Genomic DNA, 57,671 nt, shown 5'->3' on the forward strand with positions numbered 1-57,671 from the left:
CCGAAATTAACTCTCGGCGTACGATAGTCGAATTTATTGCCGGCACCAATCCTACTTTTGTATTTTGCGCTCTTCACAAAAATAACCAGGATGATCAAGGAAAATATATCTGCAATTTCGATTTGTTTACCGTTGTATGTTTTAATGTGTTTTCATGCTGAATACCTCAATGCCCAAGTGCCTTCGGAAGCCCGGCTTTTGAGGTTTCCTGCAGTACACGATAATCGTATCGTTTTTTCTTATGCAGGGGATTTGTATCAGGTTTCGAAATCGGGCGGCGTTGCCCGCAAGCTCACCAGTGATGTCGGCTTTGAAATGTTTCCACGATTCTCTCCGGATGGTTCAGATATTGCATTTACCGGTCAATTTGAGGGAAACACCGAAGTATTTGTAATACCTTCTAACGGAGGAATTCCACTACGGTTAACATATACTGCAACTTTGGGCAGGGATGATATCTCTGATCGAATGGGTCCAAATAATATTGTAATGACATGGAAGGATAACAACCATATTATTTACCGCTCCCGAAAGCAATCCTTTAATGATTTCCAGGGACAATTATATTCTGTAAATATAAAAGGCGGCTTATCACAGGAACTGCCTTTTTCTTTAGCAGGCTGGTGTTCTTATTCACCTGATGGAAAGCAACTTGCCATGAACCGTGTTTTTCGTGAATTCCGCACATGGAAATATTACCGGGGCGGTATGGCTGATGACATCTGGATATTTGACCTTTCTTCTAAACAATGGCAAAATATAACTAATAACGATGCTCAGGATATAGAACCAATGTGGAGCGGAAATAAGATCTATTATCTCAGTGACCGTGATCGCACCATGAATTTATTTGTGTTTGATGTAACCAATAAGCAAACACGCAAGGTTACTAATTACACAGATTTCGATATAAAATTTCCTTCTTTAGGTGATAAGAATATTGTATTTGAGAAGGGCGGATATCTCTATAATTTGAATCTCGACAATGAAGAAATTAACCAGGTACATATTCAAATGGATAATGATTATGAACAATGGAGCCACCCGGAAATGATTGATGCTTCAAAGTTTATTGAAGGATGGGATTTAGCACCTGATGCCAAACGACTTTCTTTTGTAGCACGCGGTGATGTATTCACCGTTCCGGCTGAATCAGGGATTACCCGGAATTTAACTCAATCAAATAGCAGCCATGACCGGGATGCAGTTTGGAGTCCCGACCGAAAATGGATTGCCTATACAAGTGATGCAAGCGGCGAGGATGAAATATACCTCCGCCATCAGGATGGAAGTGGCGATGAAGTACGCATAACCACAAATGGAGACAACTATAAATACCACCTCACCTGGAGCCCGGATAGTAAAAAAATTTTATGGTCAGACCGAAAGCAAACCTTACAATATGTAACCGTCGATTCAAAACAAATTACCCAGGTAGATCATTCTGGTATTGGAGAATTCAATAATTATGACTGGTCTCCTGACAGTAAATGGATCTGCTATGTGCATCCCGAATGGCAAACGCAAAACCGTATTTTTTTATATAATCTTGTAACTAAGGTTTCAACTCCTGTTACCGATAACTGGTATAATTCGTATGAGCCCAGCTTTACAAAAGATGGAAAATATTTAATGCTGATATCTGACCGGGAATTTAATCCCACCTTCAGTAACACTGAATTCCAGATTTCATACCAAAACATGAGCAAGGTGTATCTAATCACGCTTCTAAAAGAAACACCATCTCCTTTTGCACCTGAAAATGATGAAGTGGAAAACCAGGAACCGGCAACTATAGAAAGGTCTGATGTGTCTCCAAATAAAAATGCAAGTAAACCGAAAACAGACAAGTCTAAAACTGCGAAAAGCGAACATACATCTGTCAGCCATGATATTAAGGTTGACCTGGATGGAATAATGAATCGAATAATTTCATTGCCTATAGAACCGGCCCAGTATAATAATATTCAGAATTCAGGTGATAATATTTACTATCTCAGAAGTAAGGCGGGGGAAGACGGAACCACGCTTTTGGTATTTAAAATAAAGGATAAAAAAGAGGAGACATTGGGCCCAATCGATAATTTTCAAATTTCCGCGGATGGGAAAAAAATGGCCATTGAAAAGAGCAGGAATTATTCAGTAATTGACCTTCCTCAATCCAAAATTACTACTGATAAAAATGTGGATCTGAGCAATTTGAAGATCTGGGCAAATCACCATTCAGAATACGCAGAAATATTTAATGAAAGCTGGAGGCAGATGAGGGATTTTTTTTACAACCCCACTATGAACGGTGTTGACTGGAATTCTATGAAAATTAAGTACGGAGCATTAATACCGTATGTAAATCATAGGGCAGATCTTACTTATGTTATCGGTGAAATGATCGCCGAATTGAGTATAGGCCATGCCTACGTTGGAGGAGGTGATAAGCCAGAAGTGAAAAAAATACCAATGGGTTTATTAGGAGCCAAACTGATGAAGGATTCTGTTAGCGGCTATTTTAAAATTATTAAAATTCTACAGGGTGGAAACTGGAGCAGTGACTTGCGTTCTCCTTTAACTGAAGTAGGAGTAAATGCCAAACCAGGTGATTACATCATCGCTGTAAATGGAGCCCCAGCTAATCAAATGAATGATATTTATGTATCCCTTATTAACCAGGCTAATAAGCAAGTGGAAATAACCCTTAACAGTAAGCCGGTAATACAAGGTAGCCGCAAAGTAATAGTTACGCCTGTTGCCGATGAGAAAAATTTATATTACTTCAATTGGGTGGAGCATAACATCCATTATGTGGATTCTGTCTCCCATGGAAAAGTAGGATACCTGCATATACCAAATATGGGAGTGGAAGGACTAAACGAATTTATGAGGCACTATTACCCACAGCTAAATAAAAAAGCTTTAATCGTAGATGATCGGGGTAATGGAGGAGGTTTTGTTTCCTCTTTGGTTGCGCAGCGATTAGCATTAAGCCTGGTCTATTTCAATATGGCACGCAATCAAATGGGCGGCACGGATCCTCAAATGATTTTAGGCCCTAAGGCATTACTTGTAAATGAATATTCGGCTTCTGACGGAGATATTATTGCTTACCGTTTTAAAGCCCTTAAAATTGGTCCGGTGATAGGAAAAAGAACCTGGGGCGGGGTTACCGGTATTCGCGGCACCTTACCTATCGTAGATGGTGGATTTTTAAACCGGCCTGAGTTTGGACCTTATGACTCAACAGGTTTCTTAATTGAAGGGCATGGAGTAGATCCTGATATTTCTGTGGATCAGGACCCTGCTCTTGAGTACCTGGGAATCGATCAACAGCTCGATAAAGGAATACAAGTAGTTATGGACATGCTCAAATCGCACGAGCAGACAGTTCCGGATATTCCAAAATTTCCTGATAAGTCAAAATAGGATTACGTTAGTTCCGGAAGAAGAACAGATACATAATAAAACGGTATGAAAGATGATTCAAAAGTGCAATTACATAAGTCTTTGCTTTCCGATAAATTCCTATTTTCACACCTTATAAAGTTGTTCAGAAGGCAAGAATTTAAAATGTTAATTTTTTTATCACAATAGTGCTGCTTCCTGAATAATAAAGACTTCAAAAGTTAATTAATGGATTTAAAAGAAATACAAGAGCTTATTAAGCTTCTTAATAAATTTAATATATCGGAGATAAGGCTGGAGCAGGATAATTTCAAGCTTACTCTTCGTACACACGACCCTCACAGCTTATTACCTTATATAAAACCGGAAGGAAATACACTTTCTCAGCCAGCTGCTGTTACTCAGCAACCCGCTCCTGCATTTCCTGCTTTTCAACCTGAAAAGGAAGCAGGCACAAAGGCAGATATATCAAACACTGAATCAAGATTAATTACTATTAAATCGCCTATGATTGGCACATTTTACAGATCAACTACTCCCGAAAAACCTTCTTTTGTAAATATCGGGGATGAAATCAAACAAGGTACTGTACTATGTATCATTGAAGCAATGAAACTCTTTAATGAAATTGAGAGCGAGCATTCGGGAAGAATCGTCAAGATATTAGTGGAGAATGCAAAGCCTGTTGAATATGATCAGCCTTTATTTCTAATTGAGCCTATTTAGACCAGGTTTTACATTGCATTATTCCCATACCTAAATAATGATTCTTGACTAAGAAAAGAAAGTTTAATAAGATACTCATAGCTAACCGGGGCGAAATTGCCTTGCGTGTAATTCGCACCTGCAAGGAAATGGGTATTAAAACAGTAAGTATTTATTCCACTGCCGATCGTGAAAGCCTGCACGTAAAATTTGCTGATGAAGCGGTTTGTATAGGGCCACCCCCCAGCAGGGAATCCTACTTAAATATGGCCAAGATTATGGCTGCTGCCGAAATTACAGGGGCGGATGCCATACATCCCGGGTATGGTTTTCTGGCAGAGAATGAAAAGTTCGCAGAAATCTGCGGAGAATACGGTATTAAATTTATTGGCCCCACACCGCACCAGATTTCAATGATGGGCGATAAGATCACTGCTAAGGATACTATGAAGAAGGCGGAAGTGCCGGTAATTCCCGGAAGTGAAGGTCTGTTGGAAGATATCAAGGAAGGCAAAAAACTCGCAAAAAAAATTACGTACCCTGTAATTCTAAAAGCTACGGCCGGCGGCGGCGGTAAGGGGATGCGGATCGTTTGGGAGGAAAAAGAATTTGAAAATGCCTTTGCAATGGCTCGCACAGAGGCGGGCGCCGCTTTCGGAAATGATGGTGTATATATGGAAAAATATGTAGAGGAGCCACGGCATATCGAAATCCAGGTGGCAGGGGACCAATATGGGAAAGCCTGCCATCTTTCAGAACGCGACTGCTCTATTCAGCGTCGTCATCAAAAGTTAACAGAAGAAAGCCCTTCACCATTTGTTACGCAGGAGCTTCGTGAAAAAATGGGTCAGGCAGCCATTAAGGCCTGCAAAGCAATTGACTATGAAGGAGTAGGTACCGTAGAGTTCCTCGTGGATAAATACAGGAACTTTTATTTTATGGAAATGAACACTCGTATCCAGGTAGAACATCCGGTAACTGAAGAAGTAATTAATTTCGACCTTATTAAAGAGCAGATTAAAATCGCTATGGGGGAGCCTATATCGGGTAAAAATTATTTCCCGGCAATGCATGCTATTGAATGTCGGATTAATGCAGAAGACCCTTATTCCGAATTTCGGCCAAGTCCTGGAAAAATCACAACCCTTCATACACCCGGAGGCCATGGAGTGCGTATTGATTCTCACATTTATGCAGGTTATATAATACCTCCATATTATGATTCATTGATAGCTAAGATTATAACTATGGCACAAACGCGTATCGAAGCTATTGAAACGATGGAAAGGGCATTGAGCGAATATGTAATAGAGGGTATTAAAACAACAATACCTTTTCACCTTGCATTAATGAAAGACAAAAATTTCAGAGAGGGAAATTTTAATACCGCCTTTATAAATACATTTAAATTTCAATAAGCTGCAAGGAGTTTTGAGCCGGATAATATTTTATCAATTGATATGCGAAAACTCTAATTCATTACTCTTTTAATCTCTCTTATTAATTCATGAATTTTAAATGGTTTGCTCAGATAGCCATCCATACCCGCCTTCAGATATTTTTCACGGTCACCAGCCATAGCATATGCTGTCACGGCAATAATTTTAGGGCTGTTTTCCTGCAATAAATTCTTTACTTTTTGAGTAGTTTCCTCGCCCCCCAATTCCGGCATTTGTATATCCATTAATATGAGATCATAATTTTTTTCCACAATAGCATAAAGCACTTCATTCCCATCTGCAACTATATCAGGACTGTAGCCTTGCAATTCTAAAATGCTTACCAATAATTTTTGATTTATAACATTGTCTTCAGCAACTAAAATGGAAAGAGGCAGTTGGTCGCTTAAATGGGATACAGTGGGTTGGGTTCGCTCAAGTGTTGGGGGTTTATAGTTCATTCGGTGCAGTTTAAATTTTGTACTTACTGATGCCGGTTTATAATTATTTAATTCGTTCTGATTACTATTGGTATATCATATTTTTGTTCAGGAAATATGAAATGCCTTTTTAACCTGAGGGATATAATCCAATTTTTCCCATGTAAACAACTCTACTTCACGTTCCTTTAATTTCCCATTTTTTCCAATAGAAATTTTTGCTTTCACCGGCTCTTTTCCCATATGGCCATAAGCTGCGGTTTTAATGTAAATAGGATTTCTCAATTTAAGTCTTTCCACAATAGCATACGGGCGCATGTCAAAGATTGTTTGTACAATTTCTGCTATTTTACTATCACTCATTATATTTCCTGATTCATCTTTCACTTTTGCAGTACCAAATGTAGTTACGTATAAACCTACCGGCTTTGATATGCCAATAGCATAAGCAACCTGCACCTGAACCTGGTCAGCTATCCCGGAAGCCACCAGGTTTTTTGCGATATGCCGAGCAGCATAAGCTGCTGACCGGTCTACTTTAGAGGGATCTTTTCCTGAAAAAGCGCCACCACCGTGGGCGCTTTTACCTCCATAGGTATCTACAATTATTTTCCTGCCTGTTAATCCGGTATCACCGTGCGGACCACCAATCACAAATTTGCCTGTGGGATTAATGTAAAATTTTATATCACTGCCAAAGAGTTTCGAAATGCGCCTTGGTAAATTTTTTATCATTCGTGGAAGCAAGTATCTCTGAATATCTCCAGCAATTTCTTTCTGCATTTTCTCATCGGAATCAAATTCATCGTGCTGGGCAGAAATTACAATAGTATCAATGCGGAGAGGTTTGTGATCATCACTGTATTCAATAGTAACCTGCGCTTTCGCATCGGGCCTCAGGTATTTCATAATTTTTTGCTCTCTCCTGATTTTTGCTAATTCTATTAAAATTCTATGCGCAAGGTCAAGTGCAAGCGGCATGTAGTTATCGGTTTCATTGGTAGCGTAACCGAACATCATTCCTTGATCCCCGGCACCTTGATCCTCTTTCCTTTCACGCATTACCCCCTGGTTAATCTCCGCAGATTGCTCATGTATGGTGCTTATAATGCCGCATGAATCCGCATCAAACATATACTCTGATTTGGTGTAACCTATAGAGCGGATAACCTCACGGGCTACCTTTTGTATATCTATATAAGCTTTAGATTTAACTTCGCCGCCAATCACTACCAGCCCGGTAGTTACAAATGTTTCGCAGGCAACTTTAGAATCGGGATCGGTTTTTAAAAATTCATCAAGAATTGCATCTGAAATCTGATCGGCTACTTTATCCGGATGTCCTTCGGAAACTGATTCCGAAGTAAAGAGATATGACATTTATACGGGAATTTATTGAAGATTGCAAAGATAGCGGATGAATTTTAAAGTATCCGATCATTATTTAAGCCGCCGGGGAGCATAAGTTCACATAAAGGTGATTGTGCAAAAAATGAACTAATTCATTCCATGATTCTTCTTAAAAATTTAAATTTGCAGAATTGACTACCTCTGAGAAAATTCCTGCAATACTTTTATTGGAAGATAACTCCGTTTACTATGGTTTTTCTAATGGAAGAGGTATTACTGCAGGTGAGATTTGTTTTAATACCGGAATGACGGGATATCAGGAAATTTTTACAGATCCATCTTACTTTGGGCAGATCCTTATTGCTACACACGTCCATATAGGGAATTATGGAGTAAATCACCTTGAAGCTCAGTCTGCCTCCATAAAAATCTCGGGGTTAGTTTGCAAGACTTTTAATTCCTTTTCTTCACGCATTCAGTCAGATGGATCAATAGAAAACTATTTTATAAAACAAAACAAGATTGCTATTGAAGGCATCGATACGCGTTCACTGGTGCGCCACATTCGCAGTCGTGGTGCTATGAATGCAATAATTTCTTCCGAAATATCCGATGTTCCTGCATTAAAAAATAGACTTAATGAAGTTCCTTCTATGAAAGGATTGGAATTGTCGTCTGTGATTTCCACTCATGAACCCTATGAAGCGGGAGATAAGAGTTCACAATTGAAAGTGGCGGCACTCGATTTGGGTATCAAGCAAAATATTCTTGATTGTATGGTAGCCCGTGGAATTCACGTAAAGGTATTTCCTGCAAGAACGTCTTACAAAGAGATGAAATCTTTTGAGGCTAACGGCTATTTTATTTCTAACGGCCCCGGTGATCCTGCTGCAATGGAATATGCAGTGGATACTGTAAAGGATATTTTAAATGATAATCAGCCGCTTTTTGGTATCTGTCTCGGTCATCAGTTACTGGCACTGGCCAATAATATTCCAACCTTTAAAATGCATCATGGACACCGCGGGCTCAATCATCCGGTAAAGAATTTAATCAGTGGCCGTTGTGAAATCACTTCTCAAAACCACGGCTTTGGGGTAGATCCTGAAGCCATAAGGCAGTCGCCCGATATTGAAATAACCCATATAAATTTAAATGACCGTTCTATAGAAGGGTTAAGAATGAAAAATAAGCCTGCATTTTCCGTTCAGTATCATCCTGAATCAGCGCCAGGACCTCATGACAGCAGGTATTTATTTGACGAATTTGTGGAAATGATGAAATCGTAATGCTTTCCCATTCTGTAGGAATTATTTAAAAAGTGCTTGCAAAACATTTCAATTGCTTATGATAAATTTAGGCAAACCACTCTATAATCCTTTTTTAAGTTTATTCTTTTTCTCTTCCGAAAAATTCCATATATCGCAGAGCCGCTTCCGCTCATCGAGGCATATATTGCTCCCTGATCATACAGTTGAGTTTTTATGCTTTCTATTTCCGGAAATTTTTGGAAAATCACCTCTTCAAAATCATTATTTAAATATTGTTTCCATTCTTGAATAGGTAACTGGGCGGCAGTTATTGGGGAATGATTTTTTTCAGAAGAAAATATGATATCTCTTTTAATGGTTCGGTTTTCGGATAATGCAGTGTAAGCCAGTGATGTGCTTAGTATTATTCCAGGATAAACAACTACTATAAAAAAACCGGATAAATCAAGATTAACCGGTGTCAGCTGTTCGCCTTTTCCTGTAGCTATACATGGTCGATTTTCAATAAAGAAGGGACAGTCTGTTCCGAGCTGTAAGGCAAATTGCTGAAGGCTGCTTAACGGTATTTTCAGATCAAAAAACTGGTTAAGCATTTTTAACATGAAAGCTGCATCTGCAGATCCTCCACCGAGTCCTGCGCCTTGGGGTATATTTTTGAGAAGGAATATTTTTACAATAGGGATATTAAATCTGGTTTTTAATAGCTTATATGCTTTAACGCATAAATTATCTTCTGGTCTTCCATCTATTTGTATTCCAGCCGTTTCAAAAGAAAATTCGTTAGCAGCAACCATTTCCAGTGAATCAAACCAGTTGATGGGATAGAGGATGCTTTCCAGGTTGTGATAACCGTCTTGCCGTTTATCAAAAATCTTTAATCCAAGGTTGATCTTACAGTTAGGGAATGAAATCATATCGACAATAAAAGTAAAACGTCGAATGCAAAAAGGAGATCAGGCTGTCAGTTAAATTTTATCCGCTTGATTAAATAAGGTACCAGTATCTGGCGAAATCCCAAATTAATGTCAGCTTCTGCAAAATCTATTTTGTATTGACCACATCGAAGCTTAAGCAATTCATAAAAAGCATTTATCTGCTTTATGTATAATTCTTTAACTCTATTGGGTGTAAGTTTTACCTGTTCGCCGGTTTCTAAATCCACAAAGCGATATGGACGATTAGCGAATTCAAATTCCAGCTCTTTTGATTTATCCAGAACATGAAATAAAATTACTTCATGCTTGTTATGCTTAAGATGCTGCAATGCTGAAAAGATGGAACTCGCCTCGTCACTTTCAGCAGTAACGTTTTCAAACATATCACTAAATATGATTACCAGCGACCGACGATGTATTTTCTCTGCCACTTCATGCAGGCATGCTGCGGCATTGGTCATTTTTTTACCGGGATCTCTGTCCATTAATTGCTGTAAGGAAGTAAGCAACAGCCTGTTGTGAACAGAACTTGATTTTACTTCACTTTGCTGTTCTACCTGGTTTGAAAAAATAGTAAGCCCGAATGCGTCGCGCTGTTTTTTTAGCAGCTGCATGATAGACGCAGCTGCGATACAGGAAAAATCAATTTTACGTTGACTGCTTTGCTGTTCTTTTTCATCCGGGAAGTACATAGAAGAGGAGGCATCTAATACTAACTGGCAACGGAGATTGGTTTCTTCCTCAAATCGTTTTACATATAGCCTATCAGTACGTGCAAAAACTTTCCAGTCAATATTCCTGGTGGCTTCACCTGCATTGTAAAGTCGATGTTCAGCAAACTCAACAGAAAAGCCATGAAAAGGACTTTTATGAAGGCCTGTTAAAAATCCTTCCACTACCTGGTTTGCAAGCAATTCTAAACTTTGAATCCTTCCCGCTTCATTTATAAATTCGGGCTGTTTTTCCAAGAAATTATTTTAGAGTTAAACGCATACTCAAAAGTAATCTTTTGTAAAGGCAATATTTATCACCTTACCTTTCATGCCTTTCAGGTAGCTGAAAATTTATGCTGAAGACAATCCGAAGTAAGTATTTTCAAGAGCACTACCAGATTACCGTATTACTCATTATCTCTTCCTTATATTCTATTGCATTAGAACTTTTAAGAATTTACCTGAGCGGGCATAAAAATTATTTTTATTTTATCTGGAACCTGTTCCTCGCCTGGGTTCCATATTTAATCAGCATGTATCTTCCCATAACTTACTATAAGCTGAAAATAAAAATAATCGCTTATTTTCTTTTAGTTATCTGGTTTTTATTCTGGCCCAATTCACCTTACATTATTACCGATCTGCTGCATTTAAATGCTAAACAAAATATTCCTTTGTGGTTTGATTTGTGCTTGATTTTATCATTTGCATGGACGGGATTAATGCTTGGATTCACTTCCTTAATTGAGATTCAGAATTTAATACGTAAACGCTTTAACCGAGTTATAGCCTGGACTTTTTCAATAGTTACTATTCTTACCGGAAGCTTAGGTATATATATTGGAAGATATGTACGCCTCAACACATGGGATGTAGTAGCTAATCCTATGAGAGTATACTTCGATATTGCAAAAAATTTCAATACGCATATGATGCGGACAGAAACTTTAGGGATGGTAATACTTTATGGAATTTTTTTACTGATAGGATACCTGACAATAAAAATTATTATCAAAATCCCTGACCGTATGGCTTTATAAAATATAAAATAAAAGAACTCCTTCGCGTAAGCAAAGGAGTTCTTTGTTGTAATTTATTTATAAATGTGTCTTTAACTTATTTTCCAATACAGATTTTGGTACTACACCAACCTGCTTATCAACAAGAGCGCCATTTTTAAAAAATAAAATGGTGGGAATGCTGCGGATGCCAAATTGCATAGCAGTTTCAGGGTTATCATCAACATTTACTTTGCCAATAATTACTTTGCCATCGTATTCATGCGATAATTCTTCTACTACCGGTCCTATCATCCTGCAGGGGCCACACCATTCTGCCCAAAAATCTACCAGTGCTACCTTGCCGGAATTAATCACGGTTTCTTTAAAGTTCGTATCAGTCAATTGTAAAGCCATTTGAAGTTTTTTTAGTGATATAAGTATTGAAACAATGAAAATTTTTTAAAGTTCGGACATAGTTATTAAAAATTATTATAATTTCATTTACTTTAAACTCATTCTTCTAAATCCTTATTCCTCAAGTTTTTGCTTCAAACGAAAATGGGGAGGCTTTTTATCAGGGGCTAGCTCAATAAGCCCTTTGCTTTCAAGATCCTGTTTTACTTTGTCAAAATAGTTTTGAAAATCACTGGAAAAGAGCTCATGGATTTCTTTTTTTGTTTCGGTTTCTAACTTGGCGCCGGAAATTTCATCACGACGCCAGATTACAGTTACTATAGCCTGCCGCATCAAATCAATTTTTTCAGGGAGAAAGTTAAATGCAGTATTTTTTTTATTAATTATTTTTTCTGAAGGATTCTTAGATTTTATGGGAACGGAAATATTTTTCTTCATACTCAAGCGCTAAGATCGATAACTTATTAATAGACATTCAATTTAACTTAATATCCAACTGAGGACAACTTCTGATTTCGCTCATAAATTCCTCACTAAGGTTTACGCCTCCCTTCTGTGCGTTGAAACAAAGAGAAAAGTTATCAACCGCATCATTTATCCGGATGGAAAATGGATAATTTCCCTTGTAATGATTAAACCAGTTTTCCATTTTTAAAATCAGATCATCTGAAATATCTGACAGGCCAATGTCGAGAGTTATTTTTTTTGTTAATTTTTCACGCACTTCCTGAAGCAGCTGCATAGATGAGATCTTTAATTCATACCGGTCGTCTCCTGCATACCGGAGCTGGTATTTACCCTTTATAAAAAGTAAATTACCTTTTTCAATAAGATATTTAGACCTTAAATAGTCTTCTCCATGGAGTACCATTTCCGATGAACCACTAAAATCTTCTGCACTAAAAACACAAAAGGGTTTACCATATTTATTCATCTTTTGTTCTACAGAAGTTATCACACCTGCAATGGCTACTTCCTGGTTCTTGTAGCTTTCCAATTCATTCAGAGAGCAGGAACAAAAGTTTTCAATCTCGAGTTTGTAATCCTCCAGAGGATGACCAGACAGGTACACACCGGTTACCTCTTTTTCCTTCCCAAGCTTTTCAATAGGGGACCACTTTTCTATTTTCGGCAAAGACGGTATTGCCATTTCACTATGGATGAAATCACTAAAAAGTGATTGAATATTCAAATCAGGTTTTATTTGTTCGCTATTACCAATCTTGATTGCTTTTTCAATCACTGAAATATTTTCACCTCCCATTATCGTAAAATATTGAGCCCGGTGTGTGTTCTCAAAACAATCGAAAGCGCCTGCCATTGCCAAAGCTTCCAACCCTTTTTTATTCAATGCCCGCAAGCTGACCCGCTTAGTTAAATCAAATATATTTTTAAATGCACCTTTTTTTCTTTCCTCAACAATTGCGCAGCCTGCAGCCTCTCCCATACGCTTGATTGCTAACAGGGAAAAACGGATTTCTCCTTTTTTATTTGCTGTAAATTTTACATCGCTTTCATTTATGTCAGGTCCAAGGGTTTTGATTTGCATTCTTTTAGCCTCATTCAAATAATGCTGTATATTATCTGTAGAGCCCATGTAATTTGAAAGCGTGGCAGCCATGAACTCAGCGGGATAGTTTGCTTTAAGATAAGCAGTCTGATAAGCAATGATTGCATACCCGGCAGAATGGGAACGGTTAAAACCGTATTCTGCAAACTTTTCCATGGTAGTAAATATCTCATCTGCCGCTTTTGGATCGATTCTTTTTTTCTTTGCACCCTCTACGAAAACGATCCGTTGCTTTTGCATTTCTGAAAGAATTTTCTTACCCATTGCTTTCCGCAACAGATCCGCAGACCCCAGGGTGTAATCTGCCATAACCTGTGCCACCTGCATAATCTGCTCCTGATACACCATTATGCCATAAGTAGGCTTAAGAATATCTTCCAGCAATGGATGTGGGTACGAGATTTTTTTCCTTCCATGTTTTCGCTCTATAAATTCCGGAATATTATTCATTGGCCCCGGGCGGTATAATGCGTTCATTGCAATAAGATCTTCAATGTGGGTACATTTAAGATCCTTCAGGTATTTGCGCATACCTGCCGATTCAAATTGAAATATTCCTATGGTTTCTGCTCTTTGAAAAAGCTCAAAAGTTTTAGCATCATCAAGTGGAATATTTTCAAGGTCAATTGTAATGTTATGATTCAGCTGAATACCTGCAATAGCATCTTTAAGAATAGATAAGGTTCTAAGGCCAAGGAAATCCATCTTCAGCAAACCTGCATCTTCAATTAATTTACCCTCATACTGGGTTACCAGCAGTTCGGAATCCTTGGAATGGATAACGGGCACATATTCCCGTATATCTGTGGGTGCAATGATGATTCCGGCAGCGTGAATACCATGATGACGCGTGCATCCCTCCAAAGTTTGAGCAATTTTAAGTGTTTTTTTTATGAGCATTTCAGGGCTATTGCGCATTTCCGATAATTCCCTTACTTCAGAGAAAGCACGCTCGAAAGTCATTCCCGGCATTTCCGGAATAAGTTTGGCAATCCTGTTTGATTCAGTCAGTGGCAAGCCCAGCACTCTTGCTACATCTCGCACTCCGGTTTTTGGCCCCATAGTACCGAATGTGATGATTTGAGCTACCTGGTTCTGCCCATATTTTTTAACCACATAATCAATTACCTTTTGCCGGCCCACATCGTCAAAATCAATATCCATATCGGGCATTGATATTCGTTCGGGATTTAAAAATCTTTCAAACAGCAGGTTATATTTCAGCGGATCTACATTTGTAATTCCTATGCAATAAGCTACTGCTGAACCTGCAGCGGATCCCCGGCCGGGGCCAACCCACACACCAAGCTCACGTGCTGCATTTATAAAATCCTGTACTATAAGAAAATAACCCGCAAAGCCGGTAGTTTTAATAATTTGCAACTCATAATTCAAGCGTTCTCTCACCTTGTCATTCCCTTCATTATAACGGTTCCTGGCTCCTTGCCATGCAAGATGTTCAAGGAATTCCTGATTGGAAGAAAAACCTTCAGGTAAGGGAAAATTTGGAAGTAATATATTTTTTCTCAGATCCAGCTTCTCGATTTTCGAAACTACTTCCATGGTATTGTCCAGTGCTTCCGGAATATCCCGGAAACATTCTTCCATTTGCAGTTTTGATTTAAAGAAAAACTGGTCGTTGGAAAAACGCATCCGATTCTGGTCATTAAGTAACCTATTGGTCTGAAGACACAATAGTATATCCTGGGCTTCTGCATCTTCCCGGTTAACGTAGTGTGAATCATTGGTAGCTATTACCTTAACCCTATATTTTCTTGCAAAGCGCAGCAGCACTTGGTTTACCTTATCCTGTTCTGGAATACCGTGGCGTTGTAATTCCACATAATAATCTTCACCAAAAACATCCAGCCATTGAACAAAAATCTTTTCAGCATCTTCTTCACTTTTATATAATATGTATTGCGGAATAATTCCTGCAAGACAACAGGTAGAAGCTATCAAACCTTCATGGTGTTGCTTAATTAGCGCGATGTCAATTCTGGGATTGTAATAATACCCCTCCATAAAACCAATTGAGCATAACTTCATCAGGTTTTTATAGCCTACCTCATTCTTTGCTAAGAGTATCTGATGAAATGATTTTTTACCTCGGGTTCCGTCTTCATCGTTTCCAAAGCCACTTATCAATTCTTTTTTATGATGGTCGGGCACCAGATAAAATTCGCAACCAACAACAGGCAGAATATTTTTTTTGTTTGCTTCTTTTACAAATTCGAAAACACCAAACATATTACCGTGATCGGTAATGGCAATAGCTTTCATTTCCTCAGCCACAGCCTTATCTATAAGAGTGGAAATATCTGCTGCTCCGTCAAGAAGAGAATATTGTGTGTGGCAATGTAAGTGGCAGAAATCGGGCATTAATATTTAGCTTTTGAAATATATTATTTTGCTTTGTATTTCATTTCTATCAAAATTTTAAGCAACCTGTCCCTATGTTCACCCTGAATCAGGATCAATCCATCCTTCACACTTCCGCCTGTTCCACATTTGATTTTAAGCATTTTTCCAAGTGCCTCTAAATCGGAAACGCTTCCAACAAAACCATCAACGATGGTAACTGTTTTTCCTCCACGATGATTTTTTTCAACCCGAACACGAAGTTGTTGCTGTGCACCAGGCAAGGTTGAAGAAGCAGGCTTTTCGTCTTTTATATAGTTGAAATCCGGCAGCGTAGAATAAACAATTCCGCGCAAGCCTTTATTTTTATTGGACATGGAATAACCCGACGGGCGTCTAGTTTCAGCCAAAATTAACTGAAAGAAAAATCTTGTGAATATGGAGTTTTCCACAAAATTACCATCCGAAACCCTCTATAATATCTTTGCTTTCAAGCTCAGGTCAATGCTATGGTAGGAATGTGTGAGCGCACCTACTGAGATATAATCAACGCCAGTAGCAGCTATATTCCGGACCGTATCTAGATTCACTCCGCCGGAAACTTCTACGGATATCTGTTGATTGATGCAGGCAACAGCTTCCTTAAGTTCTTCCATATTAAAATTATCCAGCATAATCCGATCAATCCCACCGGATTTTAATATCAAGACTACATCTTCTAAAGAGCGGGCCTCTATTTCCACCCGTAAATCCAGCTTTTCTTCGGTAAGATATTTTTTAACAGATTCAATGGCATTTATAATTCCACCAGCATAGTCGATATGGTTATCTTTAATAAGTATCATATCAAATAATCCAAAGCGATGGTTGTATCCGCCGCCAATACGTACGGCCCATTTTTCTGCCTCACGGAAAAGGGGTGTGGTTTTTCTGGTGTCCAGGATTTTGGCAGGAAAGCCTGCTATTTCTTGTACAAATTTTTTTGTAAGCGTTGCTATGCCGCTCATTCGCTGCATGCAATTAAGAACAAGCCGTTCGCCCATTAAAATTTTCCTGGCATTTCCGCTCAGTTCAAATGCAATCTGTGTTTTATCTACCTCCGATCCATCTTCAATAAAGGAAATAAATTTTATGGAGGGATCAATGTGAGTAAAGATCATTTTTGCCAATTCCATTCCGGCAATAATTCCCTGGTCTTTAATAATTAATTGAGCTTGTCCCGTTGCCTCTAAAGGAATACATGAAAGGGAGGTGTGATCTCCATCCCTCACGTCTTCATATAATGATTGTGTTATAAATTCTTCCCAATTCACGTATGATCACTGTTTTTCAAATCGCAGTTCCCGAATATACTGTGTATTATCCCGCTGCCTTACCAAAAAATATACGCGATAAATCTGGTTTGATGTTTTCAAAGTGCCCACTCCATAAGAAGAACCCTCTCCCGAAGTTCCACGATGGATAATCTCAAATGATTGAACTGAATTTTTTAAGAAAAAATCCCTCAATACCATTTCAGCCTGAGCATTGCTGTAAACTGATTCATTATTAACGATAGTAATTTCAACTGTAGCATCGAAATATTTAGATAATTCTCTTGAATTGGCAGAACGTATTGCAGTAGCAATAGTATCGAGAATATCGTTCTTTGATAATGTAATTAATGGAGTGATTATTAATAAAACGAGTAATATCCTTTTCATCGTTGACAGATATTTACAATAATTTAACAAAAATATTGCCAACAGGCTTGGGGATACTGTAATCCGCTGTTTGATGAAATTACAATTAGTTTTGTTCCATGCCGGAAATGAAGAGGAAAGTAATGTTAATTATTATGGATGGATGGGGACATGGCTTACATCCTGCAAGTGATGCAATTTACCAGGCAAATGTTCCTTTTATAAAAAGCCTGTATTCAAAATATCCGCATTGTGAGCTTATAACATGCGGTGAAGCAGTTGGTTTACCACATGGTCAAATGGGTAATTCAGAGGTGGGTCATATGAACATAGGAGCAGGTCGCGTGGTTTACCAGGAATTGATGCGCATCAATAACGAGATTGAAAAAAAGCAACTGCATAACAATCCATCCTTAATTAATGCAATGGAATATGCAAGGAATAACAACAAATCTCTACATTTCATTGGCCTCGTTTCAGATGGTGGTGTACATTCCCATATTAATCATTTAAAGGCGCTGTGCGACATAGCTAAAGAATATAGGTTATCGAAAGTGTACATTCATGCATTTACAGACGGTCGTGATACTGATCCTAACAGTGGCTATGAATTTATATCAGATTTGGAACAACACCTCCGGCATTCTGCGGGAGAGATCGTTTCTGTTATAGGCAGATATTACGCGATGGATCGTGATAACCGGTGGCAAAGAATAAAGCTTGCTTATGACCTGTTAGTAAATGGTGAAGGAAAAAGGACTGAAAATATTTTGGAATCAATTTCAGAATCTTACAGTGAAGGAATAACGGATGAGTTTATTAAACCCATAATAAAGACGGATAATGAATTAAACCATGTTAAAACAATAAAAGATGGCGATGCAGTAATCTGCTTTAATTTCCGAACAGACCGGTGCAGGGAGATTACACGCGCTTTAACGCAGCAGGATTTTCCTGAGTTCGGTATGAAAGCGATGATATTGAATTATACTACGATGACCGTTTATGATCATGTTTATCAAAACGTAAATAATATTTTTTCAAATGAAGACTTAAATAATACGCTGGGTGAGATACTTGCCCTACATGGTCTTTCACAGATTCGTATAGCAGAAACGGAGAAATATCCGCATGTAACATTTTTTTTTAATGGTGGCAGAGAAAAACCTTTTGAGGGTGAGCATCGTTTTATGGTTCCTTCTCCTAAAGTTGCAACCTACGATCTAAAGCCTGAGATGAGTGCTTTGGAAGTGAGAGATTGTGTAATCGGTAAAATTGAGGAATTGCAGTCCCCTTTCATTTGTGTTAATTTTGCGAACCCTGATATGGTAGGTCATTCAGGGGTAATGAAAGCTGTAAAATCAGCTGTAGAAACGGTAGATAAGTGTGTGGAAGAAGTAGTAGAAGCGGCATTGAAGCGTGATTATGTGATTTTAATTACTTCAGACCATGGAAATGCAGATTACATGATTAATGAGGATGGATCTGCTAATACAGCTCATTCGTTAAACCCCGTTCCGCTCTTTCTATTGGATAGAAATTATTTACCTCAGTTAGCAAATGGAAAACTTGCAGACATTGCTCCGACTATTTTAGCATTGATGGGAATAGAGAGTCCTGAGGAGATGACAGGAAATATCTTAATCCATCCCATAATAAACATATACAAATAATGGGCTCAAAAGATGTCACATGTTTCAGAGTGATTCAATCAATTTGTTGAGAAAAAATTTTATTTCAGCCTTGGAAAGATTCATGATTTTTTCCTTTGCGTGTATTGTTATTTTTTCATGCACAAAACCGAATACAAACATTGGTTACCAAAAATTATACTTTGATCTAGCAGGTTTTTTTGATGAACAGGTTGCCCAGCTATACAAAGACTCTTTAGTTGCAATTAAAACATCGGAAATCAATGGTGTAAGTGATCAGCATCAAATGCCATGGACTGATTGGAAAAAAGAATTTTCACTTTTTTACGGATCAGAAATTAATAAGGCCTCGTACGCCGGAAAATATTCCATCGACACGATACACAATGCGCAAAATGATTCCTCCTTAAAAGAAGTCCAATACAAAGCAAAAGACATCAATCTTCGAACACAATTGTTAGAAGTAATTTTTTATAAACATACCGGTAAAGTGAAAAACATTCATATAATTAATCATGCTTCCAATTTTTTATCAGGCTCGGATGAGGAATTATTCTATGAAGTTTCGCAGGGATATATTATCAAGACAAAAACAAGTATGAAATTATTCGGGGAAGATAATTTTGCTGTTAAGGGAGAAATGGTAGAAAAAAACAACAATTTTATTCAAAGCGTAAATTAAATCCATTGAACTTTGGCATTGGGGATTTATCTGTAATTCCACTTAGAGAGCAACCATCAGAAAAGAGTGAAATGGTTAGCCAGCTTCTTTTTGGTGAGGTTTTCGAAATACTTGAAAATAGAGAGAAATGGACTAAAGTTCATACTTACAGCGATAATTATATTGGATGGATCAATGAAAAGCAATATCAGCCCATTTCTTCAACCGTTTATAAAGAGCTTACTTCAATGCCGGTTATTTGTAGCTTATTGCCTTTAGCTCTGGCCAGAAGTGAAAACAAAAACATATATATTTCAATGGGAAGCTCACTTCCTTTCTTCAACAATAATAAGTTCATGATTAATGAAGAAATTTTTCAGTTGGAGGAAATGACATTGCAGACCGAAATGAATAACGAAAGTATATGCGCTTTGGCTTTGTGTTTTTTAAATGCTCCATATCTATGGGGAGGAAGATCCATTTTTGGAGTCGACTGTTCGGGACTCATTAATGTAGTATATAAAATGGCAGGCATTAGATTAAAGCGGGATGCTTGGCAGCAAAGTGAAGAGGGCATTTTGCTAAGCTTTATAGAGGAAACCAGACCCGGAGATATCGCTTTTTTTCATAACGAAGATGGAAAAGTTATCCATGCAGGTATTATACTGGAAGATCAGCGTATTATTCATGCATCAGGTTGCGTGCGTATCGATCAGATCGATCACTTCGGGATTTATAATCAAACACAAAAAAAATATACTCACCAGCTCCGACTGCTGCGTAGAGTATCGATTGCATAATCTTCTTAAACTGCTCATTTGATTCCAATTCTCTCCGCACAGCAGGTTCGTGCTGCTGATCAATATACTATAGCGCATGAACCTGTAAAAAGCATTAATTTAATGGAGCGTGCTGCGCAGGCCTTTGTTAATGCATACATTGAATATTATTCTCCCGATTCTCCGGTAATTATCTTTTGTGGCTATGGTAATAATGGAGGTGATGCTTTGGCAATTGGCCGATTGCTCCATATCAAAAACTACAAGGTGAGCATTTATATCCTGGCCAATAAGCAAAATTATTCTGATCAATTTTCAGAGAACCTGATCCGGATAAAAAACATAATGCCAGGTATGGAGCATTACCTGGCAGAAGAACAGGATTTTCCGGTAATAAATGACAATGCCGTTGTAATTGACGGGTTGTTTGGTTCAGGGCTGAATAAAAAAATAACCGGAATTGCGAATTCATTAATAACATATTTAAACAAACAAGATGCACTTAAAGTAGCCATAGATATTCCAAGCGGGTTGTTTGCTGACGAAGCCTCAACAGGTAATAAATTTAATGCTGATCATACTATTGCTTTTCAAGTCCCGAAACTTTCATTTCTATTTCCTGAAAATTACCAATCAGTAGGCCACTGGGAAAAGGTGGATATCGGTTTAAATAAATCTTTCATTCAATCACTTCCCTGCAATAATTTTATACTGGAAAAAACGGATGTAAAAAAATATATAAGGGTTCGAAAAGAATTTGATCATAAAGGCACATATGGTCATGCTTTGATTCATGCAGGTAATACAGGTAAAATGGGTGCCGCCATTCTATGCGCACAGGCATGCGTCCATACCGGTGCCGGATTGACGACCGTTCACATTCCTCATATGGAATCGTTCGCATTAAATGTTTCCATACCGGAAGCAATGACCCTGGAATACCCAATACTGGAACCCGATCTCGCTATCGATCTGACCAGGTATTCTGCAGTTGCCATTGGGCCTGGTATTGGAATAGAGGTTTTACAGAAAGACTTTTTATTATCACTCTTAAAGCAAGTTACAGTGCCTTTAGTTTTGGATGCAGATGCCCTCAACATTCTTTCACAGGAAACTAATAGTCTAAGCCTGCTTCCTGCAAATTCCATTATTACACCTCATCTGAAAGAGTTTGAACGGTTGGCCGGGGAAACTTCAGATTGGCTTGATCGTCATCAATTGCAAGTGGAACTGTCAGCGAAGCATTCGATATTTATAATCCTGAAAGGAGCGTATACCTGCATCACAACACCAGGTGGCAGGAGTTACTTTAATCCTACGGGAAATCCAGGAATGGCAAAGGGGGGAAGCGGGGATGTACTTACCGGGATAATTGTTTCTTTATTGGCCCAGCATTATACACCGCAGGAAGCAAGTTTAACGGGCGTTTACCTGCACGGATTAGCTGGTGATATAGCAGCAAAAAAAACATCTGTTTATTCGCTGCTTCCTACCAACATTATACAGTGTATAGGTGATGCTTATAACCATATACTGTATGATTAGGTTTTTATGAATTTCTATCACACTTATTTCTATATGTAATGGAGGGATAGTGTAGAATTCGCATTTTAAAAGCTATTGCATCTTATCTTTACGGCATGAATTTGTCGCCACTCACTGCAATCTCTCCTATTGATGGCAGGTATCGCGAAAAGATTTCCATCCTCGATCAGTATTTTTCTGAATATGCTTTAATAAGATATCGTGTATATGTCGAGATAGAATATTTTATTTCATTGATAGAATTGGGTTTGCCACAGCTTTATTCTTTTGATAGGAATAAATATTTGGAGCTACGTTCTCTTTATAAAGATTTTAATGAAGCAGATGCAATCCGCATAAAGGAAATTGAAAGAACAACGAATCATGATGTTAAAGCAGTAGAATATTTCCTCCGGGAAAAATTTCAATCATTGGAGTTCAATCCATACGTCGAATTTATCCATTTCGGGTTAACATCCCAGGATATAAATAATACTGCTATACCGCTTTCGCTCAAAGAATTTATTGATAGCCATTTCCTGCCATTACTATCTCAAATTACAGAGAAAGTAAAAGAAAGGGGTTTACAATGGAAAGATATTCCTATGCTGGCTCATACCCACGGACAACCTGCGTCGCCTACCTTATTGGGCAAAGAATTTTTTGTTTTTGTGGAGCGGCTCATAGAGCAGAAAAGACAGTTACAGGCTGTTCCGTTCTCTGCCAAGTTTGGAGGCGCTACAGGTAATATGAATGCACATTATGTTGCGTATCCTGAAATGGACTGGGTTGCGTTTGCAAACAACTTTACAGAGAATATATTAGGCTTAAAGCGCTCACAATACACCACTCAGATCGAGCATTACGATAACCTCGCTGCACTTTTTGATTCTTTGAAAAGGATCAATACCATTTTATTAGATTTTTGCCGCGACCTTTGGATGTACATATCGATGGAATATTTCGCACAAAAAATAAAGGAAGGTGAAGTGGGATCTTCGGCAATGCCTCATAAGGTGAATCCTATAGATTTTGAAAATGCCGAAGGAAATTTGCAGGTAGCAAATTCCATGTACGAATTTTTTTCAGCCAAGCTGCCGATTTCACGGCTTCAGCGGGATCTTACCGATTCAACTGTCCTTCGAAATATGGGTGTGCCTGTAGCACACACCATGATTGCCTTTTATTCAATACTAAAAGGGGTGGATAAACTGATTTTGGACGAAGGAAAACTGAAGGAAGATCTGGAACGAAACTGGTCCGTTGTTGCAGAGGCAATTCAAACAATTTTGCGGCGCGAATGTTACCCGGATCCTTACGGAAAACTTAAAGAATTAACGCGAAAAAATGAAAGAATCACTTCACGGGAAATATTAGCATTCATTGAATCACTCGACATTGATGATGAGGTTAAACAAGAATTAAAAGAAATAACACCATTTAATTACACAGGCAAGTTTGTGGTTTAAAGAGTGGAAAAAAATTATGGCGCAATTAACAGAGGGTGAAGATTACTATATCAATTCAGACGGCATGTTCGTTTTTACGGAGCAGTATCATATAAATCGGGGCTACTGCTGTAAAAACGGATGTCTTCATTGTCCGTATGGATATAAAAAGCAAGAGCAGGAAGAAAACATTTTAGCAAATAATCCAGCAATCAATCGGGATCATTAGTCCATTTATCATTTATTTAAACAAAGTGATAATGATCTGCCCATACACCATTAATTAAAGCCTGTTAGTTGTAACTCAATAATGCTGCCTTCCATAAATTTATTTAAACCGTATTGCTTTCACAGGAGTTATTCTGGAAACCAGATAGGAAGGTATAATCAGCGTAAAAAAACAAACCAATAATGTCCCGATATTTAATCCTGCTATAAAGGCCGGATTAAGCAATACTGGTGCTACCCGCACATAATAAGAATCTTCCGGCAAAGTAATTACATGAAAATATTTTTGAACAAGGCATAATCCTATTCCAATTACATTCCCTAATAATATACCGGTGCCGGTTATATAGGCGGTCTGGTAAAGAAAAATTTTACGGATCAACCAGTTTGATCCTCCCAGCGATTTCAGGATACCGATCATATTAGTTCTTTCCAGGATTAAAATTAAAAGCACGGTAGTCATATTTATTATTGCAACCAGAATCATTAAGATCAATATCACATGCTCGTTCATGCTCTGTAATCCCAGCCAGTCAAACAGATTCGGATTTTCTTCTTTAACAGTTTGTGCAGCTAATTCCTGGCCGGCATATTTTTCATTGATAAGATATGCAAACTTATCCATGTCGTTTATATCATTTATGGAAACTTCAAACCCCCCCACCTCATCAGCCTGCCAGTCATTCAATTTTTGAATCTGCTCAATATCAACCAGGGCATACAAGCGGTCATATTCTGCTAATCCTGTTTTATAAATTCCTGCAATCAAAAGTTTCCGGTATCTCATAGGTTGCTGAACAAAATATACCAACACATGGTCACCTGCTTTTAATTGCAGTCGCTCTGCAGTGGATTGCGAAATAATTATTTTATTTCTTGCTGAAGTATCTGCTGCATTAAATGGTTTTCCAGCAACCATGGAATGGTTTAAAAAGCTCCAATCATAATCGGGTCCAATTCCCTTAAGAACAATGCCTTCAATGTCGGAGTCTGTTTTAAGAATTCCTGCTTTGGTCGCAAAAATCTGGATATGACGAATACCTTTTACCGTATCGAGTGAGGGATAAAATGGCTGAATAAATGAAACCGGAACTTCCTCGTAAGAATTACCTTGTTGAATAGACCGTATGGCGATATGACCCCAGAAGCCAAACATTTTCTCACTGATCTCTTTTTGAAAACCACTTACAATTGAGCCGGCAATAATCATCACTGCAAGACTTAAAGCAACGGCTGTAATGGCAACCCTTATGATCAACCTTGAAAATGAAGGAGAGCGGTTAAAAGCGATCCTTTGCGAAATGAAATATTCAAGATTCATGATATCTGGATGATCCTTTCAAATTATAAGGCTTATTTATTAGCAATGATAAATCTTAGTCCGCTATTTTTGCTAGCGGGCTTCATATATAATAATATCTGTATGCAAAAATTCTTTTTAACTGAACTCATTCTCCTCATTTTTTATAGTTCCTGTTTCCCTCAGGTTATACAACCTGAAGATAATGTAACAACAGGTGCAGAACGAACAGAACAATATGTAAACTATCTTAAAAATAAAAATATTGCCTTATGTGTTAACCAGACTTCTGTTCTTGGAAATAAGAACCTTATAGATACTTTATTGCATTACCATCTTACTATAAAAAAAATATTTGCCCCTGAACATGGATTCAGAGGTAAAGGAGATGCAGGCGAAAATATATTGAATACAATTGATTCAGCGACTAAAATTCCGGTAATTTCTTTGTATGGAAATCACCTGAAACCTCAGCCTGCGGATCTAAATGATTTAGATGTTATTGTCTATGATATTCAGGATGTAGGTGTGCGCTGTTATACTTACATTTCCACACTGCATTATCTGATGGAATCATGCGCCGAAAACAATATTGAATTGTTCATTCTGGACCGGCCGGATCCAAATGGGTTCTATGTTGACGGACCGGTATTGGATACTGCTTTCAGATCTTTTGTAGGACTTGATCCTGTTCCATTGGTTTATGGAATGACTACAGCAGAATATGCCCTGATGCTGAATGGCGAGCGCTGGCTTTCCAATGGTGAACAATGTAAACTGAGATATGTAACGTGCGGTGGATATGATCACAATATGATGTATAGCTTGCCGGTAACCCCATCTCCCAATTTGCGGGACATGACGGCTATCTATTTATACCCATCACTTTGTTTCTTTGAAGGAACAACAGTAAGTGTAGGCCGCGGAACAGATAAGCCTTTCAAGGTGATCGGCTTTCCGCTATTTAAAGGTGGAAATGTTGTTTTCACACCTGTAAGCATGGCCGGAGCAAAAAATCCTCCATACCTGAATGTGAAGTGTCATGGTAAGGATTTATCAGGACTTAATACCGGATTTTTTTTTGAAAACAAGAAAATTTTATTGCAATGGCTGATGACAATGTATGAAGCGACCCCCGGCAAGGATAAATTTTTTATCCCTTTTTTTGATAAGCTTGCAGGCACAGATAAATTAAGAATACAAATTGAAAAAGGAGTGGCTGAAATGGAGATACGCAGAAGCTGGGAACCCGGATTGTCTCAATATAAGGTGACAAGAAAGAAATATTTGCTGTATCCCGATTTTGATTAATGTATTCACCTTTAGGGAATTTATTCAATCGTTATTATTATTCTGTTTATTATTCTGATGGCTGATTTACTTATAAGTTATGAGCGGATTAAAAGAAAATAGTTTAAAAATAGTTTTCCTTGGTACCCCGGAGTTCGCGGTTCCCTCCCTTGAAATTTTAATCAGAAATAATTATGATATAGTTGCTGTGGTCACTTCTGCTGATAAAGCCGCAGGAAGAGGATTGCAACTACAATCTTCGCCCATTAAAAAATTTGCATTAAACCATGGGTTGCAGGTTCTGCAACCAAATAATTTAAAGGATGAAAATTTTATTGATGACCTTAAGAAACTAAATGCTGATTTGCAGGTAGTAGTGGCATTCCGAATGCTGCCAGAGGTGGTATGGAGCATGCCTCGCCTGGGCACATTTAATCTTCATGCTTCTTTATTGCCGTTATATCGTGGTGCTGCCCCGATTAACCGCGCAATTATGAACGGCGAAACTGAAACAGGGTTAACAACATTTTTCCTTAAGCAGGAAATTGATACGGGTAAAATAATTTTCCAGGATAAAATAAGTATTGTTCAAAATGAGACAGCGGGAGAATTGCATGACCGAATGAAAATAGCCGGAGCAGAATTGGTGCTGAAGACAGTACAGGCAATCGGAAATGGAGACTATCCGCAGGTGGAACAACCAGTAACAAACAATTTAAAAAAAGCACCTAAAATCTTTAAAGAAGACTGCAGGATCAACTGGAACGAAAATAGTAATACGATACATAACCAAATCAGGGGATTGTCTCCTCATCCGGGAGCTTTTACGTTTATCAATGATAAAATATTAAAGATTTTTTCTGCCGGAAAAATTATGGAAACCCCCACTGTTTCACCTGGTCAGATCAATACTGCAGAAAATTCAGTTTTGCGCTTTGCTGCTCAAGATGGATGGATAGAAGTGCATGAACTACAACTGGAAGGAAAAAGAATAATGAAAACCGTAGAATTCCTGAAGGGCTTTCGCTTTTAATATGTATTTAGTTATTATATCTCCATTTCTCCTCTAAATACATGGGTAACAATGCCTTCTAACCAGACATCGCTGAAAAGATTTTCCTGTTCCCTGCTGAAATCAACTTTTAGATCACCGCCTAAAGCGTGAACTATCCAACTTTGTTTTAATTCATTCCGCTCTGTATATAAAGAAGCCGCAATGGCGGTTGCCACTGTTCCTGTTCCACAGGCTAATGTTTCGCTCTCAACACCACGTTCATAGGTACGCATGAAAAGGTCCCCGTTTTCAATCCGGGCAAAATTTACATTAATTCCTTTCTCTCTATAAGTTTCATTGTTCCGGATTTTTCTTGCTTCCGGAGCAATTTCAAAATTTAAATTATCTGTGAACACTACGTAATGGGGCGATCCGGTATTTAATACAAATGCTTCATTCAACTTTTCCACTTTTGAAACCGTATTCATAGAAATCCGGACCAGGTCATTTCCGGTTACTTTCGCTTTATGAATTCCATCATAAGCAAGGAAGGTAACGTCAGAAGTAACCATGCCTAATTGTCGTGAAAAAATGATCGAACATCTGCCGCCGTTACCGCACATAGATCCAATTAATCCATCTGAATTATAGTAGATCATTTCAAAATCAACGTCTTTATGGTTTTGCAATAATATTAACCCATCGGCGCCTATGCCGAAATGCCTGTGGCACATTCGGGCAATTTTTTCTTGTGCGGAGGGAAATGATAAATTGCGATCATCTACTATAATAAAATCATTTCCTGCTGCATGAAATTTTTCAAATTTTATTTTATTTGCTTTCATAAGTCTTAAACTACAGGTAACACGTTAAAATTTCACACCTGTCGAAATTTGTTTTTGAACCTCTTTATGTCTTTAAATTTGTTGTTCAGAATGAATCAATCCTGTTAAAAATTAGTTAAAGTATTTTGCCTGGTAATTTCAATAAAATACATTCGTTTTTAAAGGCATATTTTTTGAATAATCAACAGCGTAAAAATTAAATCACAAACTATGAATATTAAGAAACTTGGCCTCACTGCTTTTGTGGCCATCGTTAGTGCATTGGTAGCTGTATCAGCTTACAAATATCTTGATAATAAATACAACCCTGTCTCCTTTGAACAGAGGCAGGCTTCCTCTCATTTTGCGCAGGTTAATTATGACCCTATGCCAAGTGCAGGACTTACAGACTTCAGGTATGCTGCTAAAATTACAACCCCTGGAGTGGTACATATAAAGACCAGCTATGCTCCCCGCCAGGCTTCCCGTAACGATCAGGCTAATCCTTTTCGTGATTTTTTTGGGGACGACTTTAATCCATTCGGTCAGCCTTTCCAGCAGCAGCCATCTGAATCATCGGGTTCAGGTGTTATCATTTCTGATGATGGCTATATTGTAACAAATAACCACGTGATTGATAAAGGTGATAAAATTCAGGTGATTCTCGCGGATAAAAAAACCTATGAGGCAAAGGTAATAGGAACTGATGCCTCTACGGATCTTGCTCTTATAAAAATTGATGAGGATAATCTTCCATTCATCTCTTTTGGCAATTCAGATTCCATAAGCGTAGGAGAATGGGTTTTGGCTGTAGGGAATCCATTTAACCTGGAATCTACGGTAACAGCAGGTATTGTAAGTGCGAAAGGAAGAAATATCAATATTATTGGACGTGAAAGCAGAGATCGTGGCCAGTCCAACGATGCGATTGAAGCATATATACAAACAGATGCTGCTGTAAACCCAGGGAATAGCGGAGGTGCATTGGTTGATACCCGTGGGGCACTGATTGGTATAAATTCCGCTATTGCTACACCGACCGGAACATTTGCCGGTTATTCATTTGCAGTACCAGTGAACATTGTTAAAAAAGTGGTGAATGACCTTATGAAATTCGGTGTAGTTCAGCGCGGATTTCTTGGAGTTAGCATTGCAACTGTTACAGATGATCTTGCTAAGGCAAAACACCTCGATAATTTGAATGGTGTGTATATTGATTCCGTAAACAGTGGCAGCGCCGCTTCTGCCGCCGGTTTAAAGCATGGTGATGTAATAACCAAAATTAATAATAGTATGGTTAATACTTCTCCTGAACTGCAGGAACAAGTTTCCCGCTACCATCCCGGTGATAAAATCAGCGTAACTTATTTAAGGGAAGGAAAGGAAAAAACTGCAGATGTAGTTCTGAAAAACAGGGAAGGGAATACGGAATACATTAAAAAAGAAGAAGTCAGCTCTCAGGCTACTTTGGAAGCCTTAGGTGCAGAATTCACGGAATTAAATGATAAAGAAAAGAAGGATTTAGGCTTGAATGGTGGAGTAAAGGTGATTAAGCTTAACGATGGCATTCTCAGCCGTAATACCAGTATCCGTGAAGGATTCATTATTACAAAGCTGGGTGATCGTAACATCAACAGTGTAAATGACCTTAAAAATGCTTTAGCAAGTAAAAAAGGTGGTGTAATGATGGAAGGCCGGTATCCTGATTTTCCAGGTCAATATTATTATGCGTTCGGATTATAATCAATTTATGAATTCAATTAAATCCCTGGTTAGAAGCCGGGGATTTTTCTTTTATGTAAGATCCTGATTCAAATAATTACAGCCTTGTTAAACCTATGATGTAAATTTTTGTCTGACCAAGTCATAGCACACATGCTTTTCAATTCTGCGCCTATAGTAATATATCAGGATTTTAATGGTAATCTATTTTTTGGTACAGGATAATTGTGGTAAATATGCACGTTGAAAATGTATTATACTCTTTCATTTTTATATTCAAAAACAACTTAGCAGATTAAATAATGCTTCATTATGAGATACAACTACCTTTTTGTCTTTTTCTTAATTTTTATATCTTTTAAATCGGCTTTCGGATCCACATTTATTGTTACTAACAATGCAGAAACAGGTCCCGGAAGTTTGGCTCAGGCAATTCTGGATGCCAATGCCCAATCAGGTATTGATTCCATCCATTTTGCAATAGTTTCCAGCTCAGTTGCTGATCGCACCATTACCTTAACTGCTCCGTTACCCCAAATTACAGGACGAGTTGTTATTGATGCAAATTCACAACCTTTTAGTAAATACTTTGGGTCATCGCAAACTAGAATACAGATTGTCGGCTCTTCCTATTTAAGTAACTGTTTTTATCTCAGTGGTGATTCCATAGAAATTTACGGTTTCTTTATTCATCATTTTACAACCGGACTACTTGTAACCGGCAGCGACTGCCGTATTGGAGGCACTTATGATGGGAATGTTATTTTCGATTGTACTGACCAATGTATTCATGTTGAAGATTGCAAGCAAGCCTCAGTCGTTGGGAATTTTATAGGAATTGATACTACAGGAAAAAAAGGTTCTTCAACAACAGGTATCGGTATTCTGATAGAAAATGGAAGTAAAATTACCATCGGTGGTAAACAAGCCGGGGGTTCTAATATTATTTCAGGAAACACTACAGGCTTATTTCTCGCGGCCTGTACTTACATGGCGATAAACAAAAATTACATTGGTACGGACATAAATACCTCTGCAGCTATCCCTAATGCTACGGGTATTTATATAGATAGCTTTTGTAATAATATTACTGTAGGAGGTGATTCATCAAAAGATATGAATGTTATCTCCGGCAATACTGGCAATGGTATTGAAAGCGGTATGAATGCGTCCAGCATTTTGGGAAATAAAATTGGAACGGATAGCACCGGTATCAATCAGGTTGGAAATGGTGGTTATGGTATCTATTTACTATCAGGCTCAAAAAAATTGTTAATCGGTAAAATAGGTGGTACTTCCGGAAATGTGATTGCTTACAATGATAAGGAGGGCATTTATTTCCAGGAAAAGCTTATTAAAACGGTTACTATTCAGGGAAACAGTATCTTCTGTAATTCGCAAAAAACCGGTAATGGTGGAATTGTGACGAATGGCGGAAATGAGGGAATTCAGATGCCCGAAATTAAAATTATTGATGCCCAGGGAATTATGGGTACTGCTCCACCCAGATCTGCTGTGGACATATACTCCGTTAGTACCTGCAATACTTGCGAAGGAAAAACTTTTATTACATCAGCTATTGCAGCTTCAAATGGGGTTTTTACAGTACTATTTTCAGTTGATGGCAAGGTTACTGCATTGGCCACTGATTCCCTTGGTAATACATCAGCATTTGCAGACTGTAAAGACACATCAGAGAATTCCTGCTTAGTCGCTGGTTTTATAAATAGTCCTCCTTCCGCTTGCAGTGGTACCCCTATCACGTTTCTCGATCAATCGCTTAGCGATTTTAATACAGCAATTACTTCCTGGTCATGGAGCTTTAGCACCGGGGAAACTTCGACGGAACAGAATCCTACTATTACTTTCAATACAGATGGAAGTTATCAGGCAACCTTAACGGTAACCAACAGTTTAGGTTGTACAAGCAGCATTACCAAAACAATAGAAGTAACAACCGGTGCAAAGGCTGGTTTTGTTGCTTCCACAAAGGATCCCTGTATAGGTGATTTGGTTATATTTACCGATAATTCAACAAGCACATCAGGCTCGCGTATCGTTTCCTATAATTGGGACTTTGGTGATGGAACTACAGCCGCTTCTCAAAATACATCTCATACTTATAATTCTATAGCGACTTTTTCAGTAACACTAACTGTGACCACTGATCTTCAATGTTCCAGCTCTCATAGTGAGAATATTACGGTACATGATCCACCACAAGCTAAGTTTGGTGCAGATGCAACCGATGTATGTTTAGGTACTCCGATAAATTTTACCGATTCCTCCACAGCAGGTAATGGAGCAGTTATCAAAAGTTATTTTTACGATTTTGGGAATGGTGACTCCAGCACACGAAATAATCCTCATTATTATTATACTACTCCCGGTACTTACACGGTAACACTTACGGTCACTAATAATTTCGGATGTAGCAACTCTTATTCAATAAGTGTTACTACTCACGATTTTCCTATAGCTCAGTTTACCAGTACCCCAAAGTGTGTCGGTGAAAATGTTCAATTCACGGACCAATCTACCGTTGACAATTCGCTCGACATTGTAAGCTGGTTCTGGGACTTTGGAGATAAAGATTCCACTTCCACCCAGCAAAACCCAAGGCATCAGTATGAGAGTGTGGGCGTTTATACTGTTACACTGACTATTACAGATAATTTAGGATGTATGGATACCCGCAAAGCAGAAATCAGTATTGTAACCGGGCCTACGGTTAGCTTTTCCATTTCTGATACCATAGCCTGCCAGGGTACTTTATTGACTTTTACTGACCAGACCGATACAAGCGGAACTCTCGTCTTTTGGCATTGGAACTTCGGAGACCAGGCAAATGCAAATTCCCCCGATACTACTCATGCATATCAAACTCCGGGTGTATTTGTGGTAACACTGGAAGTAATAAACCGATCTCAATGTATGGGAACAGCCCATGATACGGTGACCATACTCGAACAACCTGCTGCTTTTTTCTTTGCACCTGCACAAAATTGTCTTAATGAGACTATCAGTTTTCTTGATCAGTCAACAGGAGGCACCGGTGCTACCGTTACAAGCTGGCTTTGGAATTTTGGAGATGGTTCAACCAGCGATGTATCAAGTCCATCTCACCAGTACACTGCCGATGGTACCTACCAGGTAACTCTTACAGTACAAAACAGCCTTGGGTGCTTCGGAACGTATTCTCAAACTGTTGACATAATTTCACAACCCCAGGCAGGCTTTGTTTATAACATTGCCTATCCTTCGGTGGAATTCACCAATACCTCAATAAATAGTACTAATTCAGTATATACCTGGGACTTTGGCGACGGAACCACCAGTAATCTGAGTAACCCTATTCATAATTATTCTGCTCAGGCCTCCTATAATGTATGTTTAATTGTAACAGATAACTCTTGCGGAGCAAGTGACACCATTTGCCAGGCTATTTTTGTTACAGGTATAGCTTCCCTTCCAAACACCATAAGTCAGTATATTTCCGTTACGCCTAATCCTGCCGGAAATATTGTTATGGTAAATAGTCTTAAGGAGGATTTAAAAATTGAAGAGATCAGAATGTTGAATGATCTGGGAGCAGAGGTTTATTATCATAATTCGTTTGTGTCTAATTCTTCGATACCTGTTTCAATAAGTAATATGGCAGGAGGAATGTATGCTTTACAGATAAAAACGAACAGAGGATATGCTTTTAAAAAGATATTTCATCTGGTAAAATAAATCCTATCTTTCAAAAAAATACCCATAAACTGAATATTATGAAAAACAGATTACTTCTTATTATAAGTATTTGTCTTTTATTGATGCAGCAGTTACAGGCTTCAATAATTACGGTTACCAGTAATGCTGACGATGGTCCCGGCACATTAAGAGCTGCCATTGATTCCTCAAATGCAAATTTTGGCGTGGTAGATACCATATATTTCGATTTGCCCAACGATGCCGCATCCAGAATGATTGTGCTGCAACGGGATCTTACTGCGTGTGTAGATGAGGTAGTAATTGATGCTTCCACACAGAAAGGAGATCCTCTGGGAACTTCCACAGCAAAAGTTGAAATTACTTCGCTCACCCAGGGTTTTAGTGGAATATCTCTTGCAGCAGATTCCAGCTTTATTTTTGGATTATTTATTCATCACTTTCAATATGGTATATATGTATCCAAATCTTATTGCAGAGTAGGTGATATTAATCGCGGAAATGTTATTGTGGATTGTTCTGCTGCATGTATAAGGATTTTGAGCAGCAACCATAATGAAATAAAAGGTAATTACATTGGTATTGATACTTCGGGAAATACCTATGGATCTGTCACCGATGGTATTGTTTGTACCAGTTCGTCTGCAATAATTATAGGCGGAAAACTTCCAGGAGCCAGAAATGTAATATCAGGGAATCTGAATGGTATTTATTTACAAAACGTGATTGGGGTCAACATCACAAATAATTATATTGGAACCAAATATTCCGGTGGCGGACAACCTTCTGTAGGAAATGAATATGGAATTTATGCCCAGGATTTGAACTCAAATATTGATATTGGGGGTGATACCCTAACGGAACAAAATCTTATTTCAGGAAATTATCAGGCAGGGATTTATGGCACTTTTTATTCTTCCAGAATCAGGGGAAATGGAATAGGAATAGATAAGAACGGTACGGCTACTGGAAATGGAACCTATGGAATTTATCTTGCCAGTGCTTCTTCAGATGTGATTATTGGAGGAGATTCCTTAAGCCAGCCAAATGTGATTGCAAATAATGGAGCCGATGCTATTTTTCTTGAGGGCAATTGTGAGAGAAATACTTTTTCTCAGAATTCAATTTATAATAATGGCGGGGGAATAACTCTTAATGGCGGAAATGGTGGTATTGATTATCCTGCATTGATGACCGTGTCAAATAAGGGGGTTACCGGAAACGCTGTTCCGGGTTATAAGATTGAAGTTTTTGAAGATGATTCTGCCTCGGATTGTGAAGGCCAGACTTTTTTAGGTTCAATAATTACAGGAGCAAATGGAGTTTTTACACTAACAGCACCTGTAACAACATTATCTGTAACAGCTACTGCTACAGATACAGCCGGGAATACTTCAAAATTTACACCATGCAAGGATACTGCTTATCAGAGTTGCATTATCCCAAACATCTTAGCTGATTCGGTTGGTTGTTCGGGTAATTCAATTGTAGCATGGGATGCCTCACTTACATTACCCGGAACTTCTATAATTTCATGGGCATGGGCATTTGGTGATGGCACTGTATCTTCAGATCAATTCCCTAATCATGTCTATTCTGATACTGGCAATTACCAAATTACGCTCTATGTCACCAATGACGCCGGCTGTTCAGGCCAGGCAACTGCAAATATTCATATTAATGCTTCTCCCATAGCTATCTTAATTACAAATGATGAAATATGTACAGGTTCTCCTGTAAGTCTTCTTAATGAGTCAAGTGGTGGCACAAATGATTCTATTGTTTCACTTCTTTGGGACTTTGGTGATGGCACCACTTCCGTTCTGGATAGTCCTGCTCATTCGTATAGTAATCCCGGTACTTACACGATTTCGCTAACGGTAACAAACTCTAAAGGCTGCGCAAAGAGCACATCAGTGAATGTTTTGGTGGATCCTTCCCCGGTTCCTTCTTTTAGCTATGATTCCACCGGTGGCCATCATGTGATTTTTACTAATACCTCTACAAGTAATGGTACACCTGCGTATACGTGGGATTTTGGTGATAGCACTACCAGTACTTCAACCAATCCTGTTCACGACTATAACCAGGATGGAAGATATAATGTGTGCCTGACCGTTTTTGACGATTTATGCCTGCAAAGCATTCAAAATTGTCAAATAGTCGATATTGTAACCGGTGTTCATAATATTATTCCTGAGTTGCAAAAGATACTTATATCCCCCAATCCCGCTTCTTCGCATATTATACTTACAAATGGCGGTAATGTGATAAAAATTAGTTCGGTTCAACTGTTGAATTTAATAGACAACATATCCGTTGCTGAGGGTCAAAAGACTATGTATCAGGGGGATATGCTTACTATTAGCCTTCCTCCGTTATCCAATGGTATTTACCTGCTCCATATTGAAACGGATAAAGGTATACTGACCGAAAAAATTCTAATCCAGAGATAATATTTGTTATAAATATTCTAGAGGAGATCTCAGAAGGTCTCCTTTTTTTATTAAAATCAATGAGTACACTGCCCTTAATTAATTTAAAACGAGCATTAAAATATGAATTCTCACCTTTATAATGCGAAAAAGTGTAATTTGCATGTGTTTTATTAACTAAACCAAAAGAAAGATGAGAAATACAGGCAGACCCCCTACCAAACCCGCAAAGCTGGCAGATGGTTTTTACATTGAAGTGCGTAATATTGGATCCAAAGAAAAAGCCGTAAAAATCCGAAGTGTGACCAAGGATGCAATGGAAAGTAGCATCAGGCAATATGAAGGCAGCAGAAAAGAAGTGACTGTGCTTGGAGAATATAAGGATGAAGAATGGCTCACAAAGTAGGTGTTTATCTGTTTACTATAGAGTGCTTAAAATATATTATGGACCTAATCTAAACGAGCAGGTCCATTCTTTTTTACAGTTTTATCATCTTCATTCTTACAAGCAATTTAACAGCATCGTAATTGCTTAAATTAATTACGTTTGCTACCACAGGCCAACGCTCCATTATAAAGGATGTAGATCTTAATTAAAATATTTTCCTCCTTATTTTATATCTCTATTTCAATATTTTTCATGAACGGTTTTATTTGGTAAACGTGCCAGCATGCCATAATTTAGTGATCGTTTTTTCTAACTCCAATCCAAATAATTTATGAATAAGCAACAATTACAAAAATGCATTGCATCATTTAATATATCGGTAAAAAAAGTTGTTTTAATGGCTGTTCTTTTTTTATTGACTGTTACCTATACAAGGGCTCAAATACAGTTTATAGCTCCATTGTCCGGATCTAAATATCACAATCCTGAACGAAATATCATTATCCGGCCCGGAGCCTTAATTAACCTGTCATCTGTGCAACCTTACTTATTTCAGATTAAAGGTTCATTAAGTGGGGAACATGAATTTAAACTCAATGTAGCCCTTGATAGCAAAACTATAGTTTTAAATCCATTGGTACCGTTTTCATACGGTGAAGAGGTAACCGTAACTCTTCAACAGGGTGTTAAACAGGCGGATGGAAAAACTATAGAACCTTATTCTTTTTCTTTCTTTATTCACCGCCAGTATACACCGGAAGAACAGCAGAGAATGGTAGAATTGAGAAACAAGTCTCTAGAGGAAGAATTTATTGACCCCAAACAACAGGATATAACTTCAAACCGGACTGCAAATCCTTACTATTCAATTTTGAAAAACACGACCCCTGCATCAGGAAATGTATTCTTCAGTAATTTCAGTTTTTTGGGTTATGACACCCAGCGGCTTTGGATCATAAAAAACAGTGGTGACTCCGTATATTCATTAAAATCCAATTCAAAGGGATTTGACTGGAAGCTTAATTTTAATCACTATCTCACTTCTTATGCCTCTGTGGGGTACGATGAGTTCGATTCAAACTATGTAAAGATTAAGACCTTTAATCCTGCCAATGGTTATTCAGCAGATGTACATGAATTTTTGATCTATCCGGATGGCCACCATTATATGCTCACGGTGGATAATGAAATTGTAGATATGACCGTCTATGATCCTTCATACCAGCCGGAGGCCCTGGTGATAGGAAATGCCATTCAGGAATTTGACGCTAACGATAATTTGATTTTTGAATGGCGCACAATAGATCACATTGACGTTCCGGAAGCGCTTCATGAAAACCTTGCCAATGGATCTATTGATGCTACGCATGCAAATTCTATGGATGAAGATACCGACGGCAATCTTATTGTATCGTTCCGGCATCTCGATCAGGTTGATAAAATTAATGTAAACAATGGCAGCTTTATTTGGCGTTTAGGCGGGGTTAAAAATCAATTTACGTTTACGAATGATCCTGCACAATTTAATTATCAGCACCATTGCCTCAGGATAGCAAACGGAAATATTACCTTATTCGATAATAACGTTTGGGGCACCCCTGATTTATGCTATGCTAAGGAATATCAGTTGGATGAAGTAAAAAAGAAGGCAACCTTAGTATGGAGCTATAATCGCCCGGCAGTAAACGGCGTTTCCATGACGAGTTTTGCTATGGGAAGCGTTCAGCGGCAGAGTAATGGTAATACTTTAATTGGCTGGGGAAAAATTCCATTAGACAGCGGATTGCCCAGCATGACCGAGGTAGATGCTAATAATAATATTGTTTGGGAAATGGAGTACGATCCCACCTATTATGATATTACTTACCGTGCTCTTAGGTATAACTGGAACCCATGTGCCCGGCCATCTACTCAATTGCTGAATACCTCCAATATAGCTACCACTTCAGCCAAATTAAATTGGAATGATGCTACAGGAGCTGTAAAGTATTATGTAGAGTATAGAAAGAAAGGAAATACTAATTGGACGAGCGTCAAGATTAGTTCCACCAAACACTCCTATACCGTAACAGGTTTAAGCGCAGGTAAAAATTATGAATGGCATGTTCAAACATGGTGCGATAAAAATGGTAATAAGAAATCAAATTTTACCCCCATCATTACCTTTAAAACCGATGCTCAAAAGGTAATTGATGAGACTGGTTTTAATGACATAAGCATTTATCCAAATCCGGCACATGATTTCATGCACTTAAGATGGACGGCTAATAATGAGAATACGACCTCTGCGATAATTACCGATGTGGCCGGCAGGATATTAAAATCTTGGAATTTAAAATGTTCTTATGGTGAAAATGATCAGACGATATCTTTAACAGACATTTCACCAGGCATTTATTTTATCAAGGTGCTTACCCCAGATCAGCAACAATTGCAAAAAATAGTGATAGAATAAACTTACATTTTTAGAATTAGCGGTGCTTATAGAAAGAGCACCGCTTTTTTATTTACCATTACCAATTAGGGAATGACCCTCTTTTACCAAACCAGGTAATTGAGACTGAAATCTTTTTATGCGGGGAATTGATTCATGCTGCACATAAGGATTAGCTGGATTGTGAGCTATATAATTCTGATGGTAATCTTCAGCTTTCCAAAAAATACTAAACGGTATTATCTGGGCAGCAATTGGAGAAGCATATTTTCCTGATTTATTAAGCTCTGAAATATAATTTTCCGCCAATTGCTTTTCTTTTAAACTCCTGTAAAAAATAATGGATCGGTATTGGGTTCCATGGTCCGGGCCCTGCCCATTAACCTGCGTAGGATCCTCAGCAGCAAAATATACTTTAAGCAGCGTTGGATAATCAACTACCGATGAATCATAATATACGTTTACTGTCTCAGCATGACCTGTTGAGCCGGTTTCCACTTCTTCATAGGTCGGGTTTTTTGTTTCCCCGCCTGCATAGCCCGACACTGCTTCCTGAACACCCTTTACACTTTCAAAAACCGCTTCTTCGCACCAAAAACATCCTGCAGCAAAAGTAGCCTGCTTGTAACCCGAAAGATCACGTTGTGCATCAGCGATGGAAGATGGTTGAGAAATTACCTTGTTTTTCTGAGCACATGATGAAAAACCGGCCGTTAAAAACAGAACCAAAAACAGGTTTGATAAATAATTCATGGTCTTAATTTAAAATTTATTTACGGAATATCAATGTCGAAAGATTTAGAAATTGCCAGGTATTTTGCCGCTTTCACTTAAAAAAAATTAATGTGATGCCTCAAAGCTATTACATAAAAAATCCCGCTCAGGAAAAAAACAAAGCGGGATTTTATTATCCTGTTCCAAACGACTATCGGGTCATCTTTATTTCCATTGTTTTCATTTCCTGGCCATTCATGGTCATGTACATTTCCATAAGTTGTGTATTATCATTTTGAAAAGTGAGCACCTGGCGCATCATCATGTCTTTTCCCGACATAGGATCATTTGTGACACCTCTCAATTCAATGGATTTATTTTCATCTTTCCAGGTACCTGATAACTGAGACATTCCCGTACTCATATTATCTACCCAACTGCTATAGAACATTTTAGTGGCATTATTATAGGCCATAAGTCCCATTCCTTCAAACGGTTTCCCCATCATAGTGCCTGTATATTTGGTGGAAAGGTACCTCCCATCCATCATCATATCGTTCCTTACCTTTGCAGTTGTTTTTGAAGCAGGCTGGGATGGATCCATCCACATGGTAATATCGGCCTTCCAATCACCGACTGATTTAGCCATCATGGCTTGTACTTGGCCAGGCATCATATTAGCCATCATTGCCTGCATATCCGGTTGTGAAGGTTGATTCTGCGCGAATGTGCTTCTTGACATACTTAATAACAATAAGATTAACAGTAGTTGGGTTTTTGTTTTCATCGGAAAAATTTTGCATGAAGATAACTATAACTGTTGTATTTCAGAATACACCAAAAGTTATTTAATTAACGAATAGTGAGGTTATCCCCAAGTTGTAAAAAATTGTTTTAACCTGATCTAAAAAAGATATTGCTTAACCCGCCTTAATTGACGGACTAAACAAAAATGTAATTAAAATAATAATTTAGATACATTATCAATTGATTCACACTTTATTTTAAGTAAGTAAATCCCAGGCACGGGTGCGGTAACTCCAAAATTATTGGTTCCTTCTGCAGAATCCGGTAAGTTTTACAACACCTTATCGTCCTTCCTGATTTTGGTTACTAAAAATTTAATTAGAATAAAAGTTTTTCAGAGTGAGAGGTGAAGTTTCCTTTTATAGTCACGAGATAGATTCCTTTTCCAGGTGCAGTCAGGTCGAACGAACTATCACCGCTGGCAAGGTGTATTTTCTTCTGAAAAACTATTCTTCCCCGCACATCATACATTAGCAAGTCGATAGTTTCGGCCTGATCTGTTTCAAAAGCAGCAATGTATCCTGAAGCCGATTTTGTAAAATAAAATTGCAAATGGTCTGAATCCTCCGCAGCATCTTTACCGGGTGTGTTCTGGCAATGGGAGATTTTCAGTGAAAATGATATTTCCGCTCTTATTGACGATCATTCCTTTCAGCGTCATTAAACCTCCTTTGTAAGTAAAGGAGCCACTTTGAATCTTATTGTTAGAGTTATCAAGATTTTTCCATGTTATGGTGGTACCAGATGATGGCTTAAAATCCTGCAGACGCCGAAACGTGAGATCGGTAGTGCATGTTTTATACTGATCCTGATCAAGTACTCCGCCTACATAAAAATCTTTTATAAATATATTTACTGAGTAATTGCAGGAATTATCAATTATAGAATCGTCCCAGTCAAGATAGCCATTGATAGCGCCATAGGGATCTCCATCATTTTTTGAGCCATTGCCCGGATCCTGATTTATAGAACAATTTGAAAATGCCGGATATGATTTATTGTTTTGATAGCGGTAGATGTCCGGAGTAGTTTCATCATTAGAAAAATTTTTGCCTCCGCCGCCATGTTCTCTCTGATCCCAATACCAAACACCTCCATAATGGTTGCTCTGCAGAGAATCAAACCATTCAATCTTTCCATCAGTCCAGCCTACCTTATCATCATTTTTTCCATGAACATCAAAAATTAAGGGAACATCTAATTCGCGGTTATAATAGGTCATCCTCCGCATATCACTGAGCTTGGTGAATAGCAATGGATCACTGGTTCCTGGAATCAGCACATCAGTATTTAATTTAACAGCGCTGGTTCCCCATTCTTCCTCATATACCGAAACCCCGTTAGAGCCTATTGAAATTGGTTCTACAATATCATAGACTGCTGAAATTTCTTCAGGATAAATCGCAGCTGTAAGCAATGCTCCGTATCCGGTATGAGAAGTACCGGTTGTATAAATTCTTGATGCATCGATTGGCAGATGCCGTTCTGCATAATGAACGGATTCAATATATCTTTTTTGCAAATAAGTCTTTACTGTTCCGGTAGTGGGTATTGGATTCTGATCGGTATAAATATTAAAGTTTTGGTGGTAACAACACATGTATGAATTATCCCCAAAGGATCCATCTTTCTTTTGAATGGGCAGCCAATCATCGACTAACAGCACATAGCAATTAATAAAATCAGATTTGCCCCCGTTTGCACGGGCTGCCAATGAAGGGCCATCGTAATGAATGAATAGAGGATAGCTCTCAGCGCTGCCTTTTTTTACGAGTGAAAAATTAAATCCATAAGAGCCCGTACTATTCATAGCGGGATAAAGACTGGTCTCCTGATTATTTACAAATTGCGTGTATCTTTTTTTTACTTCACCATTTGACTGAATAATGGAATCCTGGAAAACTGCTTCTGGTTGTACAATTTTCTCCTTTACAGGAGCCGATAAACTGTTATCACCAGGCAGATTTTTTTTACTTCTGAACCGGTTGAAAGATCAGTTACTGTTACGGCAAAGTAGTTGAATTCATTATCGGTACACGTAACAGCATACAATCCCTGATTACTCAAAAGCGGATCTCCGTTATCTTTTATTTTGAAAAAGACATCCTTTGAATCAAGCTGTGAAAGGCGTATATTCTTGGCTGAGTTATCTCTTACAAAACCAAGAAGCAAGGAAGCAGTTAATTGTTTTGGATCTGAAAAAGGTGACGCGGAACGGTAAACGTTATACTGCAAGTTGGTTGCATCGGAATTAATCCAGGTAAGGAAAACCTGGCCATTACTATACGTTGCCTTAAGGCCTGATATGGTGTAAGCAAAGGAATAAAAGGGTAATAAAAAGACACATAAAATGCTAATAAAAAAATGCGCAAAATATGAGAGCGGGCTAAAAGTTGTGAGTGTTTCATGGTGTTTTTGGTTTTAACTAAAACTAAAACATCCTGTTTTTGAAACCAAACAAAAATAAAAAGCACCATATGCCTTAACTCTTATATGTATATCGTATTATAAGACCATGCCCCATTATATATTATAGCAAGAAATAACCTATAAACCCGTACCTGAATTGGGTTTAATATTAGCTATCTATATAATGCAAAGAGGGTTGGTTAATTTTTGCTTTATTCCGGTAATGCAAAATCTTCCGGAATTTTTGGAGTTATATTTTTATAAAAGTCCCGGATAATAATAAAATCCTTTTGAATATCACCTGAAGGAACAAAGGATGGACCTACACCTGCTTTCTTTTCAGCATAATCCAGATAAGCCATTACTATGGGAACGTCTGCACCGAGGGCAGCGTAATAAAATCCTGTTTTCCATTTAGTAACCCGTTTACGTGTTCCCTCAGGAGGAAATACAATAATTGCCCTGTCATTAGATTTAATATATTGAATCATGGCGTCCACCATGCTGTTGTTTTGAGTACGGTCCACCGGAACTCCTCCCATTTTAATAAACATGCGCTTGAAAGGAAATTTGAAAAACTCCCTTTTTATTAAAAATTTTCCTCCGAACCCCAGCCACGCCCGGGCACCTGAACCGTAAATAAAATCCCAACCGCTGGTATGCGGTGCGACCAGCATCACGCATTTTTTAATTTCTGGTGGCAGATTGTCACCTAACTTCCAGCCTGAGAGCTTATAAAACCATTTAAAAAACAGGTTGAACAAGAAATAGAATTTTTAAAATTGAAATATTCAGTAACCGTCAAGATAATGAATAAGCCTGTGCCTGCCTTTAATGGTTAGTCCGGTTATATTTGTATTCACTGATGGATTTATATAAATATGTAACAACGATACGAATCCCTTCCATAGTAAGAAGAATCAAAAGATGGATGTCACCCCGATTTGATCCGGCTTTTGAAGAGCGCTTTCGTGTTGAACTTTCTAAAAGTGAATTGCTTCGAATTAACATTCTTATCAGGGCCACTATTGCCGGAGCGATTGGAGGTTGCATCAATTTTTTCATAATAAGGGAGGAAAAAGTTTATACTCTTTTAATCAATCTCCTGCCGGTATTTTCTATTACTGTTTTAATTTTATTGATATATGAATTTTCTACAAGAGCTTATGTAAAAAAGTGTATTCAACAGAAAAAGCCTGTTTCAATCTCTTTTCAAATTATTAACCTTATTGCAGAAAGCAGTTTTCCGACTTTAATGATGCTGCTATTGCTGACACGGATGAATACCATTGTATTACTTTCTACACCGTTTACTTTACTTTATTTTCTATTTATAGTGCTATCAACACTTCATCTGGAATTCCGGCTTTCTGTCCTTACAGGATTTGTAGCAGCAGCAGGCTATTTTTTAGCAGCTAAAGTTCTAATCCACGTAGTTGAGATTCCGCAGGGAACATCACCATTATTGATATCCACTACCATTATTTTGGGAAGAAGCTTTGTGATTTTTATTTGCGGAGTAGCATCCGGCTTCGTGGCTCTGGAAATAAAGCGGAGGGTCATAAACACATACCAGGCAGTAAACGATCGTGATCGTATACGATTGGTGCTTGGTCAGCACGTTTCACATGCTATTGTAGATCAAATAATAAATGAGAAAAAGGACATACACAATAAACGTTTGTTTGTTGCAGTGATGTTCCTTGATATCAGGGATTTTACTCCATTGGTTGAAAAACTTGAGCCGGAAGAGGTGCTCGATTTCCAAAATAGATTCTTTGGAATAGGTGTGGAAGTAGTAAATAAATATCATGGCATCATTCACCAGTTTATGGGTGATGGATTTATGGCGACTTTCGGAGCACCCTTTTCATCCGTAAATGATTGCCAAAACGCAGTGGATGCGGCATTCGGAATTTTAAAAAAAACGCGGGAAGCAGCAGATCAAAACATATTGCCTTTAATCAGGCTGGGTATAGGAATACATGCCGGAGAGGTGATTACAGGAAATATCGGTACGGACCTGCGGAAACAGTATTCCATTGTAGGGAATGTAGTTATACAGGCTGCCCGTATAGAGCAATTGAATAAAGAGTTTCATTCCCAACTGCTTATTTCCAGAAATGTTCTGGAAAAAATTAAGAACGAAAATCCTGAGTCTCTTGGTAAAATAAAATTGAAAGGTGAGAGTTCCCTGCTTGAAATATTTCGTTTGGCATAATTACAATTCTGTAAAATGTATATGAAGGTGCCACTATTTATTAAAGATGTTTTATTATAGAAAACCAAAGTGAATTATTACCCAGTTAATACCGACTGTAATTGTTCCATCAGGTCTGAAGATCGAAAAGGTTTTGATATGTAGCCATCGATGCTTTTTTCAATGCATTTATCCTGCTCTGTCCTGGTAGCATTAGCGGTAAGCGCAATTATCGGAATATCTTTAAGCGGGGAATCAAATTGGTTCCGTACAAGTTCTGCCATTTCATAGCCATCCATTTCAGGCATTTGCAAATCAAGTAAAATGACATCAAAAGGCATCGCTTTTAGCTTTTCAAGGGCTATTTTTCCATTCTCAGCAACCTCCACTTTTACGTGAGGGATTTGAGATTCAAGTGTATCAACAGCTACCAGTTGATTAAACTTATTGTCTTCAACCAATAATACTTTCAAGCCATCAAGAGAAAATGAACTTTCTGAGACTATTGAATTTATTGGAACATAAGAGAATTCTTCAGCAGCTAATTTTTTGTAAGGAATGGTAAAAGAAAACTGAGTTCCTTCATTCACTTTACTGGTAACACCTATCGTTCCACCCTGCATCTCTACAAGATGTTTGGAAATAGACAATCCTAGCCCTGTTCCGCCATACTTCCTGGTAGTGCTTGCACTTGCCTGCACAAAACTTTTAAATACATCGTCCATTTTTTGCTCCGGAATTCCAATCCCTGAATCAGTTACTGCAAAATGCACTGCGCAAAATTCTTCATTCTCTTCCTGAATAGTACATTCAATTTTAACAAAACCATTGTCAGTAAACTTGATTGCATTGCCCGTAAGATTAATAAGAATTTGTTTTAAACGTACAGTATCGCCCGCTACTTCTGCTGGCAGATTCTCATCACACGTTACTGAAAATTGGAGATTTTTTTCCTCTGCTTTATAACGCATGGTATTGTATACCATTTCCACAGAATCGCGAATGCTGAAATTAATTTCTTCCAGTTCTGTTTGTCCGGATTCTATTTTTGAAAAATCCAGAATATCCTGAATAATGCTTAATAGATTATCTGCCGATTGCCGGATAGCATCCACATATTTTAATTGCAGAGCTTCCAGCTTAGTCTTCGACAGTAAATTGATGAGGCCCACAATCGCATTCATAGGTGTACGGATCTCATGGCTCATATTTGCAAGAAACTGCTCTTTGAATTTTTCAGATTGTTCAGCCCGTTCTTTATCTTTAATAGCTATTTCTTTATCACGCTTAGCCGTTTCCACTTCATGCAGCAGCATCAGGCCTTTATTCTTACGGCTTGATTCTTCATTGACTAATTCTTCTCTTAAGGCAGTTGAGGATTTAAAATATATCAATGATTTTTTGAAATCATTTCGTCTTTCATAGGCGCGTGCAAGAGCTAATTGTATTTTATACAGCGTTTCTTTTAATGCATATTGTTCGGCTTCTGCACGCGCTTCTTCAAGCAAGTGTATTGCCTCCCGGTCCCTTTTTTGTTCCATAAAACATTCACCGAGACAGCATAAGCCATTGCATTCATAATTTTTTCTTCCAAATACACGTGCCAGCTCTATGCTTTGACGAATACATTCTTCTGCCTCCTGAAATTTTTTAAGCTTTTGATATACAGTACCGATATTCATAAGGCAGGCACCCTGCCCCTGTACATGGTTTAATTCTTTCTGGTACTGGAGGCTCAGCCTGAGATGCTGCAGTGCTTTGCTATATTCCCCTAAATCGCGATATACCGTTCCCAGATGATATAACGATGCAGCTTCCAGCAGCTTTATTCTCAGAGCCTGAAATATTTTGTAAGAATCCTCAAAATGCTGCATTGCTCTCTTGATTTCTCCAATTTTTCGAAAAATAATTCCGAGGTTAAGGAGTGCAGCCCCTTCATTAGAGCCATCATTAATGCTTCGGGCAAGTGAAAGCGTTTTTAAATGATGCTCCAAAGCTTTAGGATAATTACCAATGCATTCGTATACCATTCCCATTACCAGGTTGGCAAATGTTTCGGATTTTATATCGCCTACCTCCTGAGAAAGAGAAATGGATTTATGGGCATTTGGTAACGCTTCATCTATTTCTTCAATATTCAACTGCATAAAAGCAATATTACTCAGCGATTCAGCCAGCCCTTTTTTATTGCCCTCTTTTTCATAAATCTTAAACGCTTCCTGTGAAAGCTGAAGTGACTTCTTAAAGTCTGACCGAATACGGCAGCATAAAGCTTCGCTGTTAAGTGAAGCGGCAATGCCTTCCTGATCTTTGATTTCTATAGCGAGGCGCCATGCTTCTTTAGCCATTGATTGTGCACGATCAAGAGAGTAGACATACAGCTCGCGCGAAAGGCTGTTTAAAATTCGTATTCGATCCTGTGGCTCAAGTGCTAAGTTGAGGTCCTCTTCCAGCAAGTGCATTTTATTTTGTATACTCTGGTAATCGGTCATAGGATTGAGACAGAAAATATGAAAAATGGCAACTGCTTACCTTAAGTGCTCACGATACTAAATATCATAAAAATAAGTCATAAAGTCTTTATACTTCTTGTATATCCTAATTAATTAGCTTTTAGTGGTTGCAGTGCATGTGTTGCAACTTTATAAAAAATGCTCTAGATTCATAAAAACAATTCAGTTTCTATCTCATAAATTAAAACTTAAATAGTTTAAGCTCATCTTTTTTAAGTAGATATAATCTGTTCCGCTCAATGCTAATATCCATTATATCAATTGAGTCGGGAAGTGTTATCTTTTGTTCCATTATTGTTGTTACCTGATAGGTGTGAAGAGCGTTCTGAACACGGAATAAGACCTGGTCGTTACGCACCTGGAATTTAGTGATATTTTTAAATGGAAGTGTTTCTTTATAAATTCCGTAATTGTCAAATATTAAAATACCAATATCTGGATCGGTTATATATACATATTGATCCCGTTCCCGCATGTAGGAGGGATGGACCGCTTTTCCAATTAATGAAAACATATCACTGCTTTCCAGTGAAATGGCATTATTACGGTCAATTTTTTTTAGCTTATAGTCCTGTTCATCGAACACCCAAACGGAGTTATCGCGGGAAGCAACACAAGCCACATTAAAATTCAAAATACCAATTTGTCGCAGCCGCATTACAGACAGTTCTGATAAGGTATTATCAACCATTACTATTGTTCCATAATCCGGATAGGTAAGTATAATTTTCAATGGATCTGTAGCATCTACAGAGCGTAGAGAGCCGTATAAATTCTGGTTGTAAGTAAAAAGGATATTGCCTGCAGAATCCATTTTTACGAGCGAGCTGTTTCCGGAAATCAGATAGGCATTCTGTAAATAATCCGTAGTAATAAATGAAGCATCGATCTTTACAGAGATTAAAAAAATAAAAGACAGTATAACGTTGACAGCAGGAAGCATATAAATTTAATAAGCTTAAATGTACTTCCAATTCTGCAGGCTTATCTCAAGGTGATAAATAATGAGGTCAGCTTATAATATTTTTTGAACAATATCTTCAACAGAAATACCATCTGCCTCAGCTTTGTAGTTACGAACAATACGGTGGTGTAGAATAGGGGCAGCTACAGCCTTAACATCTTCTATGTCCGGTGAGTATTTACCATTAATAGCTGCATGACACTTTGCGCCTAAAACCAAAAATTGGGATGCCCGCGGACCAGCCCCCCATGACAGGTAATTATTAATAATGGCAGGAGCTTTTTCAGTGTTAGGCCTGGTTCGCCTGGCAAGTGAAACCGCATATTCCAGAACATTATCAGCAACAGGGATTTTTCTTACCAGTTGCTGAAAAAAAAGAATATCATCTGCTGAAATGATTTTCTGCAGAATTGACTGACGCGCGCTCGTAGTATTTTTCACCATTTGCACTTCCTCATTCATATTCAGATAATCCAAAGTAATATTAAACATGAACCTATCTAATTGCGCTTCAGGAAGCGGGTACGTGCCCTCCTGTTCGATTGGGTTCTGGGTTGCAAGTACAAAAAACGGAAGCTGCAGCAAATGTAACTGACCGGCAAAGGTTACCGACCGCTCCTGCATTGATTCAAGCAACGCTGCCTGTGTTTTAGGAGGTGTTCTGTTAATTTCATCTGCAAGGATAATGTTTGCAAAAATCGGCCCTTTATTAAACTGAAATTGCCTCGCTTCGTTTAAAATTTCTGAGCCAATAATATCACTCGGCATCAGGTCTGGTGTAAATTGGATGCGCTTAAAGCTTAGATCAAGCACGTCAGAAATAGTTTTTACTAAAAGTGTTTTTGCCAAACCCGGAACGCCTACCAATAAACTATGTCCATCACAGAAAATAGAAATGAGAACGAACTTTACCACTTCATCCTGGCCTATAATAACTTTATGAATTTCCGAAGTCAGTCGTTTATAGGAGCTTGCCAAACCGTCTACTGCAGCCGCATCAGACTGAAATGTTATTGTTGAGTGTTGTATGTCCATTTGTCTAAAACCTTACATGTTTGAAATTCCGGTTCTATAAGAATATATGATTTCGAAATACGGTCCTTAAGCCAGCTATTTACGGCTTCATCCTGTTTTTTCGCAAGAGTAAGACCGGATATTTTATCGTAATCATCTCTCAGGTTTGCCTGATGCGGTCTTGATTTGGATTTCAAATAGATGAGTCGGAAGCCCGTTTTCCCTTGTTTATCGTGAAATATGGTAGGCTTTGAAACGGCTCCTACCTGCAGCGTATCTGTGGCAGTAACCAGGCTTTGATCATAGGTACCAAGATCACTTATATTGAATGCGGAAGTTTGGCTTGCAGGGTTTATAATCATACCGCCATTATTTTTTGATCCTTCGTCCTCACTGAACTTGCTAACGGCTTCAGCAAATGATGATTTTCCCGATTGAATCAGATAATAAGCGCTATCTGCCAGCTTACCTGCATTCGTGAGATCATAAGAGGTAGTTTTCGGCTTAATAAGAATGTGCCGGACATTAATACGATCACCCCGCCGCTCGATCAATTGCATAATATGAAACCCAAAAGCTGATTCTATAATATTAGAAATATCATTAGGGTTTTTAAGAGAAAAGGCAGCAGCTTCAAAAGCCGGATCCAGCTCACCCCGGTTTACAAATCCTAATTCTCCACCTTTATCCGCTGAGCCTGGATCTTCTGAATAAGCACTGGCCAATGCTGAGAAGTCTTCTCCGTTCTTAATCCGTGTTAATAGATCTTCCGCTCTTTTGTAAGAATATTCTTTCATCTCAATACTCACCTTAGGGTAGATAATTAACGCGCCAAGTTCTTCCTCCGCATTATAGTAGGGTAAGCTATCTGTAGGAATGCTATTGAAGAACTGCTGGACATCTGAAGGAGTAACTTTTATGTTAGTAATTATGTTTCCCTTTTCTTTATTCGCAATGAGTTGTTCCCTGATCTGGATTCTGAATTCATCCTTAATTTCCAGAATGGATTTACCATAATACTCTTCTAATTTTTCCACGCTTCCAGCCATGCCTGAAAAAGAACGTACCCGGTGATCCAGCTCATTTTCTACTTCATCATCACTCACAGTTACACTATCAATTACTGCCTGAGCTATAAGAAGCTTTTCTATAAGGAATTGGTTTAAGATTTCACATTTGAAATCGGCCGGCACTGGTAAAGTACTTTGATAAGCATATTGCTGGTATTGGGCTTCCACATCTGAAAGAAGTATGATGCGATCATCTACAATGCCCACCACTTTATCAATCACTTTTTGGGCTGATACAATGGTGGTGATAAGAAATAAAAATATAATAATTATAATGCGCATTAATTACTTTTTCGAAGCATAAATTTCAAAATCATTCCTCTGCATGGCATCTTCATAAATGCTTTTATGAATGCCGCTTATCAGTGTCAGCTTTCTTTTATTAATAATAAGATTTCGGATTTCTTCCTTTACAAAACTAAGAGGTGCAATATTTCCTTTAGTACGGTATCCTCCAAACTTTACGAGGTAAGCATACTGTGAATCCGGTACTTCGATGTATTTATTATTATATTTGATGAAGCTAAAATTAATCTTTTCAACAGGAAGCAACGCGGCTACTTCCTGCATATTGTACCATTCGCTATCCCCGATAGCATAATTTATCGCGTACTGTTTACAGAAGCTTCGAAGTTTGGTGAAATTAAAATCATTAGGATGATTGATCCAAATACGGACTGAGTCAAGGCTTATAACGGTTGTCAGTCTTAATATTACGTACTTCATCCGGACAATATCTTCTTTTAACTGGAATGTTTCCAAATGGTTTTTAAAGTAGCTATAGACTTCAGAATCATTTACGGAAGTATCGATTTTTTCCTGAAGAAGTGCTTTTTCATATAGATATATTTCAAGGGATTCTTTGTAGTCACGAAGCTGATCATTCAATTGCCGTTGATCGGCGGGCAAATTTTCTTCGGCATAATGCACGATAAGATTATGGCGAATCCAGCTGTCAATATAATTTTTAACAAGCTGCAAACTATCTAATGGTGTGGCAGCATCTTTACCTATCCCCTCAATATCAGATTGGTACAGGTATTTGTCAAATGCACGCGCAATTGGGGTTTTTTCATCTTTTATAGCCGGATGGTAATTGTTGCAGGAACATAACAGAGCAATAAGAAAAAAGCAGTCAAAAGGAAATTTCATGCTTATTCACAGTACTATAAAAAGAGTGTCTTATTTTTTAACAATACTTTGAAAAACCTGCTCATTGATTTTCACGGGATATTTTTGTCTAAGATCCGCAATCCATTTCTTTTCAAGATTTTCCTGATAATCTGCCACTACATATCCTTTTACATCGGTCAATTGCTTAGGAGCAGGTGGTAAAATGCTTACAATTTTCATTATTTTAAACACAGAATCGGAGTTTACTGTATATGTAGTGCCAGCCGTTCCCCAACCGAGTTTTTCAATTTCTGATTCTTTACCCTTTTCGAATTCTGCTGTCGCAATTGTAAGGTTTGTTTTTCCTTTACGGTTTAATTTTGAAAGCAGATCATTATCGCTACTATTTTTAGCCATATATTTCTTGAGATCTTCTTCACAGTCCTTATTTTTACACATGTAAGTAGTTACCTGAGCCCTTTCCTGCCCCATATAATTATTTTTTCCTGCCTCATAGAAAGTTTTTAATCCGGTTGTATCTTCCACTGCTTTTGTCCATACCTTATCACTTGCCAGATCAAAAAGTAATATACCATTCATGTATTCTTCCATCAAGTCTCTGAAAGGGGGGTATTTTGATTCCAGGCGCGCATCTTCAAAGTTACCAGCACTTGCAAGCACAAAGGCATCGTAAAGTTTATTGTACATGCTTTGCAGCCCACCCTGGTTCAAAAATTTACGCTGATTTTTTAAAATAAAGTCTGCAAAATCCTTTTGAGTATAGCTTTTTTTCTCCGGAACCCATTTGGTATCTGTAAATGTGAAAAGCACATCATTCATATTCATCATCGCAGAATCATTCCAGTTACCTTTCAGCAGTGATGAATCCATTTTCGACATCAGGACTTTCTTCTTTTCAGGGAACTCAGTAAACCTGTATTCTTTTTTTACCTGGTTTAAAAACGATTGTTTTGCATATTCTGACCACGGACCATTTTCTACCTTTTTCTTAATGTCGTCCCGGGTTTGCTCATAGGTGCCAATTGGTTTTTTTTCAATCAGCTTAATAATATGCCATCCAAATTTCGTTTGAACAGGTTCTGACATATCTCCCGGATTTTTTAACGCAAATGCCACGTCTTCAAACTCGCCAACCATTTGTCCGGTACCGAATGATGGCAATTTTCCACCATTTGCGGCTGATGTTTTATCCTGTGAATTCTGCTTTACCAAGTCATCCCAGCTGGCGCCATTCTTTAATGCCTGATATAAAGAATCAATTTTTTGTTTGGCTTTGGTTTTATCCTCGGAGGTAGCGTTTTGCGCAACTTTTATAAATAGATGTGATGCAGTTATCATTCCCCGTGAGTGTCTAACATCAAGAACTTTAATTAAATGATATCCAAAACGGGTACGTACAATAGTCATTTTACCGACCGGGGTGCTGTAAGCTGCAGTTTCAAACGGATATATTACCTGCAGGGCAGTTATATATCCTAAATCTCCCTTATTGTCTTTGGCTGATGGATCACTCGATGAATCAGCAGCCAGCGTATTGAAATCTTTTTTTCCTGATGTTATTTGATTTTTCCAGTTAGTAATGCGTTTATAAGCTTTTAACGTGTCAGCCTGGGAAGCATTGGGATCAAGCTTCAGCAAAACATGTTCTATATGTACATCTTTCTGCATGCGGTTATAAGCTTGTCTCAGTATGGTAGTATCAAACATGTAAGCTGGTGTAAGCTTACTGCGGTATGTTTTAAATTCATTTAACACCGCCGCTGTAGTGTCCATCTTCATATCGCGGGACTGCTTTACTTTTAAACGGAAATTCACATAAAGATCAAGGTAATCACGAAGTGATTTTTCACTAAAATCTGCCTCACCGCTTACATTGGTTTTTTGATAGACCTTCACAAATTCATCTTTTGTAACCTGTTCACTGCCAATAGTAAACAATACCGGATTTGTGGTTGAAGGAGCCTGAGCAAAACTTTCAGAGAAGATTAATAGGGTGATTAAGCCCGTAAGCAGGACAATCATTTTCATAGGGGAAAAGATTTTGATTATAGCGATTTTAAGAGGCGCAAACCTACATGAATTCATTTCAATACGCAAATGGTATTTATTATAATCCTATGAATGTCAGAGAAGAGCTTCCATATTTTGATCCGGCAAAGCTATCACATGACTTAGTTTATATATGTTTCAGAAAAGCTTTTGGTGATTACAGTACGAACTTATAACGCGAAATAGACAGCACTAACTCAGAGCATTCAGGAACTGATTCAACGACCCGGGTTTATATACAAAAATTTGCCCCTGGTATAATAATATCCTACCTTACCCTGAATAAAATAAACACCTGTGGCCATATCTGCAAAGTCGAAATTGAAGGTAGTTTGACTTATTAATGAAAGTTGTTTTTGATACACCACTTCTCCCATAGAATTTATAATTGCGAGCAATACGGATGGTGCACCAGGATTTTGTATGGTAATATTTAAGCTCGAAGGGGAATCGAAGGAGACGTCAAATGTATTTTTTGGAACCACACTGGTAATTGTAAAAATAGTGGTCAAAGTATCGTTACTTAAGTATTGATCCTGCTGCTGATTGGGGTCAGTGCTCCAGACTGTAAAAATATGTCCTCCTTCACCTGTGAATGCTAAAGGCAGCGTGATATTAGCGACATAGCCAGATGGCAAATTGCCCATAAAATCATATGTTTGAATATCCTGTCCGTCAATCTGGTATTCAATGTGCAAAAAGGTAAGGTCGTTTTGTCCTTTATTCATGATTTGAACCATAGGATTAAATGACTGTGCCTTAACCGTATCGCCAGGCACAATTATCGAATTTATTCTTGCATCGTTACTATAAGTATAAGTGGTGTTACATCCTGCAGTAGAGCTTAAAATGCTTTTACGTGTTGTATTTAAAATCCCTATCATTTCGTTTGCCTGGTCTATCGTAAACATATACATACAGCGATCATCACTATAATCCATATAATTCATAGACATGTCCCCATTGTTATCGCAGGTAATGTGAGGAAAGGCCACGCAACCATAATTAGCATCAGCCTGATTTGGAGTATCATCAATATTATCAGACCCATCGCATGAGCCACCATCGTCCCCCCAGATATGGGTTAATCCAAGCCAGTGCCCCACTTCATGTGTACAGGTTCGTCCGAGATTATAGCGGGGATCCAAATATTTGCCTTCCCGACCAAAAGCCCGATAAGTAACTACCACGCCGTCAGTAGGATTTGCTTTAGTTCCCGAGGGAAGAGTAGTAAAACCTAATTTAGGAGGAGTGAGGTTACAGACCCATATGTTCATATATTTTGTGGAAGGCCATGCATCATCACCACCCTTTTTGGTAAATTTTACACTGTCATCAAGGTCAAAGGAGATATGGGTGGTAGAGGTGCGAATAATACCCGTAGTTGCATTTCCAAACGGATCAACAGCTGCAAGGCAAAACTCCATTCCGGCATTACCTATTAAGGGTTTATAAATTGGTGGAGCTTTAACAGTATCAAAATTCATTGCCTGGTAATCCTCATTCAAAACATCTATCTGACTGCGTATTTGATCATCTGAGATATTTTCAGCAGCTGTATTATATACTACATGAACCACCACCGGGATTGTGGCAATATTACGTGTGGATGTATGATCCAGGATCCATTGAGCCGCCTGTTCCTGAACTTGTTTTATAGAAATTTTGGTTCCTGGGTGCAGCTTTTCATATTGATCCAGGTATTCCATAGTTCCACACCTGTCTGCCTGCTGTCCCAATAACCTGGAATAAAAAACAAAAAAAATAATTATTCCTCCAACGAATGACCTTATAAACTTTATATTCATGTTATATTATAAAGAGCAGTAAAAGTACAACTTGCGTATTATCTGAAAAAGACTTGCTGACAGTGGTATACTTACACAATTTTAGAATGACCCGGTTGCTTCGGTTTAAATTTATCGGTTATTCATATACCAAACAGCTTAAAAAGGCTAAAAAGAAGGTAATGTAGTTGCATTGAAACAGCGTGATTACAGAAACGCTGTAATAACCCAGCCTATTTTGATTGGTGTCGCATTAATTTTAAAAGATATTACAGATATTTTCGATTATGGGAGGCAGCGTCAGTATATTAAATGCCAATTTCTGTTGCAAAGCATTTATTACTACAGCCTCAAAATATATCTGTTATTGAAGCGATGTAGGGAGCCTTATACTTAGTAATTCTGATAGGAAGAATTATCGGAATATCCGGACCTGATAAAAAAAACTTAAATGGAGAACATTACACTCAGGAGCGTAATTGATGATTCAGGAAATTCTGTAAGTCCTGTTATGGAGCCTGGCACAAAGAATTTTCTGATTGATATCGATGGAACGATTACATATGATATTCCGAATGAAGAGCCGGCACGTATGGTAAGTTGCCAGCCGTACGCTGATGCGCTGCTTACCATTAACAGGTGGTACGAGGAAGGTCACATCATATATTTCTTCTCTTCGCGCACAGAATCTCTCCGTGGGATTACGGAGACGTGGCTTAAAAAACATGGCTTTAAATACCATGGTATTCTGCTTGGTAAACCCCGTGGTGGTAACTATCACTGGATTGATAACCACATTGTGCGTGCTACCCGTTTTATCGGCAAATTTGGTGATCTTGTGAAGAAGCAACACGAAATAGAAGTGTTTGAAAAATAGTTTTGCCTTTTACTTACATGCTTCCCGAAAATCAATTTTCAACCTTACTTGATGCTGAAAAAGCTGCGTTTGATCAGGGCTTCAAACATCATTTTATAGTACATGAAGAGAAATTGACCAGCGTTGAAACACAGCAAACATTTCCTGCGGAAGAAGTTAAAATAATAGCATTTAACAGGGTAGAGGGCAGCAGCGATCCCGATGAGAGCGCAATCCTTTATTTGATTGAAACAAGATCCGGTTTAAAAGGCACCCTTACCGATGCATTCGGAATTTATGCTGATGCTCAAGTCTCTGAATTCATGAAAAAGATTGAGATCGACCGGAATGATATAGCAGGAAGATTTGAATCTAAGCTTTGTTTGAATTGCAGCACTCCGCTACGGGGACAATATTGCTATTCATGCGGCCAGAGAGACGAACACCTCCATGAACCTTTCTACAACCTGCTTGCACATGGATTTTCTGACTACTGGCACCTCGATAGCAGGTTTATCCGAACATTTATACCCCTGATTTTTAACCCAGGCTTCTTAACACGTGAATTTATTTCCGGTAAGAGAGCTTCTTATGTACATCCCGTACGGCTTTACTTTTTTATAAGCGTTATATTTTTTCTGATTTCTGTAAGTGTATTTAATAAAGAGATAATCAAAACTTTTTCTAATAATCCATTGTCTTTTTTTTCCTTGAAAGATTCTACGCTACGTACGGATTTGGAGTTAAAAAACAGAATGAAGGGATTAAGTGCTTCCCGGCAAAAACAAATAGTTGATTCCTTAAATAAGAATTACAGTGAAAAAATATCCCGTATAATCGGGGATACGTCGGAAAAAGATTCAACCGGGTTAAGGATTGGTTTGCAGCAGTCTGAAAACAAAGGTTCCGACGCCATCTTTTCATCATCCAGTAAATTACCATCCTCCGTAGAAGCATACGAAGATTCTGTAAACAGGCTGGCTATTAACCAGCGTCCTTCCTGGATTTGTCAGCTTTTTGAGAGACAACTTATTCATCTGAATATGCGTGCGCATGAAAATGGCAGCGAGCTGATCCAGGAATGGCTGGAATCATTTGTGCATAACCTTCCAAAACTTTTTTTCCTGTTGTTGCCAATATTTGCGCTTATCATGAAACTGGTATATATCCGGCGAAAGATCTATCTGATCGATCACGGTGTATTTACACTGTATTTTCATTCATTTGTTTTTCTGCTTTTTCTTTTAGTATTGCTGGCAGGGAGTGTATTTCATTCAGCCTCATCGCATGCAGGTCTTATCTTTACTATATTATTTATTTACCTTCTTATCGCCTTAAAAAGAATATACCGGCAATCGTGGATTAAAACTGTAGTTAAGGAGTTTTTAATACTCTTTCTATATGGTCTGTTTATTTTACCGGCAGCATTGCTCGTGTTGTTATTATCAGGAACCACCTTGTAAAATATTTTACAACAGTGCTTT

General features: G+C 38.2%; 47 protein-coding genes (1 of these 47 cut by a window edge). 21 read left to right on the forward strand and 26 right to left on the reverse strand.

The annotated features are described in order from the left end of the window. Positions 1 to 144 precede the first annotated feature (144 nt). From H0W62_00480 to accC, 3 genes are all read left to right on the forward strand, one after another. Positions 145 to 3,417 carry a PD40 domain-containing protein gene (locus H0W62_00480; GenBank protein ID MBA3647021.1) on the forward strand — a complete coding sequence of 1,091 codons (3,273 nt, stop codon included), beginning with the start codon at positions 145 to 147 and terminating at the stop codon, positions 3,415 to 3,417. A 207-nt stretch (positions 3,418 to 3,624) separates the two neighbouring features. Then, positions 3,625 to 4,122, forward strand: coding sequence for an acetyl-CoA carboxylase biotin carboxyl carrier protein (gene accB / locus H0W62_00485; protein MBA3647022.1), 498 nt, complete (start codon positions 3,625 to 3,627; stop codon positions 4,120 to 4,122). 44 nt (positions 4,123 to 4,166) lie between these two features. Further along, positions 4,167 to 5,519: an acetyl-CoA carboxylase biotin carboxylase subunit gene (gene accC, locus H0W62_00490; protein MBA3647023.1), complete on the forward strand. Its 1,353-nt coding sequence runs from the start codon at positions 4,167 to 4,169 to the stop codon at positions 5,517 to 5,519. A gap of 53 nt (positions 5,520 to 5,572) precedes the next feature. On the opposite strand, the gene H0W62_00495 is transcribed toward accC, so the two are convergent. Continuing rightward, complete coding sequence (locus H0W62_00495) at positions 5,573 to 6,001, reverse strand: response regulator (protein MBA3647024.1); 429 nt, start codon at positions 5,999 to 6,001, stop codon at positions 5,573 to 5,575. An 87-nt stretch (positions 6,002 to 6,088) separates the two neighbouring features. Continuing rightward, positions 6,089 to 7,360 carry a methionine adenosyltransferase gene (locus H0W62_00500; GenBank protein MBA3647025.1) on the reverse strand — a complete coding sequence of 424 codons (1,272 nt, stop codon included), beginning with the start codon at positions 7,358 to 7,360 and terminating at the stop codon, positions 6,089 to 6,091. Positions 7,361 to 7,521: 161 nt separating this feature from the next. On the opposite strand from H0W62_00500, the gene carA reads away from it, so the two are divergent. Next, complete coding sequence (gene carA, locus H0W62_00505) at positions 7,522 to 8,619, forward strand: glutamine-hydrolyzing carbamoyl-phosphate synthase small subunit (protein MBA3647026.1); 1,098 nt, start codon at positions 7,522 to 7,524, stop codon at positions 8,617 to 8,619. A 56-nt stretch (positions 8,620 to 8,675) separates the two neighbouring features. Here carA and H0W62_00510 read toward each other — a convergent pair whose 3' ends face one another. Then, a complete protein-coding gene (locus H0W62_00510; protein MBA3647027.1) occupies positions 8,676 to 9,515 on the reverse strand; it encodes a 4-(cytidine 5'-diphospho)-2-C-methyl-D-erythritol kinase in 840 nt (279 codons plus the stop codon). A gap of 47 nt (positions 9,516 to 9,562) precedes the next feature. Beyond that, the gene (locus tag H0W62_00515; protein MBA3647028.1) at positions 9,563 to 10,483 is read right to left on the reverse strand and encodes a DUF58 domain-containing protein; all 921 of its coding nucleotides are present in this window, start codon (positions 10,481 to 10,483) and stop codon (positions 9,563 to 9,565) included. 119 nt (positions 10,484 to 10,602) lie between these two features. Here H0W62_00515 and H0W62_00520 point away from each other — a divergent pair, with 119 nt between their 5' ends. Further along, positions 10,603 to 11,289 carry a DUF1361 domain-containing protein gene (locus tag H0W62_00520; GenBank protein MBA3647029.1) on the forward strand — a complete coding sequence of 229 codons (687 nt, stop codon included), beginning with the start codon at positions 10,603 to 10,605 and terminating at the stop codon, positions 11,287 to 11,289. 57 nt (positions 11,290 to 11,346) lie between these two features. On the opposite strand, the gene trxA is transcribed toward H0W62_00520, so the two are convergent. The 6 genes from trxA to H0W62_00550 all read right to left on the reverse strand — a co-directional run bounded on the left by trxA (position 11,347) and on the right by H0W62_00550 (position 17,298). Continuing rightward, the gene (trxA, locus tag H0W62_00525; protein ID MBA3647030.1) at positions 11,347 to 11,664 is read right to left on the reverse strand and encodes a thioredoxin; all 318 of its coding nucleotides are present in this window, start codon (positions 11,662 to 11,664) and stop codon (positions 11,347 to 11,349) included. 114 nt (positions 11,665 to 11,778) lie between these two features. Beyond that, positions 11,779 to 12,102, reverse strand: a complete 324-nt coding sequence (locus H0W62_00530; GenBank protein MBA3647031.1) for a hypothetical protein — start codon at positions 12,100 to 12,102, stop codon at positions 11,779 to 11,781. Between the two features lie 37 nt (positions 12,103 to 12,139). Then, complete coding sequence (gene dnaE / locus H0W62_00535; GenBank protein MBA3647032.1) at positions 12,140 to 15,616, reverse strand: DNA polymerase III subunit alpha; 3,477 nt, start codon at positions 15,614 to 15,616, stop codon at positions 12,140 to 12,142. 23 nt (positions 15,617 to 15,639) lie between these two features. Continuing rightward, entirely contained in the window at positions 15,640 to 15,972 is a 333-nt protein-coding gene (locus H0W62_00540; protein ID MBA3647033.1) for a translation initiation factor, read from the reverse strand. Between the two features lie 96 nt (positions 15,973 to 16,068). Next, positions 16,069 to 16,908: a carboxylating nicotinate-nucleotide diphosphorylase gene (nadC, locus tag H0W62_00545; protein ID MBA3647034.1), complete on the reverse strand. Its 840-nt coding sequence runs from the start codon at positions 16,906 to 16,908 to the stop codon at positions 16,069 to 16,071. A gap of 6 nt (positions 16,909 to 16,914) precedes the next feature. Further along, the gene (locus H0W62_00550; GenBank protein ID MBA3647035.1) at positions 16,915 to 17,298 is read right to left on the reverse strand and encodes a DUF4783 domain-containing protein; all 384 of its coding nucleotides are present in this window, start codon (positions 17,296 to 17,298) and stop codon (positions 16,915 to 16,917) included. A gap of 107 nt (positions 17,299 to 17,405) precedes the next feature. Here H0W62_00550 and H0W62_00555 point away from each other — a divergent pair, with 107 nt between their 5' ends. The 6 genes from H0W62_00555 to H0W62_00580 all read left to right on the forward strand — a co-directional run bounded on the left by H0W62_00555 (position 17,406) and on the right by H0W62_00580 (position 23,570). Continuing rightward, positions 17,406 to 18,950: a 2,3-bisphosphoglycerate-independent phosphoglycerate mutase gene (locus tag H0W62_00555; protein ID MBA3647036.1), complete on the forward strand. Its 1,545-nt coding sequence runs from the start codon at positions 17,406 to 17,408 to the stop codon at positions 18,948 to 18,950. Between the two features lie 82 nt (positions 18,951 to 19,032). Next, on the forward strand, positions 19,033 to 19,611 hold the full coding sequence (locus H0W62_00560; GenBank protein ID MBA3647037.1) for a hypothetical protein: 579 nt from the start codon (positions 19,033 to 19,035) through the stop codon (positions 19,609 to 19,611). A gap of 5 nt (positions 19,612 to 19,616) precedes the next feature. Beyond that, positions 19,617 to 20,390 (forward strand): C40 family peptidase, encoded by a 774-nt coding sequence (locus H0W62_00565; protein MBA3647038.1) that lies wholly within the window; start codon positions 19,617 to 19,619, stop codon positions 20,388 to 20,390. An 18-nt stretch (positions 20,391 to 20,408) separates the two neighbouring features. Continuing rightward, on the forward strand, positions 20,409 to 21,914 hold the full coding sequence (locus tag H0W62_00570) for an NAD(P)H-hydrate dehydratase (protein MBA3647039.1): 1,506 nt from the start codon (positions 20,409 to 20,411) through the stop codon (positions 21,912 to 21,914). Between the two features lie 95 nt (positions 21,915 to 22,009). Beyond that, positions 22,010 to 23,362 (forward strand): adenylosuccinate lyase, encoded by a 1,353-nt coding sequence (gene purB / locus H0W62_00575; protein ID MBA3647040.1) that lies wholly within the window; start codon positions 22,010 to 22,012, stop codon positions 23,360 to 23,362. A 16-nt stretch (positions 23,363 to 23,378) separates the two neighbouring features. Then, positions 23,379 to 23,570, forward strand: coding sequence for a hypothetical protein (locus H0W62_00580; GenBank protein ID MBA3647041.1), 192 nt, complete (start codon positions 23,379 to 23,381; stop codon positions 23,568 to 23,570). 99 nt (positions 23,571 to 23,669) lie between these two features. Here the strand turns inward: H0W62_00580 and H0W62_00585 are convergent, their stop codons facing one another. After that, the gene (locus H0W62_00585; protein MBA3647042.1) at positions 23,670 to 24,890 is read right to left on the reverse strand and encodes an ABC transporter permease; all 1,221 of its coding nucleotides are present in this window, start codon (positions 24,888 to 24,890) and stop codon (positions 23,670 to 23,672) included. Between the two features lie 102 nt (positions 24,891 to 24,992). On the opposite strand from H0W62_00585, the gene H0W62_00590 reads away from it, so the two are divergent. Together H0W62_00590 and H0W62_00595 are read left to right on the forward strand one after the other, a co-directional pair. After that, a complete protein-coding gene (locus H0W62_00590) occupies positions 24,993 to 26,180 on the forward strand; it encodes a DUF1343 domain-containing protein (GenBank protein MBA3647043.1) in 1,188 nt (395 codons plus the stop codon). Positions 26,181 to 26,259: 79 nt separating this feature from the next. Beyond that, positions 26,260 to 27,192, forward strand: a complete 933-nt coding sequence (locus H0W62_00595) for a methionyl-tRNA formyltransferase (protein MBA3647044.1) — start codon at positions 26,260 to 26,262, stop codon at positions 27,190 to 27,192. 14 nt (positions 27,193 to 27,206) lie between these two features. Here H0W62_00595 and H0W62_00600 read toward each other — a convergent pair whose 3' ends face one another. Continuing rightward, positions 27,207 to 27,998, reverse strand: a complete 792-nt coding sequence (locus tag H0W62_00600; GenBank protein ID MBA3647045.1) for a diaminopimelate epimerase — start codon at positions 27,996 to 27,998, stop codon at positions 27,207 to 27,209. 210 nt (positions 27,999 to 28,208) lie between these two features. On the opposite strand from H0W62_00600, the gene H0W62_00605 reads away from it, so the two are divergent. The 5 genes from H0W62_00605 to H0W62_00625 all read left to right on the forward strand — a co-directional run bounded on the left by H0W62_00605 (position 28,209) and on the right by H0W62_00625 (position 38,691). Beyond that, positions 28,209 to 29,720 carry a Do family serine endopeptidase gene (locus H0W62_00605; protein ID MBA3647046.1) on the forward strand — a complete coding sequence of 504 codons (1,512 nt, stop codon included), beginning with the start codon at positions 28,209 to 28,211 and terminating at the stop codon, positions 29,718 to 29,720. 291 nt (positions 29,721 to 30,011) lie between these two features. Next, the gene (locus H0W62_00610) at positions 30,012 to 33,434 is read left to right on the forward strand and encodes a PKD domain-containing protein (protein ID MBA3647047.1); all 3,423 of its coding nucleotides are present in this window, start codon (positions 30,012 to 30,014) and stop codon (positions 33,432 to 33,434) included. 38 nt (positions 33,435 to 33,472) lie between these two features. After that, a complete protein-coding gene (locus H0W62_00615) occupies positions 33,473 to 35,869 on the forward strand; it encodes a PKD domain-containing protein (GenBank protein ID MBA3647048.1) in 2,397 nt (798 codons plus the stop codon). Positions 35,870 to 36,041: 172 nt separating this feature from the next. After that, positions 36,042 to 36,254: a hypothetical protein gene (locus H0W62_00620; GenBank protein ID MBA3647049.1), complete on the forward strand. Its 213-nt coding sequence runs from the start codon at positions 36,042 to 36,044 to the stop codon at positions 36,252 to 36,254. Between the two features lie 379 nt (positions 36,255 to 36,633). After that, a complete protein-coding gene (locus tag H0W62_00625) occupies positions 36,634 to 38,691 on the forward strand; it encodes an aryl-sulfate sulfotransferase (GenBank protein MBA3647050.1) in 2,058 nt (685 codons plus the stop codon). A gap of 48 nt (positions 38,692 to 38,739) precedes the next feature. Here H0W62_00625 and msrA read toward each other — a convergent pair whose 3' ends face one another. From msrA to H0W62_00655, 6 genes are all read right to left on the reverse strand, one after another. Continuing rightward, positions 38,740 to 39,423 carry a peptide-methionine (S)-S-oxide reductase MsrA gene (gene msrA / locus H0W62_00630; protein MBA3647051.1) on the reverse strand — a complete coding sequence of 228 codons (684 nt, stop codon included), beginning with the start codon at positions 39,421 to 39,423 and terminating at the stop codon, positions 38,740 to 38,742. 172 nt (positions 39,424 to 39,595) lie between these two features. Then, entirely contained in the window at positions 39,596 to 40,171 is a 576-nt protein-coding gene (locus H0W62_00635; protein MBA3647052.1) for a DUF1579 domain-containing protein, read from the reverse strand. A 338-nt stretch (positions 40,172 to 40,509) separates the two neighbouring features. After that, positions 40,510 to 40,743 (reverse strand): T9SS type A sorting domain-containing protein, encoded by a 234-nt coding sequence (locus H0W62_00640; GenBank protein MBA3647053.1) that lies wholly within the window; start codon positions 40,741 to 40,743, stop codon positions 40,510 to 40,512. A gap of 25 nt (positions 40,744 to 40,768) precedes the next feature. Next, a complete protein-coding gene (locus tag H0W62_00645; GenBank protein MBA3647054.1) occupies positions 40,769 to 42,001 on the reverse strand; it encodes a hypothetical protein in 1,233 nt (410 codons plus the stop codon). Positions 42,002 to 42,120: 119 nt separating this feature from the next. Next, on the reverse strand, positions 42,121 to 42,426 hold the full coding sequence (locus H0W62_00650) for a hypothetical protein (protein ID MBA3647055.1): 306 nt from the start codon (positions 42,424 to 42,426) through the stop codon (positions 42,121 to 42,123). A 386-nt stretch (positions 42,427 to 42,812) separates the two neighbouring features. Continuing rightward, entirely contained in the window at positions 42,813 to 43,277 is a 465-nt protein-coding gene (locus tag H0W62_00655) for a 1-acyl-sn-glycerol-3-phosphate acyltransferase (protein MBA3647056.1), read from the reverse strand. Between the two features lie 188 nt (positions 43,278 to 43,465). On the opposite strand from H0W62_00655, the gene H0W62_00660 reads away from it, so the two are divergent. Then, positions 43,466 to 44,821 (forward strand): adenylate/guanylate cyclase domain-containing protein, encoded by a 1,356-nt coding sequence (locus tag H0W62_00660; protein ID MBA3647057.1) that lies wholly within the window; start codon positions 43,466 to 43,468, stop codon positions 44,819 to 44,821. Between the two features lie 77 nt (positions 44,822 to 44,898). Here the strand turns inward: H0W62_00660 and H0W62_00665 are convergent, their stop codons facing one another. The 7 genes from H0W62_00665 to H0W62_00695 form a co-directional block, all read right to left on the reverse strand. Further along, positions 44,899 to 47,292 (reverse strand): tetratricopeptide repeat protein, encoded by a 2,394-nt coding sequence (locus H0W62_00665; protein ID MBA3647058.1) that lies wholly within the window; start codon positions 47,290 to 47,292, stop codon positions 44,899 to 44,901. Between the two features lie 202 nt (positions 47,293 to 47,494). Continuing rightward, the gene (locus H0W62_00670) at positions 47,495 to 48,256 is read right to left on the reverse strand and encodes a hypothetical protein (GenBank protein ID MBA3647059.1); all 762 of its coding nucleotides are present in this window, start codon (positions 48,254 to 48,256) and stop codon (positions 47,495 to 47,497) included. 72 nt (positions 48,257 to 48,328) lie between these two features. After that, a complete protein-coding gene (locus H0W62_00675; protein MBA3647060.1) occupies positions 48,329 to 49,312 on the reverse strand; it encodes a MoxR family ATPase in 984 nt (327 codons plus the stop codon). After that, on the reverse strand, positions 49,288 to 50,643 hold the full coding sequence (locus tag H0W62_00680) for a peptidylprolyl isomerase (GenBank protein MBA3647061.1): 1,356 nt from the start codon (positions 50,641 to 50,643) through the stop codon (positions 49,288 to 49,290). Before H0W62_00680 ends, H0W62_00675 begins: the two co-directional genes overlap by 25 nt. A gap of 3 nt (positions 50,644 to 50,646) precedes the next feature. Continuing rightward, positions 50,647 to 51,513 carry a hypothetical protein gene (locus H0W62_00685; GenBank protein MBA3647062.1) on the reverse strand — a complete coding sequence of 289 codons (867 nt, stop codon included), beginning with the start codon at positions 51,511 to 51,513 and terminating at the stop codon, positions 50,647 to 50,649. 30 nt (positions 51,514 to 51,543) lie between these two features. Beyond that, entirely contained in the window at positions 51,544 to 53,523 is a 1,980-nt protein-coding gene (locus H0W62_00690; GenBank protein MBA3647063.1) for a peptidylprolyl isomerase, read from the reverse strand. Between the two features lie 239 nt (positions 53,524 to 53,762). Further along, entirely contained in the window at positions 53,763 to 55,352 is a 1,590-nt protein-coding gene (locus H0W62_00695; GenBank protein MBA3647064.1) for a zinc metalloprotease, read from the reverse strand. Between the two features lie 430 nt (positions 55,353 to 55,782). On the opposite strand from H0W62_00695, the gene H0W62_00700 reads away from it, so the two are divergent. Beyond that, positions 55,783 to 56,208 (forward strand): phosphoheptose isomerase, encoded by a 426-nt coding sequence (locus H0W62_00700; GenBank protein MBA3647065.1) that lies wholly within the window; start codon positions 55,783 to 55,785, stop codon positions 56,206 to 56,208. A gap of 2 nt (positions 56,209 to 56,210) precedes the next feature. Beyond that, positions 56,211 to 57,650, forward strand: a complete 1,440-nt coding sequence (locus tag H0W62_00705) for a DUF3667 domain-containing protein (GenBank protein MBA3647066.1) — start codon at positions 56,211 to 56,213, stop codon at positions 57,648 to 57,650. Positions 57,651 to 57,656: 6 nt separating this feature from the next. Here the strand turns inward: H0W62_00705 and H0W62_00710 are convergent, their stop codons facing one another. Then, a protein-coding gene (locus tag H0W62_00710) for a noncanonical pyrimidine nucleotidase, YjjG family (GenBank protein ID MBA3647067.1) crosses the window boundary here: on the reverse strand, positions 57,657 to 57,671 show its end. The gene runs 684 nt beyond the window's last position; 15 of the gene's 699 nt are visible here — the last part of the coding sequence; the start codon falls outside the window, past its right edge; it ends in the stop codon at positions 57,657 to 57,659.

This window comes from Chitinophagales bacterium (assembly GCA_013816805.1).
GTDB lineage: Bacteria > Bacteroidota > Bacteroidia > Chitinophagales > UBA10324 > MGR-bin340.

Coding starts and splice junctions, on each gene's coding strand:
- H0W62_00670 (MBA3647059.1), bottom strand. CDS start 48,256: ATGCTTCCTGCTGTCAACGTTATACTGTCTTTTATTTTTTTAATCTCT.
- H0W62_00580 (MBA3647041.1), top strand. CDS start 23,379: ATGGCGCAATTAACAGAGGGTGAAGATTACTATATCAATTCAGACGGC.
- H0W62_00560 (MBA3647037.1), top strand. CDS start 19,033: ATGATTTTTTCCTTTGCGTGTATTGTTATTTTTTCATGCACAAAACCG.
- H0W62_00510 (MBA3647027.1), bottom strand. CDS start 9,515: ATGATTTCATTCCCTAACTGTAAGATCAACCTTGGATTAAAGATTTTT.
- H0W62_00585 (MBA3647042.1), bottom strand. CDS start 24,890: ATGAATCTTGAATATTTCATTTCGCAAAGGATCGCTTTTAACCGCTCT.
- H0W62_00495 (MBA3647024.1), bottom strand. CDS start 6,001: ATGAACTATAAACCCCCAACACTTGAGCGAACCCAACCCACTGTATCC.
- H0W62_00500 (MBA3647025.1), bottom strand. CDS start 7,360: ATGTCATATCTCTTTACTTCGGAATCAGTTTCCGAAGGACATCCGGAT.
- H0W62_00675 (MBA3647060.1), bottom strand. CDS start 49,312: ATGGACATACAACACTCAACAATAACATTTCAGTCTGATGCGGCTGCA.
- purB (MBA3647040.1), top strand. CDS start 22,010: ATGAATTTGTCGCCACTCACTGCAATCTCTCCTATTGATGGCAGGTAT.
- msrA (MBA3647051.1), bottom strand. CDS start 39,423: ATGAATTATTTATCAAACCTGTTTTTGGTTCTGTTTTTAACGGCCGGT.
- H0W62_00645 (MBA3647054.1), bottom strand. CDS start 42,001: ATGAATAGTACGGGCTCTTATGGATTTAATTTTTCACTCGTAAAAAAA.
- H0W62_00540 (MBA3647033.1), bottom strand. CDS start 15,972: ATGTCCAATAAAAATAAAGGCTTGCGCGGAATTGTTTATTCTACGCTG.
- accB (MBA3647022.1), top strand. CDS start 3,625: ATGGATTTAAAAGAAATACAAGAGCTTATTAAGCTTCTTAATAAATTT.
- H0W62_00605 (MBA3647046.1), top strand. CDS start 28,209: ATGAATATTAAGAAACTTGGCCTCACTGCTTTTGTGGCCATCGTTAGT.
- H0W62_00625 (MBA3647050.1), top strand. CDS start 36,634: ATGGCTGTTCTTTTTTTATTGACTGTTACCTATACAAGGGCTCAAATA.
- H0W62_00620 (MBA3647049.1), top strand. CDS start 36,042: ATGAGAAATACAGGCAGACCCCCTACCAAACCCGCAAAGCTGGCAGAT.
- H0W62_00680 (MBA3647061.1), bottom strand. CDS start 50,643: ATGCGCATTATAATTATTATATTTTTATTTCTTATCACCACCATTGTA.
- H0W62_00685 (MBA3647062.1), bottom strand. CDS start 51,513: ATGAAATTTCCTTTTGACTGCTTTTTTCTTATTGCTCTGTTATGTTCC.
- H0W62_00550 (MBA3647035.1), bottom strand. CDS start 17,298: ATGAAAAGGATATTACTCGTTTTATTAATAATCACTCCATTAATTACA.
- H0W62_00520 (MBA3647029.1), top strand. CDS start 10,603: ATGCTGAAGACAATCCGAAGTAAGTATTTTCAAGAGCACTACCAGATT.
- H0W62_00610 (MBA3647047.1), top strand. CDS start 30,012: ATGAGATACAACTACCTTTTTGTCTTTTTCTTAATTTTTATATCTTTT.
- H0W62_00595 (MBA3647044.1), top strand. CDS start 26,260: ATGAGCGGATTAAAAGAAAATAGTTTAAAAATAGTTTTCCTTGGTACC.
- H0W62_00665 (MBA3647058.1), bottom strand. CDS start 47,292: ATGACCGATTACCAGAGTATACAAAATAAAATGCACTTGCTGGAAGAG.
- H0W62_00530 (MBA3647031.1), bottom strand. CDS start 12,102: ATGAAGAAAAATATTTCCGTTCCCATAAAATCTAAGAATCCTTCAGAA.
- H0W62_00590 (MBA3647043.1), top strand. CDS start 24,993: ATGCAAAAATTCTTTTTAACTGAACTCATTCTCCTCATTTTTTATAGT.
- trxA (MBA3647030.1), bottom strand. CDS start 11,664: ATGGCTTTACAATTGACTGATACGAACTTTAAAGAAACCGTGATTAAT.
- H0W62_00555 (MBA3647036.1), top strand. CDS start 17,406: ATGAAGAGGAAAGTAATGTTAATTATTATGGATGGATGGGGACATGGC.
- H0W62_00690 (MBA3647063.1), bottom strand. CDS start 53,523: ATGAAAATGATTGTCCTGCTTACGGGCTTAATCACCCTATTAATCTTC.
- H0W62_00615 (MBA3647048.1), top strand. CDS start 33,473: ATGAAAAACAGATTACTTCTTATTATAAGTATTTGTCTTTTATTGATG.
- H0W62_00660 (MBA3647057.1), top strand. CDS start 43,466: ATGGATTTATATAAATATGTAACAACGATACGAATCCCTTCCATAGTA.
- H0W62_00635 (MBA3647052.1), bottom strand. CDS start 40,171: ATGAAAACAAAAACCCAACTACTGTTAATCTTATTGTTATTAAGTATG.
- H0W62_00700 (MBA3647065.1), top strand. CDS start 55,783: ATGGAGAACATTACACTCAGGAGCGTAATTGATGATTCAGGAAATTCT.
- H0W62_00480 (MBA3647021.1), top strand. CDS start 145: ATGTGTTTTCATGCTGAATACCTCAATGCCCAAGTGCCTTCGGAAGCC.
- H0W62_00655 (MBA3647056.1), bottom strand. CDS start 43,277: ATGCTGGTCGCACCGCATACCAGCGGTTGGGATTTTATTTACGGTTCA.
- H0W62_00695 (MBA3647064.1), bottom strand. CDS start 55,352: ATGAATATAAAGTTTATAAGGTCATTCGTTGGAGGAATAATTATTTTT.
- H0W62_00600 (MBA3647045.1), bottom strand. CDS start 27,998: ATGAAAGCAAATAAAATAAAATTTGAAAAATTTCATGCAGCAGGAAAT.
- dnaE (MBA3647032.1), bottom strand. CDS start 15,616: ATGCCCGATTTCTGCCACTTACATTGCCACACACAATATTCTCTTCTT.